Origin of the sequence: Streptomyces sp. NPDC056734 (genome assembly GCF_042790455.1) — a bacterium.
Taxonomy (GTDB): Bacteria; Actinomycetota; Actinomycetes; order Streptomycetales; family Streptomycetaceae; genus Streptomyces.
In genome coordinates this window covers 1-56,455 of record NZ_JBHTZD010000017.1, presented here as the reverse complement: position 1 = coordinate 56,455, position 56,455 = coordinate 1, and the positions used below count along the sequence as shown (strand labels likewise).

Sequence of the window (56,455 nt, the reverse complement as noted above, 5' to 3'; positions counted from 1 at the left end):
GTGCAGCACCTCGAAACGGGCGAAGACACCCGGGCCGCCGGTCGTCAGCAGCTCCAGACACAGGGCACCCGGGTCGAATCGGTAGGGATTGCCCTCGTGTGTGCGCAATGTGATGCCCGGAGACCGGCCAGGCCCATGTGCCGACCCATCCGGCGTTTCCCTTGCCCGTTCGCTCACGTAACCACTATAGATGGTTACATGGCAGACACAGAGGCCGCTCGGCCGATCCACTGGAAAATCGTCATGGACTGCGCCGACCCGCAGGCGCAGGCCGATTTCTGGGGCGCCGCCCTGCACTACACCGTCGAGGACAACAACGCGCTGATCGAGCGACTGCTGGAACTGGGCGCGCTGCCGCGCGAGGCCACCGTCGAGTACCGCGCCCGGCTGGCCTTCCGGGACCTGGTCGGCGTACGGCATCCGGACGATCCGTACGACGAGGAGTCGGGGACCGGGCTCGGCAGGCGCATCCTCTTCCAGCGCGTACCGGAGGCGAAGGCGGGCAAGAACCGGCTCCACCTCGATCTGCACCCCGGCCCAGGGCTGATGACCGCCGAGGTCGAGCGGCTGACGGAGCTGGGGGCGAGTGTGCTGCGGGAGGTGAAGGAGGGGTACGGGGAGTGGGTGGTGATGGCGGATCCGGAGGGGAACGAGCTGTGCGTGCACTAGCCCCGACCTTCAGATTCCTCACGCGGCCGGCCGGCCTCGGACAGAAGGCCCGCCCCTGATCCGGCCGGACTCGGACACGTGGCTGACCTCAAACACCTGGCCGAATAGATCTCTTGACGGAGAGTCAACCCCAGCTTCACCATCCAGGCACCCCATTCACTGTGGAATCCCTGTGGTCACCCCACGGGGTTCCCCACGGAATTCGGAGCCCCCACATGAAGCTCTCCGTTTCCGGGCGGGCGGCCACGGCTGCCGTCGTCGCGGTCGCGACCGTGCTGACCGGCGGATCCCTCGCCGGTGCCGCTCCCGCCTCCGGGCCGTCGGTGCTCGCCGCACCCGACATCCCCCTTGCGAACGTCAAGGCGCATCTGAACCAGTTCCAGTCCATAGCCACCGCCAACGGCGGCAACCGAGCGCACGGCCAGACCGGCTACCGGGCCTCGCTGGACTATGTGAAGGCGAAGCTGGACGCGGCCGGCTTCACCACGACCATCCAGCAGTTCACCTCCTCCGGCCGGATCGGCTACAACCTGATCGCCGACTGGCCCGGCGGCGACCCCGAGCAGGTCGTGCTGGCCGGCGCCCACCTGGACAGCGTGGCCTCCGGCCCCGGCATCAACGACAACGCCACCGGCTCGGCCGCCGTCCTCGAAACCGCCCTGGCCGTCTCCCGCGCCGGCCTCACGCCCACGAAGCATCTGCGGTTCGCCTGGTGGGGCGCGGAGGAACTCGGGCTGATCGGCTCGCGTCACTACGTCACCAGCCTGACGACCACGGACCGCGCCCGCATCGACGGCTACCTCAACTTCGACATGATCGGCTCCTCCAACCCCGGCTATTTCGTCTACGACGACGACCCGGTGATCGAGCAGACGTTCAAGAACTACTTCACCGGCCTCGGCATCCCCACCGAGATCGAGACCGAGGGCGACGGCCGCTCCGACCACGCCTCGTTCAAGAACGTGGGCATACCGGTCGGCGGTCTGTTCACCGGCGCGAGCCGGCTCAAGACCACCGCGCAGGCCGCCAAGTGGGGCGGCACGGCGGGCCGCGCCTTCGACAGCTGCTACCACTCGTCGTGCGACACGACGGCCGCCGTCAACGACACCGCGCTGGACCGGAACTCGGACGCGGTCGCGTACGCGATCTGGGAGCTGTCGGACTGAGCGGGGCACTGCCTTCGGGCCCACCAGCGCGCCCGCCTCCACACCTGCCCGCGCGCGCCTCCAGGCCCACCTCCGCGCCAGCCTGCGCGCCTTTCTGCGCGGGCGCCTCCTGCTGGGTGACCTTCCTCCGCTGAGGCCGGTCACGCCTTCCGGGCGCGGGCCGTGAGCCGGTCCATCCTGGCCAGCGCCACATCCAGCTCCTCACGGTCCTCGGCGGCCGGACCTCCGGGTTCGGCCGCCAGTTCCGTCCATACGGCGATCAGTTCCCGGCCCAGTTCCAGCCCTCGCGCGGGATCCCGCACCGCCCGCCACGCCGTGGCCGCGCTCTGTACGTTGCTGTAGGCCGCCTCCGCGTCACCCGCACCGGCGTGGCCGCGGACGATATCGAGGGAGAGCCGGAAGGCGCGCTCGGGCTCGCCGGCCAAGTAGGCCACGTAGGCGGTGAGTTCGGCCAGCCTGCGGACCTCGGAGTGTCCGGCGCCGAGCGTCGCGGACGCCTCGGTCAGCGCCCGCTCGGCAAGGCCGGACGCGGTGTCCGTACGGCCCTCCTTCACCGCCTCGCCGATCCGGGCCATCGGCTCCGCGAGCGGGGTCGCGGCGGGCGTCCGGTCGTCCAGTACGGCCTCGGCGACCGCGTCGAACCCACGCGGCGGCGTCGGCGTGCGCTTCGGGTCGGGGTCCAGCGCGAGGGCGAGGGCGATGTCGGGATCGCGGGTGGGAACGGGGGCGGGAACGGGGGTGGAGGTGGGGGTGGAGGTGGGGGTGGAGGTGGGGGTGGAGGTGGGGGTGGGGTCGGCGGGGTGCGCCCGTGCCGGGTCCATGAGCGGCGGGGGGCCGAACTCGCCCCTCGGCGGTACGGCCGTACCGGGGGTGGGAGCGGGGGCGGGGGCGCGCAGTGGGAACGTCGGGGTGTTCTCGCCGAGGGGGGTGGGCGGAGGGAAGGGGGACGCCGGGGGCGCGGCGGGCGCCGCCGGGGGCAGCGCGGCCGGCTCGCCCGCGAGATGGCTGGAGCCGTCCGGATCGACCCGGAGCGGGATGACGTACCCGATGCGCTCGTCATGGACCGACGCCAGCACGGGCTGTCCGGCGGCCACCGCGGCACGGTGGAGATGGTCGAGCACGGTCCGCTGGAGATCCTGGCCGGGCCGTGCGGCGACGGGCACTCCGGCGACGGAAGCGCCGTCGTTCCCGGCACCGGTGATCCGTACCTCGATCGGGGTCGTGGCGAGGGCGGCCGGGGGGGTGGCGCGCTCTTGTTCCCGCTTCTTCTCGCGGCTGAGTCGAGACATCTTTTCCCTCACTCGGATGGGTCCGCGAGCCTTCCGCGCACACCTAGGTCGAGTGTCCCCGCCCCGCCTCACGGCACGCGTCACCGCAGCGTCACAGCATCGTCCCAAGTGGCAGCACCCGGGGCGGCGCGGCCAGACCACTCGGGTCAACTGGGCAGGCGGCGTCAACTGGGCCAACCGGCACGGCTGATACGGCAGAGACCGCCGGTACCGCAGATACCGCAGATACGGCTGATACGACTGACAGGACCGATTGGACCGATTGGACCGACAGGACCGACAGGACGGACAGGCGCCCTCATGAAGCCCACCCCTTGCGCCCACGAGATCGCCGCCGCCGTCCGCTCCGGCGCGACGCGTGCCGTCGACGTCGTGACGGCCGCGCTCGACCGGATCGCTCGGGCCGAACCCACGCTGAGCGCGTTCGCCGAGGTGTGGCCGGAGGCGGCGTCGCTGCGGGCGGAGGAGGTGGACGCGCGGGTCGCCGCCGGCGAGGTGCTGCCGTTGGCCGGGGTGCCGATCGGGGTCAAGGGGCGGCGCGGCGGACTGCGCGCGGCGGACGCGCGGGCACTGGTGGACGCCGGGTGCGTGCCCGTGGGCGCCACGTCCGTGCCCGGTCCGGGCACCGTCTGGCAGACCTGGGGGCTCGGGCGGTACGGCCGCACCGTCAACCCCTGGCGGGCGGACCGTACGCCGGGCGGCTCCTCGGCGGGCGCCGCGGCGGCGGTGGCGGCCGGCCTGGTGCCGCTGGCGACCGGCGGCGACGGGGCAGGCTCGATCCGGATCCCGGCGGCCTGGTGCGGAGTCCTCGGCCTGAAGACGACGAACGGCCGTCCGCCGGTCACCGACCCCACCGGCCTGACCGCCCTCGGCGTCCTCGCCCGCTGCCCGGCGGACGCGGCGGCGTACTGGGACGCGGTCTCCGGAGCCCCATCCGACACCCCGCCCTCCCGTACCCCAGCCACACCCCCCACCCCCGCCGCCACCCCTCCCCACCACCCCTGGCCACCTGGTCCCCCGGCCTCGGCTTCGCCACCCCCGACCCCGAACCCCTGGCCCTCGCCCGTGCCGCCGCGCACCGCCTCGCGGACGAAGGTGTCCTACGGACGGCCACCCCACCCGCCGCCCTGCGCCTCGCCGACCCCGCCCCCGCCTGGCTGGCCCTGCGCACACCGGGCGCCGACCTCGCCCCCGCCCGGCGCCTCCGCGCCGCGAACGACCGGCGGCTCGCGGCCCTGTTCGCCCATACGGACCTCCTGCTCACCCCCGCCGTCCCCAGCGCCCCGCATGGCCACTCAGGCCCCGGCGACCGCTACTCCACCGAGCTGACCTGGGCGTTCAACCTCAGTGGGCACCCGGCGATCAGTCTCCCGGCCGGGTTCGGGAGCGACGGGTGTCCGGCCGGGCTCCAGATCGTGGCGCCGCACGGCCGGGAGGACCTGCTCCTGTCGGTCGCCCGGCAGTGGACAGACAATGCATGCGTGTGCACATAATGCACGTGCGCTTAATTGCCGCACGCGGGGTACGCGGGCGGTGAGCGCGCCGCAGAACAGCCATGGACACCCGTTCGAACTGGGGGAACCCCATGACCCGCCGTTTTCTGTTCGTGCTGGGCAGCAGCCGCCCTGATGGCAACACCGCACTACTGGCCCGCGAGGCCGCCGCGCACCTGCCCTCCGATGTCGAGCAGCAGTGGATCGACCTCTCTGGACTCGATGTGCCCGAGTTCGAGGATCTGCGCCACGACAGCGACCATGTCCGCCCCACCGAGGGGCCTCTCTCCGACCTGCTGGACGCCACGCTCGCGGCGACGGACATCGTGATCGCCTCGCCGCTGTACTGGTACACCCTGTCCACGCCCATCAAGCGCTACCTCGACCACTGGTCGGGCTGGACGCGCACCCCGGGGGTGCACTTCCAGGACACCCTGTCCGGGCGCACGCTGTGGGGCGTGACCGCCCTGGCCCATGAGGAGTTCGAGGTCGCGGACCCGCTCATCGGCACGCTCCACCTCTCGGCCGCGTACCTGCGCATGAACTTCGGCGGGGTGCTCCTGGGCAACGGCAGCAAGCCGGGCGACGTCCTCAAGGACACAGCGGCCCTGACACGGGCCAAGACCTTCTTCGCCCAGGAGGCCCCGGCGGCCCGCTTCCCCTACGAGGTCTACGAGGAGGTGTAGGGACCTTCCGAGGGACCTTCCGAAGGCCCTACCGAAGGCCCTACCGGCCGACGGACCCCGGCGGCGCTACGCGGTCACGTCCTTCGCCGCGAATCTCGCCCAGGCCGCCGACCCGAACACGGCCGCGTACAGCGCCTGCAACCCGAGGTTCCTGACCAGCTCGTCCCAGTACACCGGCTCGCGCATGAGGTCGGCGAACGACAGCCAGTAGTGCGAGAAGAAGTACGGCTGGAGCGCGCTCAACTGGGGTATCTGGTCGAGGATCTGCACGGTGATCAGCAGCCCGACCGTCGTCGCCATCGCCGCGATCCCGCTCCCGGTGAGTGTGGACACGAACAGTCCGAGCGCCGCCACCCCGATCAGCGACGCGGCGACGACGAGGGCGATCAGCAGCGCCCGCCCGAGCCCCTCGGCGAAACTGATGCGCGTACCGGAGATCGTGGTCAGCTCGCCCAGCGGGAACAGCAGGGCCCCCACGATCAGCGCCGACACCGCCACCGTGAGCGTCGCGGCGACGCAGAACACGATCACGGTGGCGTACTTGGTGAGCAGCAGGCGGGTGCGTCCGGCCGGGGCGACCAGCAGATACCGCAGCGTCCCGGCGTTCGCCTCCCCCGCGATCGCGTCGCCCGCCACCACCCCCACGGCCATCGGGAGGAAGAACGGCAGGGTGGCGGCGAGGGCGGTGAAGACCAGGAAGAGGCCGTTGTTGGTGATCTGGGAGATGAAGGCCGGGCCTCCGCCGCCGCCTCCCCCGCCGTCCAGCGAGGAGCCGTCGCCGGTCTCGATCCGCACCGCGACCCCGACCAGGATCGGCACGGCCGCGAGCACCCCCAGCAGGGCGAGGGTGCGCCAGCGGCCAAAGGTCAGCGCGAGTTCGCTGCGCAGCAGCCCGAACGTCCACAGCGGACTCGGCGCGCGGGCCGCCTGAGGCGCCCGCCCTCCTTGAGACGCCCGGGCCATCCGGGGCCCCCGAGGCACCCGAGGCACCCACCCAGCCTGAGGCGCACCCACGATCTCGGGCGAACCCGCCGTCTCAGACGCACCCTTCGGCCCGGGCGTGCCCCCCGGCTGAGGCACACCTACCGTCTCGGGCGGGCCCCACGGCTGAGGCGCACCTGGCACCTCGGGCGGGCCCACTGGCTGAGGCGCACCCAGCGTCTCAGGCGGGCCCGCCGTCTCGGGCGGGCCCACCGTCTCGGGCGGGCCCACCGACTCGGGCGTGCCCACCGTCTCGGGTACACCCCTCGCCCGGGACGCACCCCCCGGCTGAGGCGCCCGCCCCGCCGCAGGCGTCCCGCCGGCCCCGCCGGTCTCACCCCGCGACATCGAAGCCCTCCCCGGTCAGCGCCACGAACGCGTCCTCCAGCGAGGCCCGCTCCACGGTGAAGCCCCGCACCCGGACCCCCGCCACGACCAACGCGGCGTTGAGATCGGCGAGTTCCCCCTCCGGAAGCTCCCCGAAGACCCTGTCGTCCTCAAGTACGACATCCCCCACCCCCTGTTCCTTGAGCACCCGCGCCGCGTCCCCGGCGTCCGGGGTGACGACGACCAGCCGGCCGCGTGTCCCGGCGGCCAGCTCGGCGACCGGCCCCTGGGTGATCAGCCGGCCCTGGGCCATCACCGCCGCGTGGGTGCAGACCTGCTCGATCTCGTCGAGGAGATGGGAGGAGAGGAAGACCGTGGTGCCCTCGGAGGCGAGTTCGCGGATCAGGGCGCGGATCTCCCGCATGCCCTGCGGGTCGAGCCCGTTGGTCGGCTCGTCGAGCACCAGCAGCTCGCGCGGCTGGAGCAGCGCGGCGGCGAGACCGAGGCGCTGCTTCATGCCGAGGGAGTACGCCTTGGCCTTCTTGCCGGCCGCCGCCGCGAGGCCGACCCGCTCCAGCGCCGCGGCGACGCGGGTGTGCCGGGTGCGGGGGTCGGCGGTCGGGTCGGCGGCGTCGTAGCGGAGCAGATTGTCGCGGCCGGAGAGGAAGCCGTACAGGGCAGGGCCCTCGATGAGGGCCCCGACGTGCGGGAGCACGGTACGGGTGGCCCGGGGCATGGGCTGCCCCAGGACCCTGGCCGTGCCGGAGGTGGGCTCGATCAGGCCCATCAGCATGCGGATGGTGGTGGTCTTGCCCGAGCCATTGGGGCCGAGGAAGCCGAAGACGCTGCCCGCCGGGACGGTCAGGTCGAGGGCGTCCACGGCGAGCTGCCCGCCGCGGTAGCGCTTGGTGAGCGCGCGGGTGTGGATGATGCCCTCATCCACCCGCTCCGGCCGCGGTTCCGTGGCGGACGCCTCCTCCATACGTGCTCCCCCGATCGTCGTACGCGGCAGCCCTCACGACCGCCGCCACTGCCCTGCGCCTCGCCTCGCCGCGCTGTTCGTCACCGCGCTGCCCCTATCCGCACTGCTCGTCACCGCGCTGCCCCTCGCCGCGCTGCTCGTCACCGCGCCTCGCGGTCTCGCGCTGCCCGCTACTGCCCCGAATCGGCCGCCTTCACCAGCGCGTCCTGCGTGACCGCGCCCACGTAGACCTTGCCGTCGTCGGTGATCAGGGCGTTGATCAGACGGGTCTCGAAGACCGTGCCCTTGCCGAACTTGCCGCTGACCTGGCTGCCGAGGGAGTCCAGGAAGCCGCCGAACTCGCCGCCGGCCTCGGTGCCGGACGGGATGCCCTGGCCGCCGGTGTCGAGCACCGCGATCGCGTTCCACCCCTCGCCCAGCACATTCAGCCCGTCGAGGCCCTTGGCGAGATCCTCCTCGGACTTGGGCTGCTGGGGCTCGGCCGCCGGGAGGTCGGACTCCTCGGTGACCTTCGAGCCCTCGGGCGGGGTGAAGTCGAAGGTGGAGGCGGCCGGCGGGTCAAAGCTGACCTGTGTGAACCCGGCGTCGACCACGGCCGCGCCACCGCTCGCCGGGGTGAGCGTGAACTTCAGCGGGGTGTAGGTCTCGGAGTCCACCGCGATGCTGATCTGACCGACCGTCGAGCCGGACTGCTTCGGCTTGACGACCAGCTTGTAGGCATCGCGCCCGGCGACCTGCGCGGTGCCGTCGACGGTGACCGACGTGGTCTCGTCGACCGCCGCCAGGGCGCGCTCGGCGAAGTCCTTCGGGGTGGCCGGGACGTCCTGCCCGGCCTCGGCGCCCTCGGCGGACGTCGAGTGGTACACCTCGTTGGACTGGCTGTCGTAGCCCCAGACGTCCTTGCCGTTGTGGATGACGCTGTACTCCGCCGCGTCCTCCAGCAGGGACAGCTTCTGCTTGTCGGGGCCGTCCACCGCGACCCGCAGGGTGTGCGTGCCGGCGGCCAGCTCGGTGAGCCTGGTCTGCGGGTCGGCCGCGGAGCCGGAGCCGTCGTCGCCGCCCGGGGTGGCGGCGCCGGACAGCAAACCGCTCTCCAGACCGCCCAGGTTCGGCAGGCCGAGGTCCGTGGTGATCTTCACCGTGCCGGACAGCCGCTCGGTGTCCGACTCGGCGATCCGCTGGATGAGCTGCTGCGCGCTGATCTCCGGGAGGTCGGGGCTGCCGGAGTCGGCGATCGCGGGAACCAGTCCGATGGTCACCGCCGCCACCCCCGTCACCGCGACCGGGACGACATACCGCGCGGCCTTCTTGCGCCGGCTCGCTCGCGGGGCGTCGATGCCCGCGGCGGTCGTGCTGTCGTCGGATTCGTACGGTGCCATGTGTGCCTTACCTCCGTGTCGGCGGCGGCTTCCGTCGTGTCTCGTCGGTGCACGGGTCCCACCCCGAGCCGCCATTCTCACCCGAATCGGTGAGGAGTGGTGTCCTTCCGCACTCACCATCTGACCAAATCAGCGGCCCGGAATCGTCAGCCCCCAGAGCCAACTGCGCGTACTGCCTCGGTATGACACGGACCCCCTGCGGCTACCCCCACCCGTAGGGGTCGGGGCACCCCCCTGTAGGGGGAGTTCGAGGACGAGGCCTCTTCGAGGGGCGAGCCGAAGCGGGCGTCTGGGGCCGACGGTCGGTCGGGGCCGGCGGTCGGCCGGTCGGAGGGCAGAGGTCGGTCAGCGGGCGGCAGCCCCCGGCAGAGCCCGGCACGAACGCCGAGCCCCCCGACAAACGGACGGCACCTATCCCGCCCGGTTATCCCGCCCGGTGCACCACCGCATCGCACAGTTCCTCCAGCGCCCGCCGGGCGTCGCACTCCCGCAGCGGGGCGAGCGCGGACCGCGCCTCCTCGGCGTAACGCACGGTGTCCCGCCGGGCCTGCTCCAGCGCCGGGTGCGCGCGCAGTCCGGTCAGGGCCTCGGCGTGGCGGGTGTCGTCGGTGAGGTCGGAGTCCAGCAGCGCGCACAGGGCGAGGTCCTCGTCCAGCCCGAGCCGCGCGGCGCGCTCACGCAGCCGCAGTACCGGCAGGGTGGCGATGCCCTCGCGCAGATCGGTGCCCGGGGTCTTGCCCGACTCCTGGGTGTCCGAGGCGATGTCCAGGACGTCGTCGGCAAGCTGGAAGGCGACGCCGAGCCGCTCGCCGTACTGGGTGAGGACGTCGATCACGGACTCGTCGGCGCCCGACATCATCGCGCCGAACCGGCAGGAGACCGCGACCAGCGATCCGGTCTTGCCGCCGAGCACATCGAGGTAGTGGTCGACCGGGTCGCGCCCGTCGGCCGGTCCGGCGGTCTCCAGGATCTGGCCGGTGACCAGCCGTTCGAACGCCTCCGCCTGTACCCGTACGGCCTCCGGCCCGAGGTCGGCCAGTATGTGCGAGGCGCGGGCGAACAGGAAGTCACCCGTGAGGACGGCGACCGAGTTGCCCCAGCGGGTGTTCGCGCTGGGCACCCCGCGCCGGACGGCCGCCTCGTCCATGACATCGTCGTGATAGAGGGTCGCCAGATGGGTCAGCTCGACGACGACGGCGGAGGGGACGACCCCGGGCGCGTGGCGGTCGCCGAACTGGGCGGCGAGCATCACCAGAAGTGGCCGGAATCTTTTGCCGCCGGCCCGCACCAGATGCTGGGCGGCCTCCGTGATGAACGGCACCTCGCTCTTGGTGGCCTCTAGCAGCCCTTCCTCGACAGCCGCCAATCCGGCCTGGACATCTGCTTCCAGAACCTGGTCCCGCACGCTCAGCCCGAACGGCCCGACGACGGTCACGAGGGATCTCCTGTCTGCTGGTGTCTACTGGCGATTACCCGGTATGTCGATACGTCGCTGCCCTCACTCACGTCAGCGTATCCGGTCATGTTTCGATCACGGATGCCGCCCACCGCACAGCACGGGCGCTATCGGATCACGCCAGGTATGTTTTTGATCACCTGATAAGAGCTGATATTTAGCGACTTGCATAGAAGTAGGGAGAAATGTCGCGGATCTGGCCTCGGCGCCGAGGGTCGACCGCACCACTTTCAGCCGCCCACGGATCACGGCCGCCCGCCGCGCCGCCGCCCACCTGGGGTCACCCTGATGCACATCCGTACGTCCTTCCCCTACCAAACGACCCATGAGGACCTCCGGGTCCCGCTGCGTGACGGGACCCTGCTGTACGCGCGCGTGTGGCGCCCGCTGACCGGCGAACCCGTACCGGCGCTCCTGGAGCACCTGCCCTTCCGGCTGACCGACGGAACCGCCGTGCGCGACGCGCAGCGCCATCCCTGGTACGCGGGCCACGGCTACGCCTCCGTCCGGGTCGACGCGCGCGGGCACGGCAACAGCGAGGGCGTCCCCTCGGGCGGCGGCTCCTGGACGGATCCGGCGGACGCCAGGCACTCGACAGACGCGACAGGCGCGATGACCTCGGTGGACGCGGCGGACGCCGCCGACGTCGTGGACTGGCTCGCCGCGCAACCCTGGTGCGACGGCAAGGTCGGCATGTTCGGCATCTCCTGGGGCGGCTCCCTCTCGCTGCGGACCGCGGCCCTCGCGCCCGGACCGCTCAAGGCGGTCGTCAGTGTGTGTGCCACGGACGATCGATACGACAACGACGGGCAGTACACGGGAGGTTCCGTCCTCGCGGCGGACATGCCCGCGTGGGCGGCCAGAACCCTCGCCCTCGCCGCCCGCCCGCCGGACCCGCGCCACGCCGGGGACGCCTGGCGGGAGCTGTGGCTGTGCCGTCTGGAGGCGCTCGAACCCGCCCTGCACACCTGGCTGGAACACCAGGTGCGCGACGGCCACTGGCGGGCCGGTGACGTCCGGGAGAGGTACGGCTCGATCGAGGCGGCCGTGCTCGCGGTCGGCGGCTGGCAGGACCCGTACCGCGACACCGTGCTCCGGCTGGTCGAGCACCTCCCGGCCGGCCGGGTGCGCGGGCTGCTCGGCCCCTGGCCGCACGGGTACCCCGACCGGGGCCGCCCGCCCGGCCCGGCGATCGGCTTCCTCCAGGAGACCCTGCGCTGGTGGGACCACTGGCTCAAGGGCCGGGACACGCGCGTGCTCGCCGATCCCCTCCTGCGCGCGTACCTCACCGAGAGCCACCCGCCGGCGCCCGCGTACGCCACCCTGCCCGGCCGCTGGACCGCCGAGCCCGTCTGGCCCTCCCCGTACGTCACCCACGTCACGTACGCCCTCCAGGGCGCCCCCGTGCCCGTACGGTCCCCGATGCACACCGGGGTCGACGCGGGCGCCTTCCTGCCGCGCGGGGGCGACGCCGATCTTCCGCCGGACCAGCGCGCGGAGGACGGGCGGTCGGTCTGCTTCGAGTTCCCGGTCGGTGAGCGGACCTCGGTGCTGGGGCGCCCGCGGGTCAGGCTGCGGCTGCGCTGCGAGGTGCCGCGCGGGCAGGTGATCGCCCGGCTGTGCGACGTCGCCCCGGACGGCGCCTCGGCCCTGGTGACCCGGGGCGTGCTGAACCTCTCCGCGCGGACGGGCCCCGACCGGTCGGTGCCGTGGCCGCCGGGCGCGACCGAGGAGGTGACCTTCGAGCTGGGCGGCACGGGCCATGTCTTCGCGCCGGGGCACCGGGTACGGCTCGCGGTCTCCTCCGCGTACTGGCCCTGGGTCTGGCCGCGGCCCGGCTCCGAGGCCGGTTTCACCCTGGACCCGGCGGGCAGCGCCCTGGAGCTGCCGGTACGGCGGGAGGAGCCCGGCGCCGGGGCGGACCGGGGGGACCGAGCCGACCGGGAGGACCGCTCGGGCCGGGCAGACGCGTCGGGCCGGGCGGCCTGGGCCGAGCCCGAGCAGGCCGAGCCGCTCGGGGTCGTCTCCCCCGTCACCCTGGACGAGCCGCGGCCCGCGCGACTGGTGGTGCGGGACGTCGCCCAGGGCGAGTGGCGGCTGGAGGTCGATCCCCGGCACGGCGGCACCCAGGTGCATCCCGACGGGCTGGAGGCCACCGAGGAGGCGCTGGAGTCGTACACGATCCGCGACGGCGACGCGCTGTCCGCGCGCACCCGCTCGGACCGGACGATCCGGCTGCACCGGCCGGAGGCGGCCTGGGACACGACGGTCCGGGCCCGGTCGGAGATCGGCTGCACAGAGACGGAGTTTTTGACCTCTAATGAGGTGATTTGCACCCACGGCACCGAGGTGGTCTTCCATCGCACCTGGGAGCGGCGGATTCCACGGACCGCTGGTTAGTAGGCACTTGGGCTCAATGCCCGATTTACCACTCTTGCGCTCGCACGTGACTTGACTCACTCGCGCCCACGGACAGCATTTCCCCCACCATCCCCCGATCCACCCTTCCCCTTCACCGAGTTGACCCTTTTCGACCGCAAAGGATCATGTGGGTCAGATAAGGAGGTGAAGATCAGAAGCGGCATTTTGTGATTCCGCCACTTGTTTCCGACATCTGCTCTCGCATACGTTCCCGGCCAGTCGGGCGGACGCCTAGTCCTGCCACCGCCCGCACCAACCCACTAGATCCACGGCAGGAGCGGGGGACCCAGGTAAGTCGCCGGGCCGGACGTCGTACGACGCACCGGAACGGCTCGGGGTGAAGCCGTGCCCGCAAGGGCCGGCCGGGCACCTCCCCGCCCGAACCCGACAGCTCACCTCGCAGGCGTAGGAGAGGAACAGTTCCCCATGTCCGCACACCGCTCCACGCGTGTTCGCCGCCTCACCCGCAAGCTCGCCGTCGCCGGTACCGGCGCCGCCGTGCTCGCCCTCCCGCTCATCGGCGCCACCAGCGCGTCCGCCGCCTCGCCGACCGTCGTCTCGGCGGCCACCTCCGCCTACCCGAACAGCCTCGACGGCTGGATCCGCCAGTCGCTCGACGTCATGGCCCAGAACGGCATCCCCGGCAGCTACGACGGCATCTACCGCAATGTGATGCGCGAGTCCTCCGGCAACCCGGCCGCCGTCAACAACTGGGACTCCAACGCCGCCGCCGGCACCCCGTCCAAGGGCCTGCTCCAGGTGATCGACCCGACCTTCGCCGCGTACCACGTCTCGGGCACGCTCTACGACCCGTACGACCCGATCGCGAACATCGTCGCCGCGTGCAACTACGCGGCGGACCGGTACGGGTCGATCGACAACGTCTTCGGCGCCTACTGAGCGCTCCGCACCTGAGCGGCCTCACCGGCCGTACGGCCTTTCCGGCGGTTCCCTTTGCGGGTTGGGGCTCGCAAAGGAAAATCAAGCAGAACTTCGACCGGGCCGTCTCGACCGTTTCTCCGAGGTGAATTCCCGTCAGGGAAAAAGTCGTTCGAGGACGACGGCGATGCCGTCGTCCTCGTTCGATGTGGTGACCTCGTCGGCGACCGCCTTGAGTTCGGGATGGGCATTGGCCATCGCCACCCCGTACCCGGCCCAGTCGAACATCGGGACGTCGTTGGGCATGTCCCCGAACGCGATGGTGTCCTCGGCCCGCGCCCCCAGCCGCCGGGCCGCGAGCGCCAGGCCGGTCGCCTTGGTCACCCCGCACGGCTGGAGCTCGACCGTGCCCGGCCCCGACATGGTGACCGTCGCGAGCGAACCGACCACCGCGCGGGCCACCGACGCCAACTCGTCGTCGGACAGCTCCGGATGGCGCAGCAGCACCTTGCTGATCGGCTCGGTCCACAGCTCGTCGCGGCGCCGGACGCGCACCGCGGGCAGCGTCGGATGCGGCATCAGATAGCCCGGCTCGATCAGGGTGAGGCCCTCGACACCGTCCTGGTCGACGGCCGCGTACACCTCGCCGACCTCGGCCTCGATCTTGCCGATGGCGGTCTCCGCCAGCTCCCGGTCCAGGGTGACCGACCACAGCAGCCGGTCCGCGCCGGCGTCGTAGAGCTGCGCGCCCTGTCCGCACACCGCCAGGCCCGTGCTGCCCAGTTGCTCCAGGAGCGGGCGCACCCGCGGGGCGGGCCGGCCGGTGACCACGAGATGCCGGGCACCGGCCTCGGTGATCCGCGCCAGCGCGGCCAGCGAGCGGTCGGAGAAGGTGTCGTCGCCGCGCAGAAGTGTTCCGTCGAGGTCGGTGGCGACAAGGGTGTACGTGGTGCGCGCGGTGCGTGCGGCATATGCAGTGGGTGCGGCCATGATCAGAGAATACGGACATCGCGCGGCCCCGACCCGGCCGGAACCGGACGTCGGACGGGTTCCCTCACGTCCCGCCCGTCCCCGTCAACTCCCCTGTACCATGCGGGCTTTCACTCCCGGAGCCGTCCGCCCGACTGCTGAAAACGGGTCCGCTTTTCACTCAGATGTGGGGGACGCGTCCGCGTCGACACCCGCCCCGTGCTCAGCCGTTGCCGCGCCGGCGGGTGCGCCGGAGTTGCCTCCTCCGAATGCCGGTTTTCAGGACACTGCCGAATTCTTTGGGCGCCCGAGACCGCAGGATGCCGACCTGCCGCGACGTAACGTGTGGCACGGCCACATAACGGCCCCATTGGCGGCACTGGGTAAGAGATGTGGTGCGTCACCACATGGCCCCCACGAGAGTGAGGCAGAACCGCATGTCCCCCTTCGATGTCCCCGAGGGCGACCCCTTCGGCCCGCACAACCTTCCGTACGGTGTCTTCTCCCCGGCCGGTACGCGGGAACGGACCGTCGGCGTCCGGCTCGGCGACCACGTCCTCGACGCCGGTGCCGCCGCACGCGCCCTGGGCTCCCCCTACTTCGCGCTCCTCGCCCGTCCCACCCTCGGCCCGCTGCTCGCGGCGGGCCGTACCACCTGGTCGGACGTACGGCGGGCGCTGACCGCCTGGGTGACGGTCCCGGCGCACCGCGAGGTGATCGAGCCGCTGCTGCACCCGCTGTCCTCGGTGACCCTGCACCTGCCCTTCGAGGTCGCCGACTACGTCGACTTCTACTCCTCCGAGAACCATGCCCGGAACGTCGGCCGCATCTTCCGCCCCGACGCCCCGGACTCCCTCCCCCCGAACTGGAAGCACCTGCCCACCGGCTACCACGGCCGCGCGGGCACGGTCGTGGTCTCCGGGACACAGGTCGTACGGCCGTCCGGGCAGCGCAAGGCGCCCACCGACCCGGCGCCGGTCTTCGGCCCCTCCGTCCGGCTGGACATCGAGTCCGAGGTCGGCTTCGTGGTGGGCGTCCCGAGCGAGCAGGGCAGCCAGGTGGCCCAGGGCGACTTCCGCGACCACGTCTTCGGGCTGTGCCTGCTCAACGACTGGTCCGCGCGGGACGTCCAGGCGTGGGAGTACGTCCCCCTCGGGCCGTTCCTCGGCAAGTCCTTCGCCACGTCGGTCTCGGCCTGGATCACCCCGCTGGACGCCCTGGAGACGGCCCGGGTCGCCCCGCCGGAGCGCACCCATCCCCTGCTGCCCTATCTCGACGACAGCGAGGAGGAACCCGCCGGGTACGACCTGCGGCTCTCTGTCGCGATCAACGGCCACGTCGTCTCCGAGCCGCCCTTCTCCACCATGTACTGGACCGCCGCCCAGCAGCTCGCCCACCTGACCGTCAACGGCGCCTCCCTGCGCACGGGCGACCTCTACGGCTCCGGCACGGTCAGCGGGCCGGGCGAGCGCGAACGCGGCTCCCTGCTGGAGCTGACCTGGAACGGCCGCGACGCCCTGGACCTGCCCGACGGCAAGCGGACCTTCCTGGAGGACGGCGACGTGGTGACCCTCACAGGCTGGGCCCCCGGCCCGGACGGGTTGCGGGTGGGGCTGGGGGATGTGGTGGGGCGGGTGGTGGGGGCGGTCGGGGGGTAGATCGGAGGGCGGTCGGGGGGTGGTCGGGGGCCGTTGAAGGCGGTCGGGGACGGCCCCGGAGGTCGGGCGGAGGGGCGACCGGATGGGCGGTCGGAGGACGGTCGGCAGGGCGGCCGGGGGCGGGCCCCGAGGGCGGTCATGGCCCCCGGTGAGGAGGCCGGAGCCGGATGACATGTTCTCGCCGTGTTCCGACGGCTGACTACAGGCGCCCGAGCCCGTCATACTGGTCGGCGGCGCGTAAGTGAGCGCCCCGTGCGTGATGTCCCGCGCGGGCCGCCACCTATCGCCGAGCCGCCGCCCGGCACCACGCCCGGCGTCGTCACAGCACCCGCACCACCCCGCCCGCTCCCCCGCCCCACCCGAGCCGCCCATCCCGACCAGGATCCGGAGACCCTGGGATGACCGTCACCCTGCTCCTGTTGAGCGTCGTCGCCCTGACGGCCGCCGTGCCGGCACCCCATGCGCTGATCCGGGCCGAATGGCCCGAGCGGGAGCCCGTCGTCGGGCTCTGGGTGTGGCAGTGCCTGGTCGCCACCGTCCTGCTGTCCTGTCTGACCGCGCTGGCCCTGGGCGCGGCGGCGGTCTTCCAGACCGTGCGCGACCATGTCTTCGCCCCGGCGCCCCCGGGTGTCACCGCCGCCTACGACCTGTCCGCCGCGCCGGTGTGGTCGGTGGTCCTCACCCTGCTGCTGGCGTGCGGCGCGGCCTGGACCACGGCGATGCTGGCCCGCGAACTGGTGGAGGTGCGGCGGCGACGCGGCACCACCCGCGCCCATCTGCGCGAACGCGCCCCCGAACTGCCCGCCGGGCTGCCCCGCTCACGCGGCCCGCTGCTGGTGCTGGAGGACGAGTACCCGGACGCCTGGTGGCTGCCGGGCCATCCGCCCCAGCTGGTGGTGACCACCGGTGCCCTGCACAAGCTCACCGACCACCAGCTCGACGCCGTCCTCACCCATGAACGCGGCCACGCCCGCGCCCACCACGACTGGCTGCTGCATCTGTCCACGGCGCTGGCCACCGGCTTCCCCCGGGTGCCGCTGTTCGCCCACTTCTGCGACCAGACCCGCCGTCTCGTCGAACTCGCCGCCGACGACACCGCCTCCCGCCGCTGCGGCCACCTCACCACCGCCCTCGCCCTGATCGAGCTGAACCAGCACCGGGGCGTGCTGTCCTGCGCCTCCAGCCGCCGTCTCCTGGGCGAGCGCGTAGACCGTCTGCTGGAGCCCAAGCCACGTCTGAACCGCCGTCGCCGGGCGCTCACGACCACGGTCGCCGCCCTCGTACCACTGCTGCCGCTGATCATCACCTTCCTCCCGGGTCTCCACGCCCTGGGCTGACACCCGCCCGGTCCGAGGCCGGTCCGAGGCCGGTCGGCGGGTGGCAGATCTCGCCCGCGTCCGGCGATGCCACCCTTGGACTCCGTCCGGGACCACGCCGAGCGGGGCGCGACCCGCATCACCGCGCACCACGCCCGGCAGCGTGGCGCGCGGTCGGGAGACAGGAGACACCGAGGACGACGGCACCCCGGCAGCCGCCTTGAGCGCGGTCCCCACCGCCTCGACCGCCTGACCGTCCCGACGGGGCACCCCCGACTCCCCGGTCCGCGCCGCCACCTACGCTGCCCTGCCCTCCACCGGCTGCCCTGCCCTCCACCGGCTGCCCGGCCCCCTCGCCGGCGATGCCCCCGATGCCGTCGCCGCCCGGTCCAACCCGGCCCGGCACATCCGCAAGGGTGGCCACCACCGCCCAGTCGGCAGCCCGCGCTCTCAGCTACCGCCCCGTCGGCTGCCAGCCCTGTCAGCCGCCCGCCCTGTCAGCCACAGCCCCCGTAGGCCACCCCCCTGTCAGCCAACCGCGCCCGATCCACCCATACCCACCCTCACCAAGCCCGTCGCCGCCCCAACGCCGATGCCCGCAAGGCCGCCGTCCCGGCCCTGACCGCCCACGCGAGCAGGGCCAGGCCCGCACCGCCCTTGCCACGGCGACGACCGGCCGCCCCCGATCCGGACGTCAGGCCCTACAGGACCCACGCCCTGTGAGGCATCGCGAGCCCCGCCCGCCCCACCGCACAGCTACATCCAGTCCTCCGGCTCCGGCTCCACATCCCCCTCCGGCCACAGCTCGTCACCACCGAAGCCGGCATCACCCCCGGAGCCACCCCGGCCACCGGACCCAGCACCGCCACCTCGCCCGACCCCGACTCCGCCCCCGACCCCGACTCCGCTCCCGGCATGGGCACCCGCACCAACTCTGCCCCGCCCACCAACACCGGCATCGCCAAGCGAGCCCGCTCCACCACCGGCACCCACACCGCCACCGGAGCCGCCGCCGGCACCACCGCCGCCCACCGGCCGCTCAAGGCCCCCCAGCACCCCGACCACACCCTCCCCGTACGTCGCCAGCTTCTTCTCGCCGACGCCGCTGATACCTCCCAGCTCCCGCACGGACGCGGGCCAGACCGTCGCGATCTCCCTCAGCGTGGCGTCATGGAAGATCACATACGCGGGGACGCCCTGCTCCCGGGCCTGCTCGGCCCGCCAGGCGCGCAGTGCCTCGAACGCGGGGAGCAGTTCCTCGGGCAGCTCGGCCACCGCCGCCTTCGCCTTGCGCTCCCCACGCCCCCCGCCCCCGCCACCGCCACTGCCACTGCCACCGCCGGACCGGGCCACCGCCGCCTTCTTCGGCTCCTTCCGCAGCGGAACATCCCGCTCCCGCCGCAGCACCGAACCGCTCGCCTCGGTCAGCACCAGCGTGCCGTACTCACCCTCGACGGCGAGCAGGCCCTGTGCCAGGAGCTGCCGGACGACGCCCCGCCACTCCCCCTCGGCCAGCTCCTCACCGATGCCGAACACCGACAGCTGGTCGTGGTCGAACTGGATCACCTTGGCGCTCCGCTTGCCCAGCAGGATGTCCACGATCTGCACGGCGCCGAACTTCTGCCCCCGCTCCCGCTGCAACCGCACCACCGTCGACAGCACCTTCTGCGCCGCGACCGTGCCGTCCCAGGTCTCCGGCGGGGTCAGGCAGGTGTCGCAGTTGCCGCATCCCGCCGCGCCCGGCTCCTGGCCGAAGTACGCGAGGAGCTGCCCGCGCCGGCACTGGGCGGTCTCGCACAGGGCGAGCATCGCGTCCAGGTGGGCCTGGGCGCGGCGCCGGAACGCCTCGTCGCCCTCGCCGGACTGGATCATCTTGCGCTGCTGTATGACGTCGTTGAGCCCGTACGCCATCCAGGCCGTGGACGGCAGTCCGTCGCGCCCGGCCCGGCCCGTCTCCTGGTAGTAGCCCTCCACCGACTTCGGCAGGTCCAGATGGGCCACGAACCGGACGTCGGGCTTGTCGATGCCCATGCCGAAGGCGATGGTCGCCACCACCACCAGCCCGTCCTCCCGCAGGAACCGCGACTGGTGGGCCGCGCGGGTGCCCGAGTCCAGCCCCGCGTGGTACGGCACCGCCGCGACGCCGTTGCGCGCGAGGAACTCCGCCGTCTTCTCCACGGAGTTGCGCGAGAGGCAGTACACGATGCCCGCGTCTCCCGGGTGCTCCTCCCGCAGGAAGCCGAGGAGCTGCTTCTTGGGGTCTGCCTTCGGCACGATCCGGTACTGGATGTTGGGCCGGTCGAAGCTGGCCTCGAAATGCCGGGCCTCCGGCATGTTCAGCCGCTGGGTGATCTCCTTGTGGGTGGCATGCGTGGCCGTCGCCGTCAGGGCGATCCGCGGCACCTCCGGCCAGCGCTCGCCGAGCACCGCCAGGCTCAGATAGTCGGGCCGGAAGTCATGGCCCCACTGGGACACACAGTGCGCCTCGTCGATGGCGAAGACCGCGATCTTGCCCCGGGACAGCAGATCCAGTGTGTTGTCCAGCCGCAGCCGCTCCGGCGCCAGATACAGCAGGTCCAGCTCGCCGGCGAGGAACTCGGCCTCCACCGTCCGCCGCTCGTCGAAGTTCTGCGAGGAGTTGACGAACCCGGCCCGCACACCGAGCGCCCGCAGCGCGTCCACCTGGTCCTGCATCAGCGCGATCAGCGGCGAGACGACGATCCCCGTGCCTGGTCTGACCAGCGCGGGGATCTGATAGCACAGTGACTTGCCGCCCCCGGTCGGCATCAGCACCACGGCGTCCCCGCCGGCCACCACATGCTCGATGACGGCTTCCTGCTCGCCCCGGAAGGACTCGTATCCGAAGATCTTGTGGAGCGTCTCCAACGCTTCGCTCCCGGCTACCGCCGCCATGCCACCGATCCCGCCCGTCCCACGCATCGCCGTGCCCCCGTACGTCGTGCCTCGACCACTGCGTCCACGATAGGCCCCCGCACTGACACCCCAGGAGTTATCCACAGGCCAACCCCATCCCATCCCACCCCACCGCTCCGCACCCCACCGCACACCGGACCCCACCGCACACAAAAGGACCCCGGCTCCCCAAGGAGAGCCAGGGCCCCTCACGCGCCGAACGCGGCCCGGAAGCCGCAGGTCAGCGCACGAACACCCCCGCCGTCCCGGCGAGGTCCAGGAAGTACTGCGGGGCCACCCCAAGCACCAGCGTGACCGCCACGCCGACGCCGATCGTCGTCATCGTCAGCGGTGAGGGCACGGCGACGGTCGGGCCCTCGGGCCGCGGCTCGCTGAAGAACATCAGCACGATCACCCGGATGTAGAAGAACGCGGCGATCGCCGACGAGATCACACCGACCACGACCAGCGGCGCGGCCCCGCCCTCCGCCGCCGCCTTGAACACGGCGAACTTCCCGGAGAAGCCAGAGGTCAGCGGGATACCGGCGAAGGCCAGCAGGAACACCGCGAAGACGGCCGCCACCAGCGGCGATCTCCGTCCCAGCCCCGCCCACTTCGACAGGTGGGTGGCCTCGCCGCCCGCGTCGCGCACCAGCGTGACGACGGCGAAGGCGCCGACCGTGACGAAGGAGTACGCGGCGAGGTAGAAGAGGACCGAGGAGACGCCGTCCGGGGTGGTCGCGACGACACCGGCGAGGATGAAGCCCGCGTGCGCGATCGACGAGTACGCCAGCAGCCGCTTGATGTCGGTCTGGGTGATCGCGACGATCGCGCCGCCCAGCATGGTGATGATCACGACGCCCCACATCACCGGCCGCCAGTCCCAGCGCAGGCCGGGCAGCACGACGTACAGGATGCGCAGCAGCGCGCCGAACGCGGCCACCTTGGTCGCCGCCGCCATGAAGCCGGTGACCGGTGTGGGCGCGCCCTGGTAGACGTCCGGCGTCCACATGTGGAAGGGCACGGCGCCGACCTTGAACAGCAGGCCCATCACGATCAGCGCGGTGCCGACCAGCAGCAGCGCGTCGTTGTCCATGGTGTCGGCGAGGGCGGGCGTGACATTGGTGACCGTGCCGTCGACGACCTGCGCGATGGTGGCGTACGACATCGAGCCCGCGTAGCCGTACAGCAGGGCGATGCCGAACAGGGTGAACGCGGAGGCGAACGCGCCGAGCAGGAAGTACTTCACGGCCGCTTCGAGCGACATCATCCGCTTGCGGCGGGCGAGGGCGCACATCAGGTACAGCGGCAGCGAGAAGACCTCAAGGGCGACGAACAGGGTCAGCAGGTCGTTGGCCGCCGGGAAGAGCAGCATGCCGGCGACCGCGAACATCAGCAGCGGGAACACCTCGGTGGTGGTGAACCCGGCCCGCACGGCGGCCTGCTCGCCGTCACTGCCCGGTACGGCCGCGGCCTGGGCGGCGAAGGAGTCGACCCGGTTGCCGTGCGCGGCCGGGTCCAGGCGCCGCTCGGCGAAGGTGAACAGGCCGACCATGGCGGTCAGCAGGATCGTGCCCTGGAGGAACAGGGCCGGTCCGTCGACGGCGATCGCGCCCATGGCGGCGATGCCGGACTTGGTGGTGGCGTATCCGTCGGCGGCGAGCGCCACCACCCCGGCGAAGGCGGCGGCGAGCGCGACGACGGCCAGGAACGTCTGGGCGTAGTAGCGGGACTTGCGCGGTACGACCGCCTCCACCAGCACCCCGAGGATCGCCGCGCCGAGGACGATCAGGATGGGCGAGAGCTGGGCGTACTCGATCTTCGGCGCCTCGATCTTCGAGATCGGGTCGGCCGCGGTTGTCCACAGGCTGTGGACGGCTGCTGCGCTCACCTTGCGGCCTCCACCTCGGGCTGGGGGTCCTGCTTCTGTACGTCGGACATGGTGTGCTCGACCGCCGGGTTGACGATGTCGGCGATGGGCTTCGGGTAGACGCCGAGCACGATCAGCAGCGCGATCAGCGGGGCGACGACCACGAGTTCCCGCACTCTGAGGTCGGGCATCTTGGCGACGGCGGGTTTCACCGGGCCGGTCATCGTCCGCTGGTAGAGCACCAGCGTGTACAGGGCGGCGAGCACGATGCCGAAGGTGGCGATGATGCCGATCACCGGATAGCGCGCGAAGGTGCCGACCAGGACCAGGAACTCACTGACGAAGGGCGCCAGTCCTGGCAGCGACAGGGTCGCCAGGCCGCCGATCAGGAAGGTGCCGGCGAGCACCGGGGCGACCTTCTGCACTCCGCCGTAGTCGGCGATGAGCCGCGAGCCGCGCCGGGAGATCAGGAAGCCGGCCACCAGCATCAGGGCGGCCGTGGAGATCCCGTGGTTGACCATGTAGAGCGTGGCGCCGGACTGGCCCTGACTGGTCATCGCGAAGATGCCCATGACGATGAAGCCGAAGTGCGAGATCGACGCGTACGCCACCAGCCGCTTCATGTCCCGCTGGCCGACCGCGAGCAGCGCCCCGTAGATGATGCTGATCAGGGCGAGGACGAGGATGACCGGTGTCGCCCACTTCGACGCCTCCGGGAAGAGCCCGAGGCAGAAGCGGAGCATCGCGAAGGTGCCGACCTTGTCGACCACCGCGGTGATCAGGACGGCGACCGGTGCGGTGGCCTCCCCCATCGCGTTGGGCAGCCAGGTGTGCAGCGGCCACAGTGGCGCCTTCACCGCGAAGGCGAAGAAGAAGCCGAGGAACAGCCAGCGTTCGGTGTTGGTGGCCATGGTCAGCTCGCCGCTGGCGCGGGCCGCGGCGATCTCGGGGAGCGAGAAGTTCCCGGCGACGACATAGAGGCCGATCACCGCGGCCAGCATGATCAGGCCGCCGGCCAGGTTGTAGAGCAGGAACTTCACGGCGGCGTACGACCGCTGGGTGGCCGCCGTCTTCTCGCCGTGCTCGTGGGCCCGGTCCCCGAAGCCGCCGATGAGGAAGTACATCGGGATCAGCATGGCTTCGAAGAAGATGTAGAAGAGGAAGACGTCGGTGGCCTCGAAGGAGATGATCACCATCGCCTCGACGGCCAGGATCAGCGCGAAGAAGCCCTGGGTGGGCCGCCAGCGGGTGGAGCCGGTCTCCAGCGGGTCGGCGTCGTGCCAGCCCGCGAGGATGATGAACGGGATCAGCAGGGCGGTCAGCGCGATCAGCACCACGGCGATGCCGTCCACGCCCAGTTCGTAGCGCACCCCGAACTCGGAGATCCAGGCGTGCGACTCGGTGAGCTGGTAGCGGTCGCCGCCGGGGTCGAAGCGGACCATGATCACGACGGCGAGCGCGAGGGTGGCGAGCGAGAACAGCAGCGCCAGCCATTTGGCCACCGAGCGCCGGGCGGCCGGTACGGCGGCCGTGGCGATGGCCCCGAGCGCCGGGAGCGCCGCCGTCACTGTCAGCAGGGGAAAGGACATCGGTATCAGACCGCCCTCATCAGCAGCGTCGCGGCGATCAGAAGCGCCGCACCGCCGAACATCGAGACCGCGTACGACCGCGCGAAGCCGTTCTGGAGTTTGCGCAGCCGTCCGGAGAGGCCGCCGACCGAGGCCGCCGTGCCGTTGACGACTCCGTCGACCAGGCTGTGGTCGACGTACACCAGGGAGCGGGTGAGGTGCTCGCCGCCGCGGACCAGGACCACATGGTTGAAGTCGTCCTGGAGCAGATCGCGGCGGGCGGCCCGGGTGAGCAGGGATCCGCGGGGGGCGACGACCGGGACCGGGCGGCGCCCGTACTGCGCCCAGGCGATGGCCACGCCGATGACCATGACGGCGACCGTGGACAGGGTGACGGTGGTGGCGCTGACCGGCGGGTGTCCGTGCTCGTACTGGGTGATCGGTTCCAGCCAGTGCACGAAGCGCTCGCCGACGCTGAAGAACGCGCCGGCCCCGACCGAGCCGACGGCCAGCACGATCATCGGGATCGTCATGGACCTCGGGGACTCGTGCGGGTGCGGCTCGTGGCCGTTCTCGTCGGGCTGCCAGCGCTTCTCGCCGAAGAACGTCATCAGCATCACGCGCGTCATGTAGAACGCGGTGATGGCCGCGCCGAGCAGGGCCACGCCGCCGAGGATCCAGCCCTCGGTGCCGCCCTTGGCGAACGCCGCCTCGATGATCTTGTCCTTGGAGAAGAAGCCGGACAGCCCCGGGAACCCGATGATCGCGAGGTAGCCGAGCCCGAAGGTGACGAAGGTGATCGGCATGTACCTCCGCAGGCCGCCGTACTTCCTCATGTCCACTTCGTCGTTCATGCCGTGCATGACCGAACCGGCGCCGAGGAACAGCCCCGCCTTGAAGAAGCCGTGGGTCACCAGGTGCATGATCGCGAAGGCGTAGCCGATGGGACCGAGACCGGCGGCGAGGATCATGTAGCCGATCTGCGACATCGTGGAGCCGGCCAGCGCCTTCTTGATGTCGTCCTTGGCGCAACCGACGATCGCACCGAACAGCAGCGTGACCGCGCCGACGATGGTCACCACGAGCTGGGCGTCCGGCGCGGCGTTGAAGATCGCGCCGGAGCGGACGATCAGATAGACGCCCGCGGTCACCATGGTCGCGGCGTGGATCAGGGCCGAGACCGGGGTCGGGCCCTCCATCGCGTCCCCGAGCCAGGACTGGAGCGGCACCTGGGCGGACTTGCCGCACGCGGCGAGCAGCAGCATCAGGCCGATGCCGGTGAGCACCGCCTCACTGGCACCGTCGACCAGGCCCGGCGCCTCGGGGGTGCCGAGCACCGGCCCGAAGGCGAACGTGCCGAACGTCGTGAACATCAGGAAGATCGCGATCGCCAGGCCCATGTCGCCGACCCGGTTGACCAGGAACGCCTTCTTCGCGGCCGTGGCCGCGCTGGGCTTGTGCTGCCAGAAGCCGATCAGCAGGTAGGAGGCGAGACCGACGCCCTCCCAGCCGATGTACAGCACCAGGTAGTTGTCGGCGAGGACGAGGATCAGCATCGCCGCGAGGAACAGGTTGAGATAGCCGAAGAAACGGCGGCGGCGCTCGTCGTGCTCCATGTACCCGATCGAGTACAGGTGGATCAGCGAGCCGACGCCGGTGATCAGCAGCACGAACGTCATCGACAGCTGGTCGAGGCGGAAGGCGATGTCCGCCTGGAAGCTCTCGACCGGGATCCAGGTGTACAGATGCTGGATCAGTGTGCGGTCCTCGGCGCCCCGGCCCAGCAGGTCGGCGAAGAGGATCACCCCGAAGACGAACGAGACGAACGACAGCAGGGTGCCGATCCAGTGGCCGACCGCGTCGAGCCGGCGTCCGCCGCACAGCAGCACGGCGGCTCCGAGCAAGGGCGCCGCGACCAGCAGCGCAATCAGGTTCTCCACGATTCTTCCGACCCCTTACAGCTTCATCAGGCTGGCGTCGTCGACCGAGGCCGAGTGGCGGGCGCGGAACAAGGACACGATGATCGCGAGTCCGACCACGACCTCGGCTGCGGCGACGACCATCGTGAAGAAGGCGATGACCTGCCCGTCGAGATTGCCGTGCATCCGGGAGAAGGCGACGAAAGCGAGGTTGCACGCGTTGAGCATCAGCTCCACGCACATGAACAGCACGATCGCGTTCCGCCTGATCAGCACGCCGGTCGCGCCGATCGTGAACAGCAGAGCCGCGAGATAGAGGTAGTTGACGGGGTTCACTTCGACGCCTCCTCGGTCCGCTTGAGGTGCGGGGGCTCGATCTCGTCCCGCTCCAGGCGTTCCTCCGAACGCTGCTCCAGGGCCTTGAGGTCGCTGATGGCCTCCGCCGACACATCACGGACCTGGCCGCGCTCGCGCAGCGTCCGGTTGACCGTCAGCTCGGAGGGGGTGCCGTCGGGCAGCAGGCCCGCGATGTCCACGGCGTTGTGCCGCGCGTACACACCGGGGGCGGGCAGCGGCGGCAGGTGCTTGCCCTCGCGCACGCGCTCCTCGGCGAGTTCGCGCTGGGTCTTGGCGCGCTCGATGCGCTCGCGGTGGGTGAGCACCATGGCGCCGACGGCGGCCGTGATCAGCAGGGCGCCGGTGATCTCGAAGGCGAACACGTACCGGGTGAACAGGAGGGACGCGAGCCCCTGCACATTGCCGTTGGCGTTCGCCGTCGCCAGGCCGTCGAACTGGGTCAGCGAGGCGTTGCCGATCCCGCCGACCAGCAGGACGCCGAAGCCGAGACCGCACACCAGGGCCAGCCAGCGCTGGCCCTTGATGGTCTCCTTCAGGGAGTCCGCCGCGGTGACACCGACCAGCATCACCACGAACAGGAACAGCATCATGATGGCGCCGGTGTAGACGATGATCTGCACCACGCCGAGGAAATAGGCGCCGTTGGCGAGATAGAACACCGCGAGGACGATCATGGTCCCGGCCAGACACAGCGCGCTGTGCACGGCCCTCTTCATGAAGACGGTGCACAGGGCGCCGATCACCGCGACCGTGCCGAGGATCCAGAACTGGACGGCCTCGCCGGTGGACGTGGAGTAGGCGGCGAGCTGCGCGCTCATGCGTCCACCCCCTGGTCCTCGGGCTTCTCGCCCTTGGAGACGGCGGGCTGCGGGACCGTGCCCGGGGCGGCCTCGGTGACCAGGCCCCGGTAGTAGTCCTGTTCGTCCATCCCGGGGAAGATCGCGTGCGGCGAGTCGACCATGCCCTCGTCGAGACCGGCGAGCAGCTGCTCCTTGGTGTAGATGAGGTTGGCGCGGCTGGAGTCGGCCAGCTCGAACTCGTTGGTCATCGTCAGCGCGCGCGTGGGGCACGCCTCGATGCACAGGCCGCACAGGATGCAGCGGGCGTAGTTGATCTGGTACACCCGCCCGTACCGCTCGCCCGGGGAGTAGCGCTCCTCGTCGGTGTTGTCGGCGCCCTCCACATAGATGGCGTCGGCGGGGCAGGCCCAGGCGCACAGCTCGCAGCCGACGCACTTCTCCAGGCCGTCCGGATGGCGGTTGAGCTGGTGCCGTCCGTGGAACCGGGGAGCGGTGGTCTTCTGCTGCTCGGGGTACTGCTCGGTCAGCCGCTTCTTGAACATGGCCTTGAAGGTCACGCCGAAGCCGGCCACGGGGTTCTGGAAACCGGGGTCGGTCTCCTTGGGCTCCTCAGCCATCGGACGCCTCCTTTCCATCCAGCGATCCGTCACTGTGAGTATCGGGCCCGCCACTGACAATCAGCTCCCGGTCCCGGCGCGGGCTGCGCCTGGGCACCGGCGGCAGCTGCTGTCCGGGCAGCGGCGGCACCGGGAATCCACCGGCCATCGGGTCGAACCCGGGGGCCTGGGCGGGCGGTTCGGGGGCGGGCTTGCCGCGGTCGCGGAAGATGTCGACGGCGAACGAGATCAGCAGCAGCGCAAGGACGGCGGCGCCGACGTACAACGCGATGTCGGCGAAGTCGAAGTTCTCGTTGCGCAGCGTCCGCACGGTCGCGACCAGCATCAGCCAGACCAGGGAGACCGGGATCAGCACCTTCCAGCCGAGCTTCATCAGCTGGTCGTAGCGGACGCGGGGCAGGGTGCCGCGCAGCCAGATGAAGAAGAACAGCAGCAGCTGCACCTTCAGGACGAACCAGAGCATCGGCCACCAGCCGTGGTTCGCGCCCTCCCAGAACGTGGAGATCGGCCAGGGGGCCCGCCAGCCGCCGAGGAACAGCGTCACGGACACCGCCGAGACCGTCACCATGTTCACGTACTCGGCGAGCATGAACATCGCGAACTTGATCGACGAGTACTCGGTGTTGAAGCCGCCCACGAGGTCGCCCTCGGACTCCGGCATGTCGAACGGGGCGCGGTTGGTCTCACCGACCATCGTGACGATGTAGATGATGAAGGAGACCGGCAGCAGGATCACGTACCAGCGGTCCGCCTGCGCCTCGACGATCGCCGAGGCGGACATCGACCCCGAGTACAGGAAGACCGAGGCGAAGGCGGCGCCCATGGCGATCTCGTACGAGATCATCTGCGCGGCGGAGCGCAGGCCGCCCAGGAGCGGATACGTCGATCCGCTGCTCCAGCCCGCCAGCACGATGCCGTAGATGCCGACCGAGGCGACCGCGAGGACGTAGAGCATCGCGATGGGCAGGTCGGTGAGCTGCATCGTGGTGCGCTGGCCGAAGATCGAGACTTCGTTGCCGGCCGGGCCGAAGGGGATCACCGCGATCGCCATGAACGCCGGGATGGCGGCGACGATCGGCGCGAGGACATAGACCACCTTGTCCGCGCGCTTGACGATGAGGTCTTCCTTGAGCATCAGCTTGATGCCGTCGGCGAGCGACTGGAGCATGCCCCAGGGGCCGTGCCGGTTGGGGCCGATGCGCAATTGCATCCAGGCGACGACCTTGCGCTCCCAGACGATGGAGAACAGCACGGTCACCATCAGGAAGGCGAAGCAGAAGACCGCCTTGATGACGACCAGCCACCACGGGTCGCGGCCGAACAGCGAGAGGTCTTCAGCGGCGAGGAAGTACGGGCTCATGCCTCCACCTCCTTGGGGGCCTCGCCGGCGGCGGCCGCCGGGCCGATGCGGACGAGGGAGCCGGGCAGGGCGCCGGTGTCGGAGGCGACCCCGCCCCCGGTGGAGTTCAGCGGGAGCCAGACCACACGGTCGGGCATCTCGGTGATCCGCAGCGGCAGGGCGACGGTCCCGGCGGGGCCGGTCACCACCAGCGGGTCACCGTCCGCGACGCCCGCCTCGACGGCCGTGGCGGCCGACACACGCGCGTGTGCGGCGTGTCGCGTGCCCGCGAGGGCGGCGTCGCCCTGCTGGAGGACGCCCTGGTCGAGCAGCAGCCGGTGCCCGGCCAGCACGGCCTCGCCGGCGGCGGGACGCGGCAACTGGACGGCGCTCTCGCGCGGTTCGCCCGCGTGGGGGCCGTCCCAGGCGCCGAGCCGGTCGATCTCCGCCCGCGCGGTGCGCAGATCCGGCAGCCCGAGGTGGACGTCCATGGCGTCGGCCAGCATCTGGAGCACGCGCGCGTCGGTCGGCGGCAGCGTCCGGGGCAGCTGGTCGGGCTTGAGCGCGGCGTCGAAGAACCGCACCCGGCCCTCCCAGTTGAGGAAGGTGCCGCCCTTCTCGACAACTGCGGCGACCGGCAGGACGACATCGGCGAGACGGGAGACCTCGCTGGGCCGCAGTTCCAGCGACACCAGGAAGCCGACCGCGCCGAGCGCCTCCCGCGCGCGTGCCGGATCCGGCAGATCGGCGGTCTCGACGCCCGCGACGAGCAGCGCCTGGAGTTCACCGGAGACGGCGGCCTCCACGATCTGCCCGGTGTCACGGCCGTAGCGGTGCGGGAGTTCGGCCACGCCCCACACGGCCGCGACCTCCTCCCGCGCGCGCGGGTCGGTCGCCGGGCGCCCGCCCGGCAGCAGCGAGGGCAGCGCGCCCGCCTCGATCGCCCCGCGCTCCCCGGCCCGGCGCGGAATCCACACCAGCCGCGCGCCGGTCGCGGTCGCGGCCCGTACGGCGGCGGTCAGGCCGCCCGGCACGGCCGCCAGCCGCTCGCCGACGACGATGACCGCGCCCTCGGCCCGCAGCGCCTCCGCGGCCCGCTCGCCGGGCGTCTCCAGGCCGACACCGCCGGCCAGCGCGTCCAGCCACTCTGTCTCGGTGCCGGGCGCGGCCGGCAGCAGCGTGCCGCCCGCCTTCTCCAGCCCGCGGGTGGCGTGCGTGGCCAGCGAGAACACCCGCTGCCCGTGCGCGCGCCACGCCTTGCGCAGCCGCAGGAAGACGCCGGGCGCCTCCTCCTCGGACTCGAACCCGGCCAGCAGCACCGCCGGAGCCTTCTCCAGCAGGGTGTACGTGACACCCGTACCGTCGAGGTCCCGGCCGCGGCCCGCGACCCGGGCGGCGAGGAAGTCGGCCTCCTCACCGCTGTGCACGCGCGCGCGGAAGTCGATGTCGTTGGTGTCGAGCGCCACGCGCGCGAACTTGCTGTACGCGTAGGCGTCCTCGATCGTCAGCCGCCCGCCGGTCAGCACCCCGGTCCGGCCGCGCGAGGCGAGCAGCCCCTGTGCGGCGATCTGGAGCGCCTCGGGCCAGGACGCGGGCTCCAGGTCGCCCTCGGCGTTGCGCACCAGGGGCGTCTGGAGCCGGTCGCGCTGCTGGGCGTAGCGGAACGCGAAGCGGCCCTTGTCGCAGATCCACTCCTCATTGACCTCGGGGTCGTTGGCGGCGAGCTTGCGCATGACCTTGCCGCGCCGGTGGTCGGTGCGGGTGGCGCAGCCGCTGGAGCAGTGCTCGCACACGCTCGGCGAGGACACCAGGTCGAAGGGGCGGGAGCGGAACCGGTACGCCGCCGAGGTGAGCGCGCCGACCGGGCAGATCTGGATGGTGTTCCCGGAGAAGTACGACTCGAAGGGGTCGCCCTCGCCGGTGCCGACCTGCTGGAGCGCGCCGCGTTCGAGGAGTTCGATCATCGGGTCGCCGGCCACCTGGTTGGAGAACCGGGTGCAGCGCGCGCACAGCACGCACCGCTCGCGGTCCAGCAGTACCTGGGTGGAGATCGGCACCGGCTTCTCGAAGGTGCGCTTCTTGCCCTCGAAGCGGGAGTCGGACTGGCCGTGCGACATGGCCTGGTTCTGGAGCGGGCACTCGCCGCCCTTGTCGCAGACCGGGCAGTCCAGGGGGTGGTTGATGAGCAGCAGCTCCATCACACCCTTCTGCGCCTTCTCCGCGACCGGCGAGGACAGCTGGGTCTTGACGACCATCCCGTCGGTGCAGGTGATGGTGCAGGACGCCATGGGCTTGCGCTGGCCCTCGACCTCGACGATGCACTGGCGGCAGGCGCCGGCCGGATCGAGGAGGGGATGGTCGCAGAACCGGGGGATCTCGATGCCGAGCCGCTCGGCGGCCCGGATGACCAGGGTGCCCTTGGGCACGCTGATCTCCACGCCGTCGATCGTCAGCGAGACGAGGTCCTCGGGCGGGACCGCCGCCTCTCCCCCACCGGTGGGGGCGCTGGTGGTCACGGTCATGCGTTCACCTCCGGGCGGTCCGCCCAGGCAGTCGACTTGGCCGGGTCGAAGGGGCAGCCCCGGCCGGTGATGTGCTGCTCGTACTCCTCGCGGAAGTACTTCAGCGAGGAGAAGATCGGCGCCGCGGCGCCGTCGCCGAGGGCGCAGAAGGACTTGCCGTTGATGTTGTCGGCGATGTCGTTGAGCTTGTCGAGGTCGGACAGGGTGCCCTTGCCGGCCTCGATGTCACGGAGCAACTGGACCAGCCAGTACGTGCCTTCGCGGCAGGGGGTGCACTTGCCGCAGGACTCGTGGGCGTAGAACTCGGTCCACCGGGTGACGGCCCGCACCACGCAGGTCGTCTCGTCGAAGCACTGGAGTGCCTTGGTGCCGAGCATGGAACCCGCGGCGCCCACTCCCTCGTAGTCGAGAGGGACGTCGAGGTGCTCGTCGGTGAACATCGGCGTCGAGGAGCCGCCCGGTGTCCAGAACTTCAGCCGGTGGCCGGGGCGCATCCCGCCGCTCATCTCCAGCAGCTGGCGCAGGGTGATGCCGAGCGGGGCCTCGTACTGCCCGGGACCGGCGACATGGCCGCTGAGCGAGTAGAGCGTGAAGCCCGCGGACTTCTCGCTGCCCATCGACCTGAACCATTCCTTGCCGTTGTTCAGGATCGCGGGAACCGACGCGATCGACTCGACGTTATTCACCACAGTCGGGCACGCGTAGAGGCCCGCGACAGCAGGGAAGGGGGGACGCAGCCGCGGTTGGCCGCGGCGGCCTTCGAGCGAGTCCAGCAGTGCGGTCTCCTCACCGCAGATGTACGCGCCCGCGCCCGCGTGCACGGTGATGTCGAGGTCGAGCCCGCTGCCCAGGATGTTCTCGCCGAGATAGCCCGCCGCATACGCCTCGGCGACCGCCGAGTGCAGCCGCCGCAGCACGGGGACGACTTCACCACGCAGATAGATGAAGGCATGCGACGACCTGATGGCGTAACACGCGATGATCATGCCCTCGATGAGGCTGTGCGGGTTCGCGAAGAGGAGCGGAATGTCCTTGCAGGTTCCGGGCTCCGATTCGTCGGCGTTGACAACTAGATAGTGCGGTTTCCCGTCGCCCTGGGGAATGAACTGCCATTTCATCCCGGTCGGGAATCCCGCCCCGCCGCGCCCGCGCAGACCGGAGTCCTTGACGTACGCGATCAGGTCGTCCGGCGACATGGCGAGCGCCTTGCGGAGTCCCTCGTACCCTTCGTGCCGTCGGTAGACGTCCAGCGTCCAGGACCGGTCCTCGTCCCAGAAGGCCGACAGCACGGGTGCGAGCAGCTTCTCGGGGCTCGTCCCTTTCAGCTCGGGTGCCAAGGTCATCACTCCCCCTCCTCGGCGACAGGCCCGGCCGGGTGGGCGGGGTCCGAGGCCGACGTGTCCTGTGGCGCGTCGTGCGAGCTGCGGTGCTCGCCGGGCGGGGGCCCGTCGACGGGCGGTGCGTCCCGCGGTTCGTCCCGTGGCGCGTCGTGCGGTGCGTCGTGCGGTGTGTCCTTGCGGCCGCTGTCCTGCGGGCCGCTGTCGCGCGGGTGGACCACGCGGGCCGGCCCGGTCTCGCCCTTGGCCAGGCGCAGCCCGATCAGGGACGCGGGTCCCGCGCTGCCGCCGGCGGCGACGGCGCCGTCCCGCTCGTCGGGGAAGCCCGCCAGGATGCGGGCGGTCTCCTTGAAGGTGCACAGCGGCGCCCCGCGCGTGGGGGTCACCTCACGCCCGGCGCGCAGGTCGTCCACCAGGCGCTTCGCGCTGGGCACGGTCTGGTTGTCGAAGAACTCCCAGTTGACCATCACGACCGGCGCGAAGTCGCAGGCCGCGTTGCACTCGATGTGTTCCAGGGTGACCTTGCCGTCGCCGGTGGTCTCGTTGTTGCCGACGCCGAGGTGCTCCTGGAGCGCCTCGAAGATCGCGTCGCCGCCCATCACCGCGCACAGGGTGTTGGTGCACACCCCGACCTGGTAGTCACCGGAGGGCCGGCGCCGGTACATGGTGTAGAAGGTGGCGACCGCGGTGACCTCCGCCGTGGTCAGGTTCAGCACATCCGCGCAGAACTGCATCCCGGTGCGGGTGACATGGCCCTCCTGCGACTGCACGAGGTGCAGCAGCGGCAGCAGGGCGGAGCGGGAGTCGGGGTAGCGGGCGATGACGTCGCGCGCGTCCCGTTCCAGCCGGGCACGGACGTCGTCCGGGTAGGCGGGCGCGGGCAGTTCGGGCATGCCCAGGCTGACGCCGCGCTCCGAAGAAGAGGTGGTCACCGGTCGACGCCTCCCATCACGGGGTCGATGGACGCGACGGCGACGATGACATCGGCGACCTGGCCGCCCTCGCACATCGCCGCCATGGCCTGAAGGTTGGTGAAGGACGGGTCGCGGAAGTGGACCCGGAAGGGGCGGGTGCCCCCGTCGGAGACGGCGTGCACACCGAGTTCGCCCTTGGGCGATTCGACCGCCACGTACGTCTGGCCGGGCGGGACGCGGAAGCCCTCGGTGACCAGCTTGAAGTGGTGGATCAGGGCCTCCATGGAGGTGCCCATGATCGTCTTGATGTGGTCGAGGGAGTTGCCGAGCCCGTCGGGGCCCAGGGCGAGCTGGGCGGGCCAGGCGATCTTCTTGTCCGCGACCATGACCGGACCGGGCTGGAGCCGGTCCAGGCACTGTTCGACGATCCGGAGCGACTGGCGCATCTCCTCCAGGCGGATGAGGAAGCGGCCGTAGGAGTCGCAGGTGTCGGCGGTCGGGATGTCGAAGTCGTAGGTCTCGTAGCCGCAGTAGGGCTGCGTCTTGCGCAGGTCGTGCGGCAGGCCGGTGGAGCGCAGGATCGGGCCGGTGGCGCCGAGGGCCATGCAGCCCGCCAGGTCCAGATAGCCGACGTCCTGCATCCGGGCCTTGAAGATGGGGTTCCCGGTGGCGAGCTTGTCGTACTCGGGAAGGTTCTTGCGCATCTTCTTGATGAACTCGCGGATCTGGTCGACCGCGCCGGGCGGCAGGTCCTGGGCGAGTCCGCCGGGGCGGATGTAGGCGTGGTTCATTCGCAGGCCGGTGATCAGCTCGTACAGGTCGAGGATCATCTCGCGGTCGCGGAAGCCGTAGATCATGATCGTGGTCGCGCCCAGCTCCATGCCGCCGGTGGCGATGCACACCAGGTGGGAGGAGAGCCGGTTCAGCTCCATCAGGAGCACGCGGATGATCGTGGCCCGGTCGGGGATCTGGTCCTCGATGCCGAGGAGTTTCTCGACGGCGAGGCAGTAGGCGGTCTCGTTGAAGAACGACGTCAGGTAATCCATGCGCGTGACGAAGGTGGTGCCCTGCGTCCAGGTGCGGTATTCGAGGTTCTTCTCGATGCCGGTGTGCAGATAGCCGATGCCGCAGCGGGCCTCGGTGACCGTCTCGCCGTCGATCTCCAGGATCAGGCGGAGCACTCCGTGGGTGGAGGGGTGCTGGGGGCCCATGTTGACGACGATGCGCTCGTCGTCGGCGCGGGCCGCGGACTGGACGACCTCGTCCCAGTCGCCACCGGTGACCGTGTAGACGGTGCCTTCGGTGGTCTCGCGCCCAGTCGCGTGGGATGTGCTCATGAGTACGACCTCCGCTGGTCCGGAGCCGGGATCTGGGCGCCCTTGTACTCGACGGGGACGCCGCCGAGGGGGTAGTCCTTGCGCTGCGGGTGGCCCTGCCAGTCGTCCGGCATCATGATCCGGGTCAGAGCCGGGTGACCGTCGAAGACGATCCCGAAGAAGTCGTACGTCTCGCGCTCGTGCCAGTCGTTGGTCGGGTACACGGGGACCAGCGACGGGATGTGCGGGTCGGCGTCGGGGGCGCTCACCTCCAGCCGGATCAGCCGGTTGTGGGTGATCGAGCGCAGGTGGTAGACGGCGTGCAGCTCGCGGCCCTTGTCCTGCGGGTAGTGGACACCGCTGACGCCGGTGCACAGCTCGAAGCGCAGGGCCGGGTCGTCGCGCAGGGTGCGGGCGACGCGGACGAGGTGCTCGCGCTCGATGTGGAAGGTGAGTTCGTCGCGGTCGGTGACCGTCTTCTCGATCGCGTTCTCCGGGACCAGTCCCTGCTCCTCCAGGGCGCCCTCCAGCTCGTCGGCGACCTCGTCGAACCAGCCACCGTAGGGACGGCTCGCGGGTCCCGGCAGCCGGACCGAGCGGACCAGGCCGCCGTAGCCGGAGGTGTCGCCGCCGTTGTTGGCGCCGAACATGCCGCGCTGGACGCGGATCTCCTCACCGCCTTCGCCGCGCCGGCCGGGGAGGTTGGCGGCGGCGAGGTCCTTCTCGGGGTTCACCCCGTTCGACCCCTCGCCGGTGCCGTTGGCGTCGCTCATCGCAGCAGCCCCTTCATCTCGATCGTCGGCAGGGCCTTCAGCGCCGCTTCCTCCGCCTCACGGGCCGCTTCCTCCGCGTTCACACCGAGCTTGGAGGTCTGGATCTTGTGGTGGAGCTTGAGGATCGCGTCCAGCAGCATCTCGGGCCGCGGCGGACAGCCGGGGAGGTAGATGTCGACCGGGACGACATGATCGACGCCCTGGACGATGGCGTAGTTGTTGAACATGCCGCCCGAGGACGCGCAGACGCCCATGGAGATCACCCACTTCGGATTGGGCATCTGGTCATAGACCTGCCGCAGCACCGGCGCCATCTTCTGGCTGACCCGGCCGGCCACGATCATCAGGTCCGCCTGGCGCGGTGAGCCGCGGAAGACCTCCATGCCGAAGCGCGCCAGGTCGTAGCGGCCGGCGCCGGTGGTCATCATCTCGATGGCACAGCACGCGAGGCCGAAGGTGGCCGGGAAGACGGACGACTTGCGCACCCAGCCCGCGGCCTGCTCGACGGTGGTCAGCAGGAATCCGCTCGGCAGCTTTTCTTCGAGTCCCATGGCTAAAGGCCCCTCAGTCCCATTCCAGGCCGCCGCGCCGCCATACATACGCGTAGGCGACGAAAACGGTGAGCACGAAGAGCAGCATCTCCACGAGCCCGAACACACCCAGGGCGTCGAAGGTGACGGCCCATGGGTAGAGGAAGACGATCTCGATGTCGAAGACGATGAAGAGCATCGCCGTCAGGTAGTACTTGATGGGGAAGCGCCCGCCGCCGGCCGGCGTGGGGGTCGGCTCGATACCGCACTCGTAGGCTTCGAGCTTGGCGCGGTTGTACCGCTTCGGACCGATCAGCGTGGCCATGACCACGGAGAAGATCGCAAAGCCTGCCCCGAGGGCTCCCAGTACGAGGATGGGCGCATACGCGTTCACCGCTCCTCGCTCCTCTCAGTCGGCACTGACTGCTGGCGGTGGTGCATGGGCCCGCACTCCGCCCCACCAGTCCTACGAGTCCCACTCGTCCCGGCGAAGATCGAGAACATGTGAAGCAGGTCACAAGCCCAACTGCTCCGCATCTTATGCCCGCCACTCTGTGATCTGCGACACGGGGTATTACACAAGCTTTGTGATCTCCACCACCTGACGAAGGATCATGAAGTCGGATGAGCGGTGATCTTCGCACTGGAAGCAGTCGAGCGATCACCAATCGCGACATCTTCGCTCGTCAGGGCAGCTCAGAGGGGTCGTCTCAATATCAAGAGAGTTCCGCTGCATGCAAATTGGTGCCGGATGGGTGGGCTTGATAGTGGGGCGCATTCACACCTCGGAGGGGTGCGGGGCGAGATGTGGACGTGTGCACACATTCACGAGCGGTCCGGGACCGACCCGGGACCCACCCCGACATCCGCCCCGGGACCCGCTCCACCACCCGGCGCGGACGCCGACCCGGACGTCACCCCGGAGCCGACCGCGACCCGACCCGGACGGCACCTCGAACCCGGTCCGGACGCCACCCCGGACCCGGTCCGGACGCCACCCCGGACCCGGTCCGGACGCCACCCCGAATCCGTTCCAGACCGATCCAGACCGATCCGGACCCGATCCGGACCCGATCCGGACCCGGCGGCCGACCCACCGGACTCCACGCCACCCCTCACACCGATCAAGGACAAGCCTTACTGGACGCAACAAGCACCGGTAACCGTTCCGTGACCTCCGCCACATTCATGAGAGGGGGATGAGAACGGGTGTTGGCCAAGAATCGCAACAGGTGGTAGGTGCGGGGCAATTCGGACGTATCAATGAAAGCCCATGATCACAGGCGCATTACGGCCGGTCCACAATGTCCGTTACGGCGTCAATAAAGAGTGACACGCCCGGGATTCATCACACCGACTGAACAACTGTGGCGCAGGACACGTTTCTTGAAGGTATGGAGGAGCCCCTGATACCGGTTAGTCCCATGTCCCACACCGCTCACATACGCAGCCACCGGAAACCCCGGCCCCGCAGCGCTTCGTCGCTCGCGATGCGCGCCGGAGTGGCCGGTGGCATCCTCAGCACCGTGGCAGTCGGCTCCGCCGCCTCGGCGAACGCCGCCGAGCCGGTGACGCAGACCCTCGAACTGCCCACCCTGACGGCCGACCTGTCCGTCCAGGTGTCCAAGTCCGCGTACGCCACGCAGCTGGCCGCCGCGAACTACGAACTCCAGGCCGAGCGCGACGCCGCCGCGGCCAAGGCCGCCCAGCAGGCCGAGGCCGACCTCGTGGAGGCGAAGGCGAAGGCCGAGGCCAAGAAGAAGGCCGAGGAGGAGGCCCGTAAGGAGGCCGCCGAGAGCGCCGCGCGTGACGCCGAGGCCGCCGCGGTCGCCACCACGGCCTCGACGCCGTCGTCGTCCACCGACAGCAGCACCGGCACCGGCACCGAGTCGACCGCCTCGGCCCCCGCGAGCGGCAGCGTCGCGACGGTCATCGACTTCCTCAAGGCGCAGCTCGGCGACGCCTACGTCATGGGCGCCACCGGCCCCAGCGCCTGGGACTGCTCCAGCCTGGTGCAGGCCGCGTTCAAGCAGGTCGGCGTGGATCTGCCGCGTGTCTCGCAGGACCAGTCGATGGTCGGCACCGAGGTCGGCACCTCCAACCTCCAGGTCGGCGACATCCTGTACTGGGGCGGCAAGGGCTCCGCGTACCACGTGGGTGTGTACATCGGGGACGGCCAGTACCTGGACGCGGCCAACCCGTCCAAGGGCGTGGTCATCCAGGACCTCTCCGGCTACCCGGCGTCGGGCGCGGTACGCGTGCTCTGACCTGCCCGAGGCGCAGGACGCACAAGCGAAGGGACCGCAGCCGCCCCGGGCAGCGGTCCCGCCCTGCTTTCCTCTCGCGGGGCGCTTCTCCTTGCGCGGCGCTTCCCCTCACGGGACGTTTCCCCTCACGGGACGCTTCCCTTCGCGGGACGCCCGCCCCCGTCACCCCAGATCGAACGTATTGGGCAATCCCAGCCGATACCGCACCTCATCCACCCGCTTCAGCGGCTCGAACTCCGGTGGGCGGTACAGCTCGAACAGCCGGCAGCGCTCCGCGTCCGAGCCCTCCGCGTCCAGCAGGGCGTTCACGGCGTGCCGGGCTGACTCGTTGGCGCCCTCCATGGACGCGAGATCCACGTCGGTGCGGACATAGTCCCCGGCGAGGAAGAAATTGGGCACCCGGGTGCGGGCCGTGGGGCGGTTGTGCAGGGTGCCGGTCGGGTGGACGAGCAACTGCTCCCGGTTCTGCGGGTCGGGGCCGCCCAGGCCGGTCACCGCCGGGTCCATGAACCAGCCGAGGCGGTCGGCGTCGGTGAGAGTGGTCTTGCCGGAGTCGTTGAGGCTGTCCTTGAGCTGGGCCCAGAGTTCGGCGACCACCTCGTCCCGAGTGCACTCGCGGGCCGTCTTGCCGTACAGGATGCCCGGCTTGTCCCACTCGGAGATGATCGCGGAGAGGCAATCGCGGGCCCGGCCGTCGCCGTAGTCGCGGGCGAAGTCCCGGCCGTCCCAGAACTGCGCCTGGCCGATCGCGGTCACCGACCAGGGCGAGTCCAGGCAGTTGATGTGGCCGTGCACGACGGGGGTGGGGGTGCGCAGGTAGAACATCACGCCGGTCATCCAGTCGGTGGTCAGCGCGTCGCAGCGGGCGAGCTGCGGGTCGGCCGCGCGCAGGGCCGGTCCCCAGGTCCGCCGGGCGTGCTCGACAGGCAGCGCGCAGACGTAGTGGTCGGCATGGATCGTACGGCTGTGTCCGCCCTCCCGGGCCGCGACCCGTACGCCGGTGATCTGTCCGGCGGCGTACTCGATCTCCCGTACCTCGGTGCCCAGGACGAACTCCACCCCCAGTGAGCGCAGATAGTCCTCCCACGGGTCGATCCACGCCTCGCTGGTCGGGGCGTTGAGGACGCGGTCGATGTCGGCGTCCGGGCCGTCCAGGCCCCGGCCGAGCAGGCCCCACAGCAGCAGGGCCTCGATGATGACCCGGCCGACCGTACGGGTGGAGGCGACCTCGGCGCGGGTGGCGACCAGGTTGCGGGTCTGGCCGATGCCCAGCAGGGTGCGGTACTCGGTGCTCATCTCCTCCGCGCGGATGAAGTCCCACCACGCGGTCCGCTCCCACTCGTCCTCGCGCCGGGCGTCGCAGCTGGTGAGGTGGACCAGCACCCGGCCGGCGAAGTAGGCGGCCTCATGGGCGGGCAGCCGGGTGCCGAGGTCCAGGACCGACAGCAACTGGTCGCGGATCCAGCTCGGAGTGAGGCTGTCCAGGGCGGGCGGGGTCGTCACGCGGCGCAGCGGGAAATGCAGGTCGGGCCTGCCGTCCGCGCGGGCGAACAGGGCCTCGGTGCCGCTGCGCAGGTTGCCGCGGACGCCGTCGGCGTTGCCGGGGACCGGGATGCGGCGCATGGTGTCCGGAAGGTTCCGATAGAAACCCGGGAAGAAGCGGAAGCCGTGCTCGCCGGGAAGGGGTGCGCGCCCTCCGGTGGCGGTGCCGGGGACGTCCATCGAGCGGGCCTTGCCGCCGAGTTCGTCGTAGTACTCGTAGACGGTGACGTGGTAGCCGCGCTCGGCGAGTTCATGGGCGGCGCTGAGGCCGGAGACGCCACCGCCGAGGACGGCCACGCGCTTGGCGGGGGTGGCGGCTGCGGCACCGGTCGTCCCGAGGGCGAGGAGACCGGTGGCGGCGCCCGTTCCGGCGAGGAAACGGCGGCGGGTGGAACTGCCGCCCCGCCGAAGAGGCCCCTGGGAGTTCCGGGGGTCCTGGGAGTGGTGTGGGGGGTGGTGTGGGGAGGGGTGTGGGGGGTGTTCTGTCGTCATGAGTAGGGGAGGGTACGGACGGGCGGCCGGGGCCGAAAGGACGGTTACCGGCCAGCCACGTCAACAGACCGCCAGGCCAACGACCCAGCGAGCCAAACGACCCAGCAGGCCGACAGGCCAGCATGCCGACAGCAAGGAGACAGAGAAATGCCCAGTGTTTTCGTCCAGGGACGACCCGTCGGTTCCTACCCCTCGCTCGCACCCGAGGCCCGGCGCGGGACGGTACGGCGGATCACCGAGGTCGGTGCGGAGGTGCTGCACAAGCCGTGCCGGGACGTCACCGAGTTCGGACCGGATCTCGCCGCGCTGATCAACGACATGTTCCTGACCATGTACGTCGCCGAGGGGGCCGGACTCGCCGCGAACCAGGTCGGGGTCGATCTGCGCCTCTTCGTCTACGACTGCCCCGACGACGACGGTGTCCGGCATGTCGGACACATCGTCAACCCCGTGCCGGCACCGCTCGACCCGACCGGGCGACGCCTGATCGAGGAGGGCGAGGGCTGTCTGTCAGTGCCGGGTGCCACCATGGAGGTACCGCGCCCGGACCGCGCGGTGGTGCGTGGATACGACAGGGAGGGCGCCCCACTCCTGATCGAGGGCACCGGCTACTTCGCCCGCTGCCTCGCGCACGAGACCGACCATGTCAACGGGCAGGTCTACCTCGACCGGCTGTCACGAAGGGACCGGAAGGAGGCGCTACGGCAGGCGACGGACCGCCGGGAGGACGTCTACGCCCGCCGGGCCGCCAAGGAACGCTCCCTGACGGCCTGAGGCCCGATCCCCCGGCCCTCGCCTCCGGAGGGCGTCACGCCCTCGGCGCCACCTTGCTCAGCCCATTGATGATCCGGTCCATCGCGTCCCCGCCCGTCGGATCGGTGAGGTTGGCGAGCAGCTTCAGCGTGAACTTCATCAGGAGCGGATGCGTCAGCCCCCGCTCCGCCGCGAGCTTCATGATCTTCGGGTTGCCGATCAGCTTCACGAAGGCGCGGCCCAGCGTGTAGTAGCCGCCGTAGGTGTCCTTCAGGACCTGGGGATACCGCCGCAGGGCGATCTCCCGCTGGGCCGGGGTGGCGCGGGCGAACGCCTGGACGACGATGTCGGCGGCGATCTGGCCGGACTCCATGGCGTAGGCGATGCCCTCGCCGTTGAAGGGGTTCACCATGCCGCCGGCGTCGCCGACCAGCAGCAGCCCGCGCGTGTAGTGCGGCTGGCGGTTGAAGGCCATGGGCAGGGCGGCGCCGCGGATCGGGCCGGTCATGTTCTCCGGGGTGTAGCCCCACTCCTCCGGCGTGGAGGCGCACCACGCCTTGAGCACCTCGCGCCAGTCCAGCTCCTTGAAGGAGGAGGAGGTGTTCAGGACCCCGAGGCCGACGTTGGAGGTGCCGTCGCCCATGCCGAAGATCCAGCCGTAGCCGGGGAGCAGCCGGTCCTGGGCGCCGCGGCGGTCCCACAGCTCCAGCCAGGACTCCAGGTAGTCGTCGTCATGGCGGGGCGAGGTGAAGTACGTCCGCACCGCGATGCCCATCGGGCGGTCCTCGCGGCGGTGCAGGCCCATCGCCAGGGACAGCCGCGTGGAGTTGCCGTCGGCGGCGACCACGAGGGGTGCGTGGAAGGTGACCTCCCGCTTGTCCCCCGCGTCGCCGAGCTTGGCGTGCACGCCGGTGATCCGGCCGGTGCGGTCGTCCACGACGGGGGCGCCGACATTGCAGCGCTCGTACAGGCGTGCGCCCGCCTTCTGGGCCTGCCGGGCGAGCTGCTCGTCGAAATCGTCCCGCTTGCGGACCAGTCCGAAGTTCGGGTACGCGGCCAGGTCCGGCCAGTCCATCTGGAGCCGGGAGCCGCCGGCGATGATGCGCAGCCCCTTGTTGCGCAGCCAGCCGGCCTCCTCGGAGATGTCGATGCCCATGGCGACCAGCTGCTTCACGGCCCGCGGGGTGAGCCCGTCGCCGCACACCTTCTCGCGCGGGAACGCGGTCTTCTCCAGCAGCAGGACGTCGAGTCCGGCCCGGGCCAGGTGGTACGCCGTCGTGGAACCGGCCGGTCCGGCGCCCACGACGATCACATCGGCGGTGTTGTCCGACAGAGGCTCGGTCACGACGGGATCTCCCCAAAGCTCGAAATCTGCGTGCCGACGGGCACTGGACATGGGCAGTCTATTCAGCAGAATTGATCAACCGGCCGAAGGGGATGCCTCGTGAACTCAGCTCCACCCGTGGTACGACTGCGCGTCCCCACCGACGAGGACGCGGTCGCCTGGCATCGCGTCTTCGACGACCCGGACGTCATGGAGTTCCACGGCGGCCGGTCCGCAGAGTTGTCCGTCTACGAGGAGCTGACCGCACGCCAGCGCCGTCACGACGCCGAGCGCGGCTTCTGCCTGTGGACCGTGCTGGACGAGCACGACCGGGTGCTCGGCTTCACCGGCGCCCAGCCGTGGCCCGGTGAATGGGGTCCGCAGGGCGAGATCGAGATCGGCTGGCGGCTGGGCCGGGAGCACTGGGGCAAGGGGTACGTCACGGCCGCCGCGCAGCTGACCCTGGAGCGGCTCCGGACCACCGGCACCACCAGCGTGGTCGCCATGGTCAACTCCCGCAACGCCCGCTCGATCGCGGTGACCCAGCGGCTCGGCATGCGTCTCGCCGAGACCTATATGACCCCGGCCACCCAGCAGAAGGGCCACTGCTACCGGCTCGACCTCTGACCGCCCTCATACCGGAGGGCTACCGAGAGTAGTGGTCGGCTACGGAAAGACACTTGACGCTTCCGGACGGCACCCCGGGCGGTTACCCTGCCAGTACCGCAGGGGGTGACATCTGTGCGCATACCACCCAAAACACCCGAAGTGCGCGTGCCGAAGCTCGTCGGACTGATGGCCGTGGACGCCCGCGAGGCCGCCGAGACGCACGGAGTCCTGCTCGCCGCGCCCGACCGACCCGACTTCCATCTCACCGTCGTGGACTACGTCGTACGGCAGTACCCGCCGCCCGGCGTGGAGGTGCCGCGCGGCGCGGTGGTCACCGTGTGGTTCGACCTGGACGAGGGAGCGGGCGGGGGCGGCGCGGGAGTGCGTGAGCCCAGGGTGCCGAGGCCGCCGAGCGGCGGAATGCAGCGGGAACTGGACGCACCCGGGGACGCCTTCGAGCCGATGCACTGAGGAGCGGCGGCGGCCACGGACAGGGCCGCCAGCCCACCGGACGGGACCGTCAGCCCGACAGGGCCCTCGGCCCACCCCACCCCGCACAGGGCCCTCAGCCCACCGCCTTGAACCCCCGGTGCAGCGCCACCACGCCCCCCGTCAGATTCCGCCACGCCACCTTCGACCAGCCCGCCGCCTGGAGCCGCTCGGCCAGTGCGGGCTGGTCGGGCCAGGCGCGGATCGACTCGGCGAGATAGACGTACGCGTCCGGGTTGGAGCACACCGTACGGGCCACCGGCGGCAGCGCGCGCATCAGATACCCGGAGTAGACGGTCCGGAAGGGCGCCCACGTCGGCTGGGAGAACTCGCAGATCACCACGCGTCCCCCGGGCCGGGTGACCCGGTACATCTCGCGCAGCGCGGCGTCGAAGTCCTGCACATTGCGCAGCCCGAACGAGATCGTCACCGCGTCGAAGACCTCGTCCCGGAACGGCAGCCGCGTCGCGTCCCCCGCCGTGAACGGCATCCAGGAGTGCCGCTCCTTGCCGACCTGGAGCATCCCGAGCGAGAAGTCGCACGGCACGACATACGCGCCCGCACGCGTGAACGGCAGCGACGAGGTCGCCGTACCGGCGGCCAGGTCCAGCACCTTCTGCGCGGGCCGGGCGTCGACGGCCTTCGACACCTCCTTGCGCCACACCCGGTCCTGGCCGAGCGACACCACGTCGTTGGTCAGGTCGTACCGTCTCGCCACGGCGTCGAACATCGAGGCGACTTCGTGCGGCTGCTTGCTCAGGGAGGCGCGGGTCACGGATCCATTCTTGCAGCCGCTGCCGCGCGGGCCCGTCCCGGCTCCGCGTGAAGTCGATCGAGAAAACCGGGGCTTTCGGCCACCTCGCCGAACACGACGACATACCTTGTCCCCCATCTGCCGTGACAACGAAAGCGAATGGGTGTGCGATGAGGGCGCTGCTGAAGCCGGCGGCCGGGCTGGGCCTGGTGCTGGCGCTCACGGGATGCTCCGGCGAGGCGGAGAGCAAGGGCGAGGACACGGACCCGGCGTCCGCCGGCAAACCGTCCGCCGCCGACGGCACCGCGTACGCCCCCTACGTCATCGCCACCACCCCCTCGCTGGTCGACGGGGCCGGGTCGCCACAGTCGTACAACCTGGCCTTCGTCCTCTCCGACGGTGAGGGGTGCACGCCGATGTGGGACGGGGTGGTGGCGATCGACGACGCGGCGATACCGACCCGCGTCTCGATGCTCACCGGCTCCGGCGCCGATGTCCGGGTCTCCTTCGGCGGGGCGGACGGCGATGAACTGGCGTCCGTCTGCGGCAGCGCGCGGGAGCTGGCACGGGCGTACGGCGAGGCGCTGGACGCGGTCGACGCGACCAAGGCCGACTTCGACATCGAGGGCGACGACCTCGGCGACGCCGGGTCGGTCGGGCTGCGCAACGAGGCGATCGCGCTGCTCCAGGAGGAACGGGCCGGCCTGGAGGTGTCGTACACCCTGCCGGTGATGCCCGCCGGGCTCGATGAGGGCGGCCTGGACCTGCTGGCGTCCGCCGGGGACCACGGGGTGGAGGTCGGCACGGTCAATCTCATGACCATGAACTACGCGGAGTCCCTCGGCGGCGACATGGGCGACTACGCCGTCGAGGCGGCCGGTGCGGCGCACGCGCAGCTGACGGAGGTGCTGGGGTGGAGCGAGGCCGAGGCGTGGCAGGGCATGGCCCTGACCTCGATGATCGGCGTGAACGACGTCGAGGGCGAGACCTTCACCGTCGAGGACGCCGGGCAGGTGCGGGCCTTCGCCGAGGAGAAGGGGATCGGGTGGGTGTCGATGTGGGCGGCGTACCGGGACCGGGCGTGTGCGGAGGGGCAGACGACGGAGTGCAGTGGGGTGGAGCAGGAGGAGGGGGCGTTCGGGGAGGCGTTCGGGGGGTGACGGGGGCTGGCGCGGTGCGGTGTGGGTGGGTGCGAGTTCGGGTGCGGGTGCGGGTTTGGGTGCGGGCCGGTGGGGGCTTGTCGCGCAGTTCCCCGCGCCCCTGAAAAGACAGGCCCGCGCCAGCCAGCCTCGCGGCCCCAGAGAGCAAGCCCGCGCCCCTGAAAGGACAGGCCCGCGCCAGCCAGGCTCGCGGACCCAGAAAGCAAGCCCGCGCCCCCGAAGCCAGCCCCGCGCCCCCAGGAAGGGCAAGCCCTCCCCACCCCACCCCCGATGCGCGCTACCGCCGCCGATACACGATCCGCCCCGCCACCACCGTCGCCACGCACGTCCCCGCGCCCCTCTCCGCCAGCTCCCCCGCATCCCGGACGTCGAAGACGGCGAAGCGGGCGGCGGAGCCAGGCTCGCGCTCCGGGGGGAACTCCACCGGCGGCGGGCAGGCGAAGGGGTCCAGGGAGGGCGGTCCCTCGGGGGCGCCCAGCCGTCCCACCACCCCCATCCCGGAGCGCCGTACGGCGGCCTCCACGGGCGGGCGGGTCGGCGCCCCGGCCACCGCCACCGTCCCGTGCGCCAGCATCCGCTGCACTCCGCGCCGGGCGCTCGCGCCCCACCGGGTGTCGTCCATCGGGAGGGCGGCCAGCGCGTCGCCGGTGAGGGGCTCGGTGCCCAGGTCGGCGGCCTCGCGCGGGTCGGGGTGGTAGGCGTGGTCGAGCAGTTCGGGGCCGTAGAGGTTCATGAGGCCCGGGGTGAGGATGCCGGGCCATTCGCGCAGCCGGGCGCCGGGGTGTCCGGCCAGCAGTTCGGCCACCGGCCCCACCGCCGTGATCCACTCCCCGCGCACCGCGAAGGCGTGGCCCCGCCCGTCGGCGTGGATCGTCAGCACCGCAGCGGCTCCGGGTCAGCCGGAGGCGAGGAGCTTCAGCTCGGGGTGAGCCGTGCCGCCCTCGATCGCCGTGGAGGAGATGTGCGACATCACGCGCGCGTCGACCGGGTCGTCCGCCGGGTCGTCGTGCACGACGAGGTGCTCGTACGTGGTGGCGCGCTGGGCCGGGACCCGGTCGGCGCCGCGGATCATCTCGATCATCTCCAGCAGGTTGGAGCGGTGCTTGGCACCGGCCGCCGAGACGACGTTCTCCTCCAGCATGATCGAGCCGAGGTCGTCGGCGCCGTAGTGCAGGGTGAGCTGGCCCGCGTCCTTGCCGGTGGTGAGCCAGGAGCCCTGGATGTGGGCCACGTTGTCGAAGAAGAGCCGGGCGACGGCGATCATCCGCAGGTACTCGAAGATGGTCGCCTGGGTGCGGCCCTTGAGGTGGTTGTTCTGGGGCTGGTAGAGGTACGGGATGAAGGCGCGGAAGCCGCCCGTCCGGTCCTGTACGTCACGGATCATCCGCAGATGCTCGATGCGCTCGGCGTTGGTCTCGCCCGTGCCCATCAGCATGGTGGAGGTGGACTCGACGCCCATCCCATGGGCGGTCTCCATGATCTCCAGCCAGCGCTCGCCGCTCTCCTTGAGCGGGGCGATGGCCTTGCGGGGCCGCTCGGGCAGCAGCTCGGCACCGGCTCCGGCGAAGGAGTCGAGCCCGGCGGAGTGGATGCGCCGGATGGCCTCCTCCACCCCGACCTTGGAGATCCGGGCCATGTGCTCGACCTCGCTGGCACCCAGGCTGTGGATGACGAGCTGCGGGAAGTTCTTCTTGATCGCCGCGAAGTGCTCCTCGTAGTACTCCACGCCGTAGTCCGGGTGGTGCCCGCCCTGGAACATGATCTGGGTGCCGCCCAGTTCGACGGTCTCGGCGCAGCGCCGCAGGATGTCGTCCAGGTCGCGGGTCCAGCCCTTGTCCTTGGCCTTCGGCGGGGCGTAGAAGGCGCAGAACTTGCACGCCGTCACACAGACGTTGGTGTAGTTGATGTTCCGCTCGATGATGTACGTCGCGATGTGCTCGACCCCGGCGTACCGGCGGCGGCGTACGGCGTCGGCGGCGGCGCCCAGCGCGTGCAGCGGGGCGTCCCGGTACAGGACGAGCGCCTCCTCCGGCGTGATCCGCCCACCCTCGGCGGCCCGGTCGAGGACGGCTGTGACATCGAACGGCATGAGGTCGGCCTGCTCGCTCACCGAAGCGTCCCTTTCGTCAAGGGTCAGGGACTTTGTCCCAGGTCTGGACGGACTGAACCAGCCTACGTCAGCGGACTTTCCCCCATACCCTCAGCCCGCGACGCCCGCCACGACACACGCCCCCCGCACCCCGATGCCGTCAGCCCGCGGCGCCCGCCACGACCACCCCCGCATACGCCCCGGCGAGCAGAAACGGCCCGAACGCGATCGCCGTCCCCCGCCCCGCCCGTCGTACGGCGATCAGCGCGCCCGCGTACACCGCGCCGCCCGTGAACCCCGCGAAGGTGCCGAACAGGACCGTCGGCCAGCCGTACCAGCCGAGGGCCGCGCCCGCGACGAGGGACAGTTTCACGTCGCCGAAGCCCATGCCGGAGGGGTTGACGAGGTGGAGGGCCAGAAAACCGGCGGCCAGCGCGGCGGCGCCGAGCAGGGCCGTCTGCCAGTCGCCCGCGTGGGCGGGGAACAGGGCGGCGAGGCCCAGCAGCGCCGGGACGGCCGCCGCCAGGGGGAGGGTGAGGACGTCCGGGAGGCGGTGGACGCGCCGGTCCACGAGCGCGAGGAGCACGCCGGGCGGGAGGACCAGCAGCCAGACCGCCAGTTCCGGGCGGAGCCCCGTCGCCAGCGCCGCGCCCCCGCACAGCAGGGCCGTCACCGTGGCCGGGAGCAGGGCGGAGGGGGCGTACGGCGTAGGGCAGTGGGGGCAGGTCGCGCGGCCCAGCCAGCCGGGGAGCGGGTGGCCCTGGGGGCAGGCGTCCCGCCATGGCTCCTCCGGGGGGACGGAGAGACGGTACGCCGCCCGGGGCAGCAGCGCGCCGGTGACGGCACCCCAGAGCAGCGCGGCCACGACCGTGATCCCCACGGGTCACTCGACCTTCGTCAGCCGGGCCGTCGGCTCGCCGGAGTCGGTGCTGTCGGAGGAGTATGTGAGGTCGTCGCCGACCGGGGTGAGGGTGACCATGTGCGGGGTCTGGGAGCAGGTGGCCGGGTTGCCGTCGATGCCCTTGGCCTCCGCCACGACCTCGTGCTGCGCGGCGCTCTTCAGGCTGAGTTCGTCGACGCAGACACCGCCGAGGGGGTCGGTGTTCCTGACTTCGCCCAGCCGGCCGCCGATCTCGGTCTGCTCGACGACGAGACGGAAGGTCCCCATGGGGACGGCCCCGTCCAGGCCCGCGCCCGCGCCCTCCCAGGTGCCGAGGTGGGACGCGGGGACCCGGTCCATGGCCTCGCCGTCGGCCGCCGTCGACCCGGCGCTCGGGGACGGCGATGCCGCGCCGCCGTCGGCGCTGGCCGAGGGGCCCGTGTCGCCGCCGCCCGGCATCAGGTCGAAGAGGAAGGCCGAACCGACGGTCACCGCCGCCAGCGCCGCGGCCGCCCCGAGCGCCACCGTGCAGCTGAGCCCCCGGCGCCGCCCGGACACACCGCCCCCGGTGGTCGACGCCACGGAGACGGATATGCGGCTGGCTGCGACGCCCGGACCCGGCTCCGGCACAGGTGTGGCGTCCCTCGGCTCCGGCTCCGGTACCCGTACGGCATCCCTCGGCCCCGTGGCCCCCATCACCGGCGGCGGCCCGAACTCCCCCACCGCCACCCTGCTGAACGCCACCGGCCCCGACGACACCGCGTCCTGCGCCGCCTCCAGATTCAGCAGGCGTACGGCGCCCCGGCTCACCTGTTCCACCAGCGGTCCCGGCAGCCAGCCGCCCGCGACCAGCCGGGCCGCGCCCTCGGGGGCCAGCCGGGCGGCGATCTCGGCGGGGGCGGGACGGCCCGCCGGGTCCTTGCGCAGGCACTCGGCGACCAGATCGCGCAAGGTGCCGTCGAGGCCGGTCAGTTGCGGCTCCTCGTGCACGACCTTGTAGAGCAGCGCCGCCGTGGTGTCCCCGGGGAAGGGCGGCTCCCCGGTCGCCGCGTACACCAATATCGCGCCCAGCGAGAAGACATCGGCCGCGCCGGTGATCCCCTTGCCGAGGATCTGCTCGGGGGACATATAGCCCGGGGAGCCGACGGAGACACCGGTGGAGGTGAGGGACGCGGTGCCGTCGATGGCACGGGCGATGCCGAAGTCGATCAGGAGGGGGCCGTCGAGGGTCAGCAGCACGTTGGAGGGTTTGACGTCCCGGTGCACCAGGCCCAGTTCGTGGACGGCGGTCAGCGCCTCGGCGAGGCCCGCGCCGAGGGTGCGTACCGAGTGCGTGGGCAGCGGGCCGCCGTCGGCTATCGCCGTGGTCAGCGAGGGTCCGGCCGCGTACGCCGTGGCCACCCAGGGCACCGGCGCCTCGGGGTCGGCGTCCAGGACGGGCGCGGTCCACGCGCCGCCGACCCGCCGGGCGGCGGCGATCTCGCGGCGGAAGCGCTCGCGGAACTCCTCGTCCAGCGCGAAGTGCGGATGGACGATCTTCACGGCGACGGTACGGCCGCCCGCGCTGCGGCCGAGATAGACCCGGCCCATGCCGCCGGACCCCAGCCGGCCGAGCAGCCGGTAGGGGCCCACGACGGACGGTTCATCGGCTCCGAGCGGCTGCATGGCGGCCTCATCCCCCTGTGTGCCCGATCCCCTGTGTACCGGTCCCTGTGTACCAGTCCCGGTGTGCCGTCCCCTGTGTGCCGTCCCCTGTGTGCCGGTCCCCTGTGGTGCCCGTACGCGCCTGCTGCCCGGAAACGTATGAGCAGCAAACCTGCCCGGGACACCCATGGCCGGGACCTCAGGGGCGCAGCAGTTCCACCGTCACGTCCGACGGGAGACCGGCCGTCGGGCCGACCCGGCGGGCGAACTCCTTGACCGCCGCCAGCTGCGGCGGGCCGAAGTGGAAGTCGAGGGTGGTGAAGTACCGCTCCAGGACCTGCTCGTCGAACTCCTCCCAGCGGGCCGCCTGCTCGGCGACCTTGCCGACCTCCTGGCGGGACAGTTCCAGCGAGGACAGAAACGCCTGGTGCACCTGGCGGGTCAGCTCGGGCTCGCGCTCCAGGTAGTCGCGCCGGGCGGCCCACACCGCGAAGACGAACGGCAGCCCGGTCCACTCCTTCCAGAGCGAGCCCAGGTCGTGCACATCGAGGCCGTAGCGCGGCCCGTCGTGGAGATTGGCCCGCAGCGCCGCGTCACCGATGATGACGGCGGCGTCGGCCTCCTGCATCATCACGCTGAGGTCGGGCGGGCAGGTGTAGTAGTCGGGCTGTACGCCGTAGCGCTCCGCCAGCAGCAGCCGGGCGAGCCGCACCGAGGTGCGGGAGGTGGAACCGAGGGCGACCCGGGCGCCGTCGAGCCGGTCCAGCGGGACCTGGGAGACGATCACACAGGACATGACGGGGCCGTCGCAGCCGACCGCGATGTCGGGGAACACCACCAGGTCGTCGGCGTTCTTCAGGAACTCCGCGACGGGGATGGGGCCGATGTCGAGATCACCGCGGACCAGTCGCTCGCTGAGCTTCTCCGGAGTGTCCTTCGTCAGGTCGAAGTCGAGGAGGGTTCCGGTTCGCGCGAGCCCCCAGTACAGGGGCAGGCAGTTCAGGAACTGGATGTGGCCGACGCGCGGCCGGATGCGAGAATTGTCCACACCGCGAGGCTAGACCCTGGGTGGTGCCCTGCCGGGTGCGGCCCTTGCCGCTGGGGCGTCGCCGCCGTCACCGTCCCGCATGGCCGTTCAAACACCCGGGTGACGTGATCTTGACCTCTATTGCATTCCGTCGCGTGCGTGCTAGGCTCGCCGCAAGTTGCAGTTTGGTTTCCCTTGCAGTACAGAGCCTGCGGAGCATGTGACCGCGGGCTCTCGTCGTTCTTGGACTTAGGGCAGTTGTGCAGAATTACATCTTCACACTTGCTGGTTCTGGAGCAGGGCAACCCTTTGGGCCCAAGGAGGGCTTATGGCTACCGGAACCGTGAAGTGGTTCAACGCCGAAAAGGGCTTTGGTTTCATCGCCCAAGAAGGCGGCGGCCCCGACGTCTTCGTCCACTACTCCGCGATCAACGCGAGCGGCTTCCGCTCCCTTGAGGAGAACCAGCAGGTGTCTTTCGACGTCACTCAGGGCCCGAAGGGCCCGCAGGCGGAGAACGTCACCCCGGTCTGACCGGTCTGATTTCCTCGGATCCAGGATCGAGCGCAGTACCCAAGGAGCCCCGCGCCGTAAGGCGCCGGGGCTCCTGCCCCTTTCTCCCCCGGAACCCGGCGACACCCCGAACCCGGCGAGATGAATTCTTCGGGAATTGCCCCCGGGCCGCCCCTCACACGTGCTGCATGATCAGGACGAACCGCGTGCCCGGTACCAGCCCCCGGTACGAATGGGCGACATCCCCGCGATAGGTCATGTAGTCCCCGGCGTCCAGTTCTTCCTCGGCGCCGCGCGGCCCGGCTTTCACCCGTCCGGCCGCCACCAGGAGATGTTCCACCGTTCCCGGAATATGCGGCTCCGATTCATGGGCGGCGCCGGGTTCGATCTGTACGTCGTATACGTCGCGCCGGGCGCCGGGCGGGCTCGCGGAGAGCAGCGCGGCCGAGTAGCCGGTCTGCCCGGAGCGAACCGCCGGGCCCTGTCCGGCCCGGATCACCCGGACGGCCGGGGCGGGCGGCTCCACCAGCGCGCTGAAGGGCACGCCGAGCGCCACCGCCAGCGCCCAGATGGTCTCCATGCTCGGATTCCCGGCGGCCGCCTCCAGCTGACTCAGCGTGGACTTGGCGATTCCGGCCCGTTTGGCCAGCTCGGAGAGGGAGATCCCGGCGCGGGTGCGCTCCCGGCGCAGGGCACCGGCGATCCAGTCGAGGGGGAGTCGGGGTGGGGGGGTGCCGTCCATCGCGGGTTCCCTTCACTGAGTCGGCTCGCCGAGCCGGTTGGTTCGGTGGACCGGTCATTTCGTTCGCCTTGACGAACACTACCCTGTCCGTTCACTGTGGAGAACATGCGTTCGCTACTCCGAACACCGCTGCTCCGAACCCCCAGGGATCTGCTCCGGGACGCCTCGCTGGTCTGGCTGGCCAGTGGGGTCGTCGGTGTGTCCTTCGGGGCGGTCTCCGTGGCGGGCGGGCTGCCGGTGTGGGTGCCGGTGCTGATGTCGGTGCTGGTGTACGCGGGATCGGCCCAGTTCAGCGCGGTCGGGGTGCTGCTGGCGGGCGGTGGCCCGGTGGCCGCCGCGGCGACCGGCCTGCTGCTCAACACCCGTACGGTCGCTTTCGGCCTCGCCGTGGCGGAGGTGCTGGGGCGCGGGCGGGTGGCGCGGCTGCTGGGGGCGCATCTGGTGACGGACGAGACGGTCGCCTTCGCCCTCGCGCAGGAGGATCCCCGGCGGCGCCGGGCCGCGTTCTGGATCTCCGGTATCGGTCTGTTCGTGGTGTGGAATCTCGGGGTCCTGGCCGGGGCGCTGGCGGGCGGCGCGCTCGGCGACACCGCGCGCTACGGCCTCGACGCGGCCTTCCCCGCCGTACTGGTGGCCCTCGTGCTGCCCACGCTGCGCAAGGACGCGGCGGTGCGGGGGGCCGCGCTGGCCGGCGCGGGGGTGGCGCTGGCGGTGACGCCGCTGGTGCCGTCGGGACTGCCGGTGCTGCTGGCGCTGGCCGGGCTGGCGCTGTACGGGCGGCGGCGGGAGGTGGTGCGGGCGTGAACGCGACGGTGGCGATGATCCTGGCGCTGGCGGTGGGCACGTATGCCTTCCGGCTGGTCGGGCCGGTGCTGCACGGGCGGGTCGAGCTGCCGGATCGGGTACGGGGGCTGCTGGCGGCCGGGGCGGTGGTGCTGCTGGCGGCGCTGCTGGCGACGGGTGCGCTGACGGAGGGCGGCGGTTTCGCGGGCTGGGCGCGTCCGGCGGGGGTGCTGGTCGGGGGTGTGCTGGCGTGGCGGGGGGTGCCGTTCGTGGGGGTGGTGCTGGGGGCGGCGGGGGCGACTGCGCTGCTGCGGTTGGCGGGGGTGGCTTGATCGGCACCGGGTCGTCGGGCGGCTGTCAGTGGGGTCGCCTAGGGTGCCCGCCATGACGGACACCGAGACCGACGCGAGCGCCGAGAAACTGACCGAGATCTTCTACGACGCCATCGCCGGGGAATACACGGAGATGGCCCGTACGGACCTGGCGGACAAGCCGCTGGAGCGGGCGCTGATCGGCGCGTACGCCGAACTCGTGCGCGATCAGGGCGAGGTGGCGGACCTGGGCTGCGGGCCCGGGCTGACGACGAAGTACCTGGCGGAACTCGGGCTGCCGATGCGGGGCCTGGACCTGTCGGAGTCGATGCTGACGGTCGCCCGGCGCGAGAATCCCGGGCTCCGCTTCGAGCGGGGCTCGATGCTGGCGACCGGGATCGCGGACGCGTCGCTGGCCGGGGTCGTGTCGTACTACTCGTCCATCCACACTCCGCTGGACCGGCTTCCGGCGCTGTTCGCCGAGTTCCATCGGATTCTGCGGCCGGGCGGATATCTCTTCCTCGCTTTCCAGGTCGGGGACGAGCCCCGCACGCTGGATCGTCCCTTCGGGCATCCCGTCACCCTCGATTTCCGGCGGCGCCGCCCCGAGCGGATGGCGGCGCTGCTGGAGGAGACGGGGTTCGTGACGCACTCCCGTACGGTCCGCGACACGAACCCGGACAGCGATGAGACGACCCCGCACGCGTTTCTGATCGCGGGACGCCCTCGCCGCTAACGACGGATGCGGCCCGCGCCTGGGACCGGTTCCTCGGCCGCGCGGGGCGCTGACGGTCCCGTACCGGACGACTCACACCGCGACCGTTTCCGCGAAGGCTCTGGCCAGGGGTGACAGGGCCGACCAGCGGCGGACCGCCCAGCCGACGGTCAGGGGGCGGAGTTCGGGGAGCGGGACCAGGCGCAGGTCTCCGGTGGGTGGGGTGGCGGTGCCGTTGATGTGCAACCTGGGCAGGGCGGGGACCACCGCTCTGCCCAGGCCCAGTTCGGCCAGCAACAGGGCCGTGTCCCAGTCGGTCACGCTGGTGTCGAAGGAGAAGCGGACGCCCAACTCCGCGCAGCCCGCGTCCAGTTGGGAGGCGGACGTGGAGTTCGGGGGGAGCCGGATCAGGCGCAGGTCGGCGAGTTCGCGGACCTGGGCGTGGGGGCGGCCGGCGAGGGGGTCGTCGGCCCGTACGGCCAGGACCCAGGGCAGGTCGACCACCGCCCGCTGTTCGATGCCCCGGACGGGCGGGCCGAGGGTGACCCAGGCGAGGTCGAGTTCGCTGTCGGTGAGGGCGTCGAAGCAGGCCCGGCTGGAAGGCTCCGTACGGAATTCGAGGCTGGCCTCGGGATAGCGCTGGCGGAAGGCGACGACGGCGTCGGCCATGAAGTGCCGGACGGTCGTGGCGCCGGTGGCGACGCGGACGGAGCCGGTCTCGCCGTCGGCGAGTTCGCGCAGGTTGCGCAGGGCGAGATCGAGTCCGGCGAGTCCTTCGGAGGCCGCCGCCTCCAGGATCTGACCGGCGCGGGTCGGGGCGACGCCACGCGGCTGGCGTTCCAGCAGACTGACGCCCGTCTCGCGCTCCAGGCGTTTCACATGCTGGCTGACCGCCGACTGGGTCACCCCGAACTGCCGGGCCACCGCGCTCAGACTGCCCGCGCGGCACACCGCCACGAACACTCGCAGATCCTCAAGGGTCATAACTCCAAGCTAACACTGGGGTGTTGCGAGGAATCCTTAGGATTGACTAAGCGGATGCGGCGTTGGGACGATCGATCAATGGGGAGCCGGCCGCTCCCCCGGGGCGGCAACCCGCCGTCCGTTCCTCACGCCCCTGGTCCGGACCCGGGGGTGGTGCGGGGCGGGTGCCGACCCCCATGAGCCGCGTCGGAAAGGGGACCACCGTGCCCTCCGTACAGCCGCGCAAAGGGACGGCCGCGCCGCCGTCCTCCCACACCCGTGCCGCGACGCTGCTGCGGCATCTCGGGGCGGACTCGCTGCCGCATCCCGGCGGGACCTTGTACGCGCATCTGGACCGGGTGCATCTGAGGCTGGCCCGGTGGCAGGCGCGACCCGCGCTGCAACTGGCCGGGTTCTGCCATGCGCTGTACGGGACGGACGGTTTCGCGAAGGCGTTGCTGCCACTGGACCGGCGGGGCGCGATCGCCGCCGCGATCGGGGCGGAGGCGGAGGCGCTGGTGTATCTCTACGCGAGCTGCGATCGGGGGGCGACGTATCCGGGGCTGCCCGAGGGGCCGTTCCATGACCGGTTCACGGGGGTGGTCCGGGTGCTGCCGTCGGGGCGGCTGCGGGACTTCGCCGAGCTGACGGCCGCGAACGAACTCGATATCGCCACGCAGGACGAGGACTTCCGGGCGCGGTACGGGCGGGAGCTGCTGGCCCTGTTCACTCGGATGCGGCCGTTGCTGGGGGAGGGGGCTTGGGGGGATTGCCGGGCGGTTCTGCGGGGGTGAGGGGTGAGGGGGGTGAGGGGTGGGGGAGGTTGAGGGGCTGGGTCCTGGTGCTGGGCTGCGGCTGCGGTGCCGCACACGGCCCCGGGGCCGTCCGCACGACTCCCGGACCGCCCCGGGGCCCGGATTCCATGGCCCGGGAACGGGTGAAGGGGGCAGGGGT

At 71.3% G+C, this 56,455-nt stretch carries 49 protein-coding genes, 1 pseudogene and 1 riboswitch (1 of these 51 cut by a window edge); of the genes and pseudogenes, 18 read left to right on the top strand and 32 right to left on the bottom strand.

The window, feature by feature from the left end:
- Positions 1-108, bottom strand: partial view of a CGNR zinc finger domain-containing protein gene (locus ACFRFC_RS25340; RefSeq protein WP_382680300.1) — the beginning only. It extends 480 nt beyond the left edge of the window; 108 of the gene's 588 nt are visible here — the first part of the coding sequence; its start codon is at positions 106-108; its stop codon lies off the left edge, out of view.
- Between the two features lie 90 nt (positions 109-198).
- On the opposite strand from ACFRFC_RS25340, the gene ACFRFC_RS25335 reads away from it, so the two are divergent.
- Together ACFRFC_RS25335 and ACFRFC_RS25330 are read left to right on the top strand one after the other, a co-directional pair.
- Positions 199-669: a VOC family protein gene (locus ACFRFC_RS25335; RefSeq protein WP_382680299.1), complete on the top strand. Its 471-nt coding sequence runs from the start codon at positions 199-201 to the stop codon at positions 667-669.
- 215 nt (positions 670-884) lie between these two features.
- Positions 885-1,835, top strand: a complete 951-nt coding sequence (locus ACFRFC_RS25330) for a M28 family metallopeptidase (RefSeq protein WP_382680298.1) — start codon at positions 885-887, stop codon at positions 1,833-1,835.
- A gap of 140 nt (positions 1,836-1,975) precedes the next feature.
- Here the strand turns inward: ACFRFC_RS25330 and ACFRFC_RS25325 are convergent, their stop codons facing one another.
- Positions 1,976-3,124, bottom strand: coding sequence for a tetratricopeptide repeat protein (locus tag ACFRFC_RS25325; RefSeq protein ID WP_382680297.1), 1,149 nt, complete (start codon positions 3,122-3,124; stop codon positions 1,976-1,978).
- Positions 3,125-3,424: 300 nt separating this feature from the next.
- On the opposite strand from ACFRFC_RS25325, the pseudogene ACFRFC_RS25320 reads away from it, so the two are divergent.
- Positions 3,425-4,617: pseudogene (locus ACFRFC_RS25320) on the top strand (amidase).
- A gap of 92 nt (positions 4,618-4,709) precedes the next feature.
- On the top strand, positions 4,710-5,303 hold the full coding sequence (locus tag ACFRFC_RS25315) for a flavodoxin family protein (RefSeq protein WP_382680296.1): 594 nt from the start codon (positions 4,710-4,712) through the stop codon (positions 5,301-5,303).
- A 66-nt stretch (positions 5,304-5,369) separates the two neighbouring features.
- Here ACFRFC_RS25315 and ACFRFC_RS25310 read toward each other — a convergent pair whose 3' ends face one another.
- From ACFRFC_RS25310 to ACFRFC_RS25295, 4 genes are all read right to left on the bottom strand, one after another.
- On the bottom strand, positions 5,370-6,266 hold the full coding sequence (locus tag ACFRFC_RS25310) for an ABC transporter permease (RefSeq protein ID WP_382680295.1): 897 nt from the start codon (positions 6,264-6,266) through the stop codon (positions 5,370-5,372).
- Positions 6,267-6,618: 352 nt separating this feature from the next.
- Entirely contained in the window at positions 6,619-7,593 is a 975-nt protein-coding gene (locus ACFRFC_RS25305; RefSeq protein ID WP_382680294.1) for an ATP-binding cassette domain-containing protein, read from the bottom strand.
- A gap of 170 nt (positions 7,594-7,763) precedes the next feature.
- Positions 7,764-8,972: an outer membrane lipoprotein carrier protein LolA gene (locus ACFRFC_RS25300; RefSeq protein ID WP_382680293.1), complete on the bottom strand. Its 1,209-nt coding sequence runs from the start codon at positions 8,970-8,972 to the stop codon at positions 7,764-7,766.
- Positions 8,973-9,396: 424 nt separating this feature from the next.
- Complete coding sequence (locus ACFRFC_RS25295) at positions 9,397-10,407, bottom strand: polyprenyl synthetase family protein (RefSeq protein WP_382680292.1); 1,011 nt, start codon at positions 10,405-10,407, stop codon at positions 9,397-9,399.
- A gap of 309 nt (positions 10,408-10,716) precedes the next feature.
- Between ACFRFC_RS25295 and ACFRFC_RS25290 the strand changes: the two genes are divergently transcribed.
- Complete coding sequence (locus ACFRFC_RS25290; RefSeq protein ID WP_382680291.1) at positions 10,717-12,828, top strand: CocE/NonD family hydrolase; 2,112 nt, start codon at positions 10,717-10,719, stop codon at positions 12,826-12,828.
- 269 nt (positions 12,829-13,097) lie between these two features.
- Positions 13,098-13,270: riboswitch (cyclic di-AMP (ydaO/yuaA leader) on the top strand.
- A gap of 5 nt (positions 13,271-13,275) precedes the next feature.
- Complete coding sequence (locus tag ACFRFC_RS25285) at positions 13,276-13,749, top strand: transglycosylase SLT domain-containing protein (RefSeq protein WP_382680290.1); 474 nt, start codon at positions 13,276-13,278, stop codon at positions 13,747-13,749.
- A gap of 135 nt (positions 13,750-13,884) precedes the next feature.
- On the opposite strand, the gene ACFRFC_RS25280 is transcribed toward ACFRFC_RS25285, so the two are convergent.
- Complete coding sequence (locus ACFRFC_RS25280) at positions 13,885-14,718, bottom strand: HAD family hydrolase (protein ID WP_382680289.1); 834 nt, start codon at positions 14,716-14,718, stop codon at positions 13,885-13,887.
- A 416-nt stretch (positions 14,719-15,134) separates the two neighbouring features.
- Here ACFRFC_RS25280 and fahA point away from each other — a divergent pair, with 416 nt between their 5' ends.
- On the top strand, positions 15,135-16,355 hold the full coding sequence (fahA, locus tag ACFRFC_RS25275) for a fumarylacetoacetase (RefSeq protein WP_382680288.1): 1,221 nt from the start codon (positions 15,135-15,137) through the stop codon (positions 16,353-16,355).
- Positions 16,356-16,753: 398 nt separating this feature from the next.
- A complete protein-coding gene (locus tag ACFRFC_RS25270; RefSeq protein WP_382680287.1) occupies positions 16,754-17,692 on the top strand; it encodes a M56 family metallopeptidase in 939 nt (312 codons plus the stop codon).
- Positions 17,693-18,427: 735 nt separating this feature from the next.
- Here the strand turns inward: ACFRFC_RS25270 and recQ are convergent.
- The 15 genes from recQ to ACFRFC_RS25195 all read right to left on the bottom strand — a co-directional run bounded on the left by recQ (position 18,428) and on the right by ACFRFC_RS25195 (position 36,840).
- Positions 18,428-20,611, bottom strand: a complete 2,184-nt coding sequence (recQ, locus tag ACFRFC_RS25265) for a DNA helicase RecQ (protein WP_382680286.1) — start codon at positions 20,609-20,611, stop codon at positions 18,428-18,430.
- A gap of 214 nt (positions 20,612-20,825) precedes the next feature.
- Positions 20,826-22,475, bottom strand: a complete 1,650-nt coding sequence (gene nuoN, locus ACFRFC_RS25260) for an NADH-quinone oxidoreductase subunit NuoN (RefSeq protein ID WP_382680285.1) — start codon at positions 22,473-22,475, stop codon at positions 20,826-20,828.
- On the bottom strand, positions 22,472-24,043 hold the full coding sequence (locus ACFRFC_RS25255) for an NADH-quinone oxidoreductase subunit M (protein WP_382680284.1): 1,572 nt from the start codon (positions 24,041-24,043) through the stop codon (positions 22,472-22,474). The genes nuoN and ACFRFC_RS25255 overlap by 4 nt, the downstream gene beginning before the upstream one ends.
- A 5-nt stretch (positions 24,044-24,048) precedes the next feature.
- Positions 24,049-25,962, bottom strand: coding sequence for an NADH-quinone oxidoreductase subunit L (gene nuoL / locus ACFRFC_RS25250; protein ID WP_382680283.1), 1,914 nt, complete (start codon positions 25,960-25,962; stop codon positions 24,049-24,051).
- Positions 25,963-25,977: 15 nt separating this feature from the next.
- Positions 25,978-26,277, bottom strand: a complete 300-nt coding sequence (nuoK, locus tag ACFRFC_RS25245) for an NADH-quinone oxidoreductase subunit NuoK (protein ID WP_351837913.1) — start codon at positions 26,275-26,277, stop codon at positions 25,978-25,980.
- Complete coding sequence (locus ACFRFC_RS25240) at positions 26,274-27,116, bottom strand: NADH-quinone oxidoreductase subunit J (protein WP_382680282.1); 843 nt, start codon at positions 27,114-27,116, stop codon at positions 26,274-26,276. The genes nuoK and ACFRFC_RS25240 overlap by 4 nt, the downstream gene beginning before the upstream one ends.
- Entirely contained in the window at positions 27,113-27,715 is a 603-nt protein-coding gene (gene nuoI, locus ACFRFC_RS25235) for an NADH-quinone oxidoreductase subunit NuoI (RefSeq protein WP_382680281.1), read from the bottom strand. The genes ACFRFC_RS25240 and nuoI overlap by 4 nt, the downstream gene beginning before the upstream one ends.
- On the bottom strand, positions 27,708-29,075 hold the full coding sequence (gene nuoH, locus ACFRFC_RS25230; RefSeq protein ID WP_382680280.1) for an NADH-quinone oxidoreductase subunit NuoH: 1,368 nt from the start codon (positions 29,073-29,075) through the stop codon (positions 27,708-27,710). Before nuoH ends, nuoI begins: the two co-directional genes overlap by 8 nt.
- Positions 29,072-31,576, bottom strand: a complete 2,505-nt coding sequence (locus ACFRFC_RS25225) for an NADH-quinone oxidoreductase subunit G (RefSeq protein WP_382680279.1) — start codon at positions 31,574-31,576, stop codon at positions 29,072-29,074. The genes nuoH and ACFRFC_RS25225 overlap by 4 nt, the downstream gene beginning before the upstream one ends.
- Positions 31,573-32,922 carry an NADH-quinone oxidoreductase subunit NuoF gene (nuoF, locus tag ACFRFC_RS25220; RefSeq protein WP_382680278.1) on the bottom strand — a complete coding sequence of 450 codons (1,350 nt, stop codon included), beginning with the start codon at positions 32,920-32,922 and terminating at the stop codon, positions 31,573-31,575. The genes ACFRFC_RS25225 and nuoF overlap by 4 nt, the downstream gene beginning before the upstream one ends.
- Positions 32,919-33,845, bottom strand: coding sequence for an NADH-quinone oxidoreductase subunit NuoE (gene nuoE / locus ACFRFC_RS25215; protein WP_382680277.1), 927 nt, complete (start codon positions 33,843-33,845; stop codon positions 32,919-32,921). The genes nuoF and nuoE overlap by 4 nt, the downstream gene beginning before the upstream one ends.
- Positions 33,842-35,164: an NADH-quinone oxidoreductase subunit D gene (locus tag ACFRFC_RS25210; protein ID WP_382680276.1), complete on the bottom strand. Its 1,323-nt coding sequence runs from the start codon at positions 35,162-35,164 to the stop codon at positions 33,842-33,844. Before ACFRFC_RS25210 ends, nuoE begins: the two co-directional genes overlap by 4 nt.
- A complete protein-coding gene (locus ACFRFC_RS25205; RefSeq protein ID WP_382680275.1) occupies positions 35,161-35,916 on the bottom strand; it encodes an NADH-quinone oxidoreductase subunit C in 756 nt (251 codons plus the stop codon). Before ACFRFC_RS25205 ends, ACFRFC_RS25210 begins: the two co-directional genes overlap by 4 nt.
- Complete coding sequence (locus ACFRFC_RS25200) at positions 35,913-36,467, bottom strand: NuoB/complex I 20 kDa subunit family protein (RefSeq protein WP_382680274.1); 555 nt, start codon at positions 36,465-36,467, stop codon at positions 35,913-35,915. The genes ACFRFC_RS25205 and ACFRFC_RS25200 overlap by 4 nt, the downstream gene beginning before the upstream one ends.
- Before the next feature lie 13 nt (positions 36,468-36,480).
- Positions 36,481-36,840 (bottom strand): NADH-quinone oxidoreductase subunit A, encoded by a 360-nt coding sequence (locus tag ACFRFC_RS25195; protein ID WP_007383963.1) that lies wholly within the window; start codon positions 36,838-36,840, stop codon positions 36,481-36,483.
- 1,000 nt (positions 36,841-37,840) lie between these two features.
- On the opposite strand from ACFRFC_RS25195, the gene ACFRFC_RS25190 reads away from it, so the two are divergent.
- Entirely contained in the window at positions 37,841-38,713 is an 873-nt protein-coding gene (locus tag ACFRFC_RS25190) for a C40 family peptidase (protein ID WP_382680273.1), read from the top strand.
- Between the two features lie 162 nt (positions 38,714-38,875).
- Here the strand turns inward: ACFRFC_RS25190 and ACFRFC_RS25185 are convergent, their stop codons facing one another.
- Positions 38,876-40,747, bottom strand: a complete 1,872-nt coding sequence (locus ACFRFC_RS25185; RefSeq protein ID WP_382680272.1) for an FAD-dependent oxidoreductase — start codon at positions 40,745-40,747, stop codon at positions 38,876-38,878.
- Positions 40,748-40,894: 147 nt separating this feature from the next.
- On the opposite strand from ACFRFC_RS25185, the gene def reads away from it, so the two are divergent.
- A complete protein-coding gene (gene def / locus ACFRFC_RS25180) occupies positions 40,895-41,521 on the top strand; it encodes a peptide deformylase (RefSeq protein WP_382680271.1) in 627 nt (208 codons plus the stop codon).
- Between the two features lie 34 nt (positions 41,522-41,555).
- On the opposite strand, the gene ACFRFC_RS25175 is transcribed toward def, so the two are convergent.
- A complete protein-coding gene (locus ACFRFC_RS25175; RefSeq protein WP_382680270.1) occupies positions 41,556-42,896 on the bottom strand; it encodes a geranylgeranyl reductase family protein in 1,341 nt (446 codons plus the stop codon).
- Between the two features lie 48 nt (positions 42,897-42,944).
- Here ACFRFC_RS25175 and ACFRFC_RS25170 point away from each other — a divergent pair, with 48 nt between their 5' ends.
- Together ACFRFC_RS25170 and ACFRFC_RS25165 are read left to right on the top strand one after the other, a co-directional pair.
- The gene (locus ACFRFC_RS25170; protein WP_382680269.1) at positions 42,945-43,451 is read left to right on the top strand and encodes a GNAT family N-acetyltransferase; all 507 of its coding nucleotides are present in this window, start codon (positions 42,945-42,947) and stop codon (positions 43,449-43,451) included.
- A 141-nt stretch (positions 43,452-43,592) separates the two neighbouring features.
- Entirely contained in the window at positions 43,593-43,904 is a 312-nt protein-coding gene (locus tag ACFRFC_RS25165) for a PASTA domain-containing protein (protein WP_382680268.1), read from the top strand.
- A 94-nt stretch (positions 43,905-43,998) separates the two neighbouring features.
- On the opposite strand, the gene ACFRFC_RS25160 is transcribed toward ACFRFC_RS25165, so the two are convergent.
- Positions 43,999-44,697, bottom strand: a complete 699-nt coding sequence (locus tag ACFRFC_RS25160; protein WP_382680267.1) for a demethylmenaquinone methyltransferase — start codon at positions 44,695-44,697, stop codon at positions 43,999-44,001.
- A 149-nt stretch (positions 44,698-44,846) separates the two neighbouring features.
- Here ACFRFC_RS25160 and ACFRFC_RS25155 point away from each other — a divergent pair, with 149 nt between their 5' ends.
- Positions 44,847-45,836 carry a chitinase gene (locus tag ACFRFC_RS25155; protein ID WP_382680266.1) on the top strand — a complete coding sequence of 330 codons (990 nt, stop codon included), beginning with the start codon at positions 44,847-44,849 and terminating at the stop codon, positions 45,834-45,836.
- A gap of 277 nt (positions 45,837-46,113) precedes the next feature.
- On the opposite strand, the gene ACFRFC_RS25150 is transcribed toward ACFRFC_RS25155, so the two are convergent.
- The 5 genes from ACFRFC_RS25150 to ACFRFC_RS25130 form a co-directional block, all read right to left on the bottom strand.
- A complete protein-coding gene (locus tag ACFRFC_RS25150; RefSeq protein WP_382680265.1) occupies positions 46,114-46,716 on the bottom strand; it encodes a hypothetical protein in 603 nt (200 codons plus the stop codon).
- Between the two features lie 15 nt (positions 46,717-46,731).
- Positions 46,732-47,946, bottom strand: a complete 1,215-nt coding sequence (mqnC, locus tag ACFRFC_RS25145; RefSeq protein ID WP_382680264.1) for a cyclic dehypoxanthinyl futalosine synthase — start codon at positions 47,944-47,946, stop codon at positions 46,732-46,734.
- 139 nt (positions 47,947-48,085) lie between these two features.
- Entirely contained in the window at positions 48,086-48,805 is a 720-nt protein-coding gene (locus ACFRFC_RS25140) for a prepilin peptidase (RefSeq protein WP_382680263.1), read from the bottom strand.
- Positions 48,806-48,808: 3 nt separating this feature from the next.
- Positions 48,809-50,470, bottom strand: coding sequence for a serine/threonine-protein kinase (locus ACFRFC_RS25135; RefSeq protein WP_382680262.1), 1,662 nt, complete (start codon positions 50,468-50,470; stop codon positions 48,809-48,811).
- Positions 50,471-50,648: 178 nt separating this feature from the next.
- On the bottom strand, positions 50,649-51,497 hold the full coding sequence (locus ACFRFC_RS25130; RefSeq protein WP_382680261.1) for a menaquinone biosynthetic enzyme MqnA/MqnD family protein: 849 nt from the start codon (positions 51,495-51,497) through the stop codon (positions 50,649-50,651).
- A gap of 307 nt (positions 51,498-51,804) precedes the next feature.
- On the opposite strand from ACFRFC_RS25130, the gene ACFRFC_RS25125 reads away from it, so the two are divergent.
- On the top strand, positions 51,805-52,008 hold the full coding sequence (locus ACFRFC_RS25125; protein ID WP_003992177.1) for a cold-shock protein: 204 nt from the start codon (positions 51,805-51,807) through the stop codon (positions 52,006-52,008).
- Positions 52,009-52,162: 154 nt separating this feature from the next.
- Here the strand turns inward: ACFRFC_RS25125 and ACFRFC_RS25120 are convergent, their stop codons facing one another.
- Positions 52,163-52,729 (bottom strand): helix-turn-helix domain-containing protein, encoded by a 567-nt coding sequence (locus tag ACFRFC_RS25120; RefSeq protein ID WP_382680260.1) that lies wholly within the window; start codon positions 52,727-52,729, stop codon positions 52,163-52,165.
- Positions 52,730-52,834: 105 nt separating this feature from the next.
- Between ACFRFC_RS25120 and ACFRFC_RS25115 the strand changes: the two genes are divergently transcribed.
- Genes ACFRFC_RS25115 through ACFRFC_RS25105 form a run of 3 tightly spaced genes read left to right on the top strand, consistent with a single transcriptional unit; the run spans position 52,835 to position 54,559 of the window.
- Positions 52,835-53,533, top strand: coding sequence for an AzlC family ABC transporter permease (locus ACFRFC_RS25115; RefSeq protein ID WP_382680259.1), 699 nt, complete (start codon positions 52,835-52,837; stop codon positions 53,531-53,533).
- On the top strand, positions 53,530-53,844 hold the full coding sequence (locus ACFRFC_RS25110; protein ID WP_382680258.1) for an AzlD domain-containing protein: 315 nt from the start codon (positions 53,530-53,532) through the stop codon (positions 53,842-53,844). The genes ACFRFC_RS25115 and ACFRFC_RS25110 overlap by 4 nt, the downstream gene beginning before the upstream one ends.
- 52 nt (positions 53,845-53,896) lie before the next feature.
- Positions 53,897-54,559 (top strand): class I SAM-dependent methyltransferase, encoded by a 663-nt coding sequence (locus tag ACFRFC_RS25105; protein ID WP_382680257.1) that lies wholly within the window; start codon positions 53,897-53,899, stop codon positions 54,557-54,559.
- Between the two features lie 72 nt (positions 54,560-54,631).
- Here the strand turns inward: ACFRFC_RS25105 and ACFRFC_RS25100 are convergent, their stop codons facing one another.
- Positions 54,632-55,522 carry a LysR family transcriptional regulator gene (locus tag ACFRFC_RS25100; RefSeq protein WP_382680256.1) on the bottom strand — a complete coding sequence of 297 codons (891 nt, stop codon included), beginning with the start codon at positions 55,520-55,522 and terminating at the stop codon, positions 54,632-54,634.
- Between the two features lie 176 nt (positions 55,523-55,698).
- On the opposite strand from ACFRFC_RS25100, the gene ACFRFC_RS25095 reads away from it, so the two are divergent.
- Complete coding sequence (locus ACFRFC_RS25095) at positions 55,699-56,295, top strand: DUF6817 domain-containing protein (RefSeq protein ID WP_382680255.1); 597 nt, start codon at positions 55,699-55,701, stop codon at positions 56,293-56,295.
- The last annotated feature ends 160 nt before the right edge of the window (positions 56,296-56,455 follow it).

What these genes read in the sequence shown, in the direction of transcription:
- ACFRFC_RS25335 (WP_382680299.1), top strand. Translation starts at nt 199, where the DNA reads ATGGCAGACACAGAGGCCGCTCGGCCGATCCACTGGAAAATCGTCATG.
- ACFRFC_RS25330 (WP_382680298.1), top strand. Translation starts at nt 885, where the DNA reads ATGAAGCTCTCCGTTTCCGGGCGGGCGGCCACGGCTGCCGTCGTCGCG.
- ACFRFC_RS25325 (WP_382680297.1), bottom strand. Translation starts at nt 3,124, where the DNA reads ATGTCTCGACTCAGCCGCGAGAAGAAGCGGGAACAAGAGCGCGCCACC.
- ACFRFC_RS25315 (WP_382680296.1), top strand. Translation starts at nt 4,710, where the DNA reads ATGACCCGCCGTTTTCTGTTCGTGCTGGGCAGCAGCCGCCCTGATGGC.
- ACFRFC_RS25310 (WP_382680295.1), bottom strand. Translation starts at nt 6,266, where the DNA reads ATGGCCCGGGCGTCTCAAGGAGGGCGGGCGCCTCAGGCGGCCCGCGCG.
- ACFRFC_RS25305 (WP_382680294.1), bottom strand. Translation starts at nt 7,593, where the DNA reads ATGGAGGAGGCGTCCGCCACGGAACCGCGGCCGGAGCGGGTGGATGAG.
- ACFRFC_RS25300 (WP_382680293.1), bottom strand. Translation starts at nt 8,972, where the DNA reads ATGGCACCGTACGAATCCGACGACAGCACGACCGCCGCGGGCATCGAC.
- ACFRFC_RS25290 (WP_382680291.1), top strand. Translation starts at nt 10,717, where the DNA reads ATGCACATCCGTACGTCCTTCCCCTACCAAACGACCCATGAGGACCTC.
- ACFRFC_RS25285 (WP_382680290.1), top strand. Translation starts at nt 13,276, where the DNA reads ATGTCCGCACACCGCTCCACGCGTGTTCGCCGCCTCACCCGCAAGCTC.
- ACFRFC_RS25280 (WP_382680289.1), bottom strand. Translation starts at nt 14,718, where the DNA reads ATGGCCGCACCCACTGCATATGCCGCACGCACCGCGCGCACCACGTAC.
- fahA (WP_382680288.1), top strand. Translation starts at nt 15,135, where the DNA reads ATGTCCCCCTTCGATGTCCCCGAGGGCGACCCCTTCGGCCCGCACAAC.
- ACFRFC_RS25270 (WP_382680287.1), top strand. Translation starts at nt 16,754, where the DNA reads ATGACCGTCACCCTGCTCCTGTTGAGCGTCGTCGCCCTGACGGCCGCC.
- recQ (WP_382680286.1), bottom strand. Translation starts at nt 20,611, where the DNA reads ATGCGTGGGACGGGCGGGATCGGTGGCATGGCGGCGGTAGCCGGGAGC.
- ACFRFC_RS25255 (WP_382680284.1), bottom strand. Translation starts at nt 24,043, where the DNA reads ATGTCCTTTCCCCTGCTGACAGTGACGGCGGCGCTCCCGGCGCTCGGG.
- ACFRFC_RS25240 (WP_382680282.1), bottom strand. Translation starts at nt 27,116, where the DNA reads ATGAGCGCGCAGCTCGCCGCCTACTCCACGTCCACCGGCGAGGCCGTC.
- nuoI (WP_382680281.1), bottom strand. Translation starts at nt 27,715, where the DNA reads ATGGCTGAGGAGCCCAAGGAGACCGACCCCGGTTTCCAGAACCCCGTG.
- nuoH (WP_382680280.1), bottom strand. Translation starts at nt 29,075, where the DNA reads ATGAGCCCGTACTTCCTCGCCGCTGAAGACCTCTCGCTGTTCGGCCGC.
- ACFRFC_RS25225 (WP_382680279.1), bottom strand. Translation starts at nt 31,576, where the DNA reads ATGACCGTGACCACCAGCGCCCCCACCGGTGGGGGAGAGGCGGCGGTC.
- ACFRFC_RS25210 (WP_382680276.1), bottom strand. Translation starts at nt 35,164, where the DNA reads ATGAGCACATCCCACGCGACTGGGCGCGAGACCACCGAAGGCACCGTC.
- ACFRFC_RS25205 (WP_382680275.1), bottom strand. Translation starts at nt 35,916, where the DNA reads ATGAGCGACGCCAACGGCACCGGCGAGGGGTCGAACGGGGTGAACCCC.
- ACFRFC_RS25200 (WP_382680274.1), bottom strand. Translation starts at nt 36,467, where the DNA reads ATGGGACTCGAAGAAAAGCTGCCGAGCGGATTCCTGCTGACCACCGTC.
- ACFRFC_RS25190 (WP_382680273.1), top strand. Translation starts at nt 37,841, where the DNA reads ATGGAGGAGCCCCTGATACCGGTTAGTCCCATGTCCCACACCGCTCAC.
- ACFRFC_RS25185 (WP_382680272.1), bottom strand. Translation starts at nt 40,747, where the DNA reads ATGACGACAGAACACCCCCCACACCCCTCCCCACACCACCCCCCACAC.
- def (WP_382680271.1), top strand. Translation starts at nt 40,895, where the DNA reads ATGCCCAGTGTTTTCGTCCAGGGACGACCCGTCGGTTCCTACCCCTCG.
- ACFRFC_RS25175 (WP_382680270.1), bottom strand. Translation starts at nt 42,896, where the DNA reads ATGTCCAGTGCCCGTCGGCACGCAGATTTCGAGCTTTGGGGAGATCCC.
- ACFRFC_RS25155 (WP_382680266.1), top strand. Translation starts at nt 44,847, where the DNA reads ATGAGGGCGCTGCTGAAGCCGGCGGCCGGGCTGGGCCTGGTGCTGGCG.
- ACFRFC_RS25135 (WP_382680262.1), bottom strand. Translation starts at nt 50,470, where the DNA reads ATGCAGCCGCTCGGAGCCGATGAACCGTCCGTCGTGGGCCCCTACCGG.
- ACFRFC_RS25125 (WP_003992177.1), top strand. Translation starts at nt 51,805, where the DNA reads ATGGCTACCGGAACCGTGAAGTGGTTCAACGCCGAAAAGGGCTTTGGT.
- ACFRFC_RS25120 (WP_382680260.1), bottom strand. Translation starts at nt 52,729, where the DNA reads ATGGACGGCACCCCCCCACCCCGACTCCCCCTCGACTGGATCGCCGGT.
- ACFRFC_RS25115 (WP_382680259.1), top strand. Translation starts at nt 52,835, where the DNA reads ATGCGTTCGCTACTCCGAACACCGCTGCTCCGAACCCCCAGGGATCTG.
- ACFRFC_RS25105 (WP_382680257.1), top strand. Translation starts at nt 53,897, where the DNA reads ATGACGGACACCGAGACCGACGCGAGCGCCGAGAAACTGACCGAGATC.
- ACFRFC_RS25100 (WP_382680256.1), bottom strand. Translation starts at nt 55,522, where the DNA reads ATGACCCTTGAGGATCTGCGAGTGTTCGTGGCGGTGTGCCGCGCGGGC.
- ACFRFC_RS25095 (WP_382680255.1), top strand. Translation starts at nt 55,699, where the DNA reads ATGAGCCGCGTCGGAAAGGGGACCACCGTGCCCTCCGTACAGCCGCGC.